We start from the raw sequence: 43,734 nt of genomic DNA, 5'->3' as shown, positions 1-43,734 counted from the left end.
CGCTATCTATTGCATGTTCAGCTAGTTTTTCTGATTCATAACATTGCATATTTATTTTAGTTTTGCAACACCCTCTGAATTAATAATATAGCACATCAAATTTATTAATTCTTATCTCCAATTAGTTTAAATTAGTGAATAAAATTCAATCATATAAAAATAATAAATACAACTAATCGTTATATATTAAAGAGGTGTCAATTTTGTCCTTAAATGAAGAGACCTTAGAAACTAAGACAGATAAAACCATTGAAAAGATCCAAACAAGTAACTTAAAAGAACTTAAAAATACATTAGATAACATCTTTGATATTAGTGCAGATTTAATTGAACATCCTTTGCAATTAAAAACAAACACGAATATTTTACTATATTATTTCGAAGGCCTTACAGATGGTGTTGCATTAAAAACCAATGTTGTTACACCATTATTACAAGAAGTAAATGAAGACAGTCAAATATTTAATTCTAATATTATTGCTACTCATACCAAAATAGTATATACATGGAATGAAATTAAAGAAGGATTACTTGAGGGGCAATGTGTACTGTTTATGGAGGGAGAAAAGCGTTCACTTCTAATAAATACAAAAGGCTGGGCAGAGAGAGCAATTCAAGAGCCAATTTCAGAAGTTACTATAAAAGGATCCCATGATGGATTTATTGAAAATGCCACAAAAAATATAGGTCTTATCCGTCGATATATTCCTTCTACAGAGTTAAAAATCAAAAAGCTGACGATTGGAGAAAGAGCCACTTCTTTAGTCTATTTAATTTACTTAGGTGATGTAGCAAACGCAGATGTAGTCCAAGAAATTGAAACTAGAATCTGTAAAATCAAAACAGATGCGGTATTAAGTATTGGAGAGCTATCTAATTATACAAAAGATCAAAATTGGACTCCTTTTCCACAGGCGTATTTAAGCGAGCGCCCAGACGCCATTTCAAATCATATACTTGATGGGAAAGTAGCAGTATTAATGGATAGATCCCCTGGTGCAATGGTTGTTCCTATGAATTTGATTGGATTTTTTCAAACCCCAGATGACTATAATATTCATTGGCTCATCGCATCATTTTTTCGCTTATTACGATTTGCAGGATTTATTATAGCTATTTTTTTACCCGCATTTTATATTGCTATAGTCTCTTTTCACTTTGAAATTATTCCTATAGACTTATACACTTCTATTGCAACATCAAGAGTCAAAGTCCCTTTCTCCCCCTTATTGGAAGCTTTTATAATGGAAATTACACTAGAAATGCTACGTGAAGCTGGCATTCGCTTACCACAACCAATTGGACAAACTATTGGAATCGTTGGAGGGATTGTAATTGGACAGGCGGCTGTTCAAGCTGGTCTTGTTAGTAACGTTATGGTTATTATTGTATCTATTACAGCCATTGCTTCATTTATTGTTTCTAATTATGATTTATCAAGTTCTATACGCCTTATCCGTTTTCCAATGATGTTATTGGCTTACTTTTATGGGATTGTAGGTATTGTTAGTGGATTAATGCTCTTATTTGCTCATTTTGTTTCACTAACTTCCTATGGTTCACCATACGGAATGCCAATCGCACCATTTCGTCTCCAAGAGTTAAAAGATTCTTTTGTAAGATTTCCTATTTCGATGATTACCACCCGCTCGAGTACAGGACAGCCGAAACAAAGAAAGAAAAAAGAAGGTGGTTAACATGGGGAATCTTAAGTTCCAAAAAGTAACTTTATTCGAATTTATTATTTTCATTCATTCGCTGCAACTCGCATCTGGTATGTTAATTATGCCAAGCCCACTTGCTACTACTGCTGGTACAGATGGCTGGATTTCGATCATTCTCGGATGGATAGTTACTTCTATAATCGGTGTATTTATTATATTAATGTTACAAAAAAATCCTAACAAAAATTTCTCACAAATCTTAAAAACATACTTTGGTAAATGGATAGGGACAATTCTTTTTCTTGCATATGCCTTTTATCTATTTTTTGCTGGATTTAATACTTTATTAAAGGCAACTGATATTGTAAAAGTGTGGATATTCCCTTCCACTCCTGCTTATCAAATCACCATATTATTACTATTACCTTTTATTATTTTAGCCCTGAGTGGGTTAAGGGCTCTTACTAGTTATTCTATGCTTGTTTTCTTCTTCACTACTTGGATGCCGCTATTTCTTCTTTTTTCATTAAAGAGTAACTACAACCCTTTACACCTACTACCTATTTTTAAAGAGGGATTATACCCTATTTTAAAGGCAACAAAAGAAACTATTACTCCTTATGCTGGCTTAGAAATTGCATATTATATATATCCTTTCTTACAAAAAAAACAAAAGGCCATAAAAGGACTACTAATAGCAAATACTGGAACCATGATTTTCTATCTATATGTGACTATTCTTTCTTATATATACTTTAGCCCCGAGGGGATAAAAGACCTGATTTGGCCCGTATTTCATTTGTTACAAGGGGTTCGTTTTTCTTTCATGGAACGATTAGAAATTATTTATATCGCTTACTATTTAATTGTATTCTCCACTACTTTATATCCGTATTTATTTTTCAGTTTTGAATCTATGACCATATCACTTCAAAAAAACGCCCGAAATTGGGCGCTGCTTGCTTTTATGTTATTTATAGTTGGGCTATTTATTTTCCTAAATCCCGATGTAGATCAATATTTGTTTATATATTCTCTTATGGATATCTTAAATGTCATTTTCTTTATTCTTTTACCAATCTTATTTTTCGCTTACAGTATTCTTTTTACTTGGGTTACTAGGAGGAAACAACTTTGATTCGAAAATGGATATGGATTGTAATTTGTTGTGTGTATATAATTGGTTGTAGTCAGAGAGTTCCTCTTGAGAAGGTTTCATTAATCCTTTTAATTGGCTTGGATAGAACCTCTAATGGAGACATAAAAGTTGGAACAAGCATACCACTCTTTCATCATAAGCAGCAAAAAAGTACTATAGAGCATTGGACACAAGCATCAACTGTATATAATGGATTCAGTAAGATAGATACGAAGTTAACGGGATATCTGACAGCTTCCAAAGCTCAAATCATTTTAATTGGGAAAAAATTAGCGCAAGAAGCAAACTGGTTGCAGGAGCTTGATTCTTCTTACCGTGATCCTTACGCTACCATTAATGCTAAAGTAGTACTTGTAGATGGGCCTGCAGAAGAAATTTTTAAAATTTATAAGCCTAGTAAACCATCACTATCATCTTATATAAATGGTGTAATCGAATCCTCAATTCAAAATAACCAATCCGTCTCTTCTACAATTCAGCAATTAATGAGAGAACAAAATGAAGATGGAATGACGCAAACTGTTCCAACTATCAAAAAAACAAAGAATGAAATCGACACAGTAGGAATTGCATTTTTAGATCGAAAAGGGAAATATTTAGCGTATATCCCTAAAAAAAATGTTAAATTTTTCAATCTTATAAATAAGCCAAAAAGTAACGGGCGAATGATATTACACCTTGCACTTCCTCCTAAAAATTCCAACAAAAAAACAAATACTTCTATCTTCGTACAGAACGCGACAAGGAAGGTAGTTGTTAATTTTCAAAACGGAAAGTTTGTATTTAATCTCGATATATATGCTAATGTAGCTTTAATAGAAAAAACCAATGCGAATTCAATTAAGGGACACTATGATAATAAAAAAAATATAAATAATTTAAAAAGTGCTATTCAAAAAGAAATTAATAATAATTTACAAAATATGTTGTATGAAATACAGCAGAATAAAATTGATCCAATCGGATTATCCCTATATGCTAGAGCATTTCAATATAAAGAGTGGAAAAAAGTAAAGGGAGATTGGTTGCAAGCGTTAGCAGAGGCTAAAATAAATGTAAAGACACACGTCAAAATAAAAGATACTGGGACCATTAGAAATTAGACTAGTCTATTCTTCTGCTTAAAATTATTTCTAAGTGGAATTTTTCATCTTCTATAATTATGATGTAAAAGATAATAACTCAAAGAAAAATCTACTGGTTAAATGCTAACCAATAGATTTTTTTATCTAAGGATTCTTTTAAAGGTACAACAATTTTACTGTAGTAATCAAGGACTGGTTTCTAATTTTAGTTACTGGAGAGTATAATCCCTACCAGCTTTCATCCCAATAGCAACTCAATGATATAACATTAAAGATATAATCCCTTAACTTAGGGATTTTGACTTTTCAAATTTATACCAATGTCTTAGTTCTATGTACTTTGATATATATGTCCACATCAATATGTTATTGCATCATATACTGAATAGATAATTTAAATTACTTTTAAAAAGGATGATGAGGATGAACCTAGATGATATACAAAAATCCTATGGCGTAATTGTAAGTTTAGGAGGATTGTGTCAAGTCACTAACCAAATCAAAAGGCACCATTTAAGAACATTTTCTGGACCTTTAGATTGGTTTTATTATCCATCACTTTCAGATGTAAACAGATTACTTCAAAGTCGGTTTGAAAAATTTATGAAGTTGGAAAATATGGTCATAGAAGGTTCAGAAAGTTACGGTCTTATTGAATCAGAATTTGATAATCAAACTAAATGGGCAGAACGAATTACCTATTGTATAAAGGACACTTATTATAATTGTTTTTCAATGCATGACTTTCCTATTGACTCAGAAAAGGATTGGAAATCAACTTATCCTTCTTTTAAAGCTAAATTAGACACTAGAATTAATCGATTCCTTGAAAAAATAAATAGTAGTGAATCGATTTTATTCATTAGGATTTGGGGAAATCGAGATGAAGCGATTGAATTAAAAAACGTATTATCCAAAATTACAAATAAAGATTTTAATATTCTTATTGTCAATTTTAAGGAGGATATATCTAATATCGTTGAGCAAAATTGGAGAATATCAAGGGTTTGTTCAATTGAACTCCCACGTTATCAGGATAGATGGGAAGGTGATGATTCCGATTGGGATTATATTTTAAATAAAATAACATTAACTTAATACTTTTCTTCTTACTTTTAACATAATTTTTCTATTAAATTAAAATAGGTGTAGAGAAATAAAATTGCCAACTAATTGATACACACTTAATTAATAAACCGTTCATATAATAATTCATAAGTCCTTCTTTATTGAATAAATGGTTCTTTACAAAATTGATTCCATCACTAGAGCACCTTTATACGGTGCTCTTTTTTAAATTTGTAAAATCTACCATTCAATATTTGTTCACTTTTCCTTTAAATAGTTAATTTCCTTCTTAGATTTTTCATTATAAGCTTCTTCAATTCCCTTGATTCCCCTCCCCTTCTTTTATCTTATAAACAAGCAATTTCTTTCATTAGTATTAAATAAAAGAAAGCATTGATTTTAAAATAACCTAATTTACATAAGATTGAGAATAAACTACAGTGCGTATTCTTCACGTTTAATCAGCATTTGAATTATAAATCTAACATATATTTTTTAGTTGATTGTCATTATGGTACAACCGTGTATACATTTATCAAACAAACTACATAGTTTAAATTAGTAAAATATATAGAGAGGAAGGAAATAAATCTATGAAAGTCATAATTTTGTGTGGCGGAAAAGGGCTTCGGATGCAAGGAATTTTAGAGGACATTCCCAAACCATTAGTTCGAGTTCAAGGAAAGCCTCTCCTCTTGCATATAATGAATTGGTATAGAAAATATGGACATTCTGATTTCATTTTGCCCTTAGGATATAAAGGTGAGAAAATTAAAGAATATTTTATGGACTTTAGCTGGAAAGAGAATGACTTTAGTTTGAATTTTAAAACCAGTCAATATACGCTACTTCAGGAATTAGAAAATTGGAATATACACTTTATAGATACAGGAATTGATACAATGACCGGGGCAAGACTAAAAAAACTTGAATCCTTTGTACAGGGTGAAACCTTTTTATTAACTTATGGTGACGGATTAGCCAATATAGATATTGATCAACTAGTAGCATTCCATAAAGAAAAAGGAAAAATTGCTACATTAACTGGAATTAAAAAAAATAGTCAATACGGCCTATTGGCGGTCGAAGATGGAATTGCTATTGATTTTAAAGAAAAACCATTACTCGATGAAGTAATTAATGGCGGGTTTTTTGTATTTAACAAAGAAATATTCGATTATTTAAGTAATAATGATGATTGTGTTCTAGAAGAAGATCCTCTTCGAAATTTAATAAAAGACAATGAGCTCGCAGTCTATGAACACAATGACTTTTGGGCTAGTGTCGATACACCTAAAGATTTAAAAACTGTAAATGAAAGTTGGAATCCAAATAAATTTTAGTGGAGAGGACTGAATAAGCATTGAACTCTAATGATAAAAAAATAAGTTTACCTCGATTGTATATCCCCTCTAATGAGAAAATAGTTAACCCACTTTCAACAGGAATTAAAGCTTCAAATCTCTCCAAAAAAAATACTCAAAAAAGACATCCCCAATTCTATAATCAACAACATGATCTAAATAATCATTTCTGCGTCATTGTAGGTAGTGAGTATGTCTTGAAAATTATTGCTTTACAGCAATCACTAATGCAGTACTCAGAAAAATTCACATTGTGGATTTGTTGTATAGATCCTTTTGCATATTCACTATTAAAAGAAATGAGTTTAATTAATGTAAACCTTTTACAAGTTGAAGAATTAGAAGATCGTGAACTAAAAGCAATTAAGAGAAAAAGAAAAGTAAATGAATATTGTTGGACTTTAAAATCTGTCTTGATAGAATATTTATTGGTCAATTATGATTTACCATCTATTCTATATTGTGATGGTGATTTATGCTTTTTCTCTGACCCTAATATTATTTTTGAGGAATGGGGTGACCATTCTATTTTCCTAACCCCCCAAAGAGATCGTGATTGGGTAGAAAAAATGTATGGAAAATATCAGGCCGGTCTAATTGGATTTAAGAATGATCTCTATGGACTAAAAAGTGTAAGATGGTGGAAAAATAAATGTATAGATTGGTGCAGTGCCGAGGCTGAGGAGGGGAAATTTGGAGACCAAAAGTATTTAGATTATATCCCTATATATTTTCCAAAAGTAAAAATTTCAAATAACTTAGGTATAAATGCTGCGCCTTGGAACTGTATATATAATAACGATTATAAAATTGACAAGACTAAAAACGATGTATTTATTGAAAACGACAAACTAGTTGTTTACCATTTTGCATGTATTACTATCTTTACTGAAAATGATTTTGATCTTTGGTCTTTGGGAGAAATTTCAATACCCAATAATATATTAAACCATATTTACACTCCGTATTTAGAGAGAATTCAATTTGTTTTAAAGCAATTAAAGGATAAATTCAATAAAGATACTAAACAATTTTTAAGTAAAAAAGATATAAATAAAGCTCAAACTTTATATAAAGATTCACAATTAAGAAGAAAAATGAATCAATCCAATCATTTTATGAACTTTTCCATGATTATAAGTAAAGAACGATTAATTCAAGGATTGACCTCTTATTATTCCTTAGAAAATTTCAACGCTAAATTTACTGTATGGATCTGTTGTATGGATGATTTAACTTATCAAATATTAGAGAAATTAAAATTAAAGCACGCCATACTAATTCCAGTAAAAGAAATTGAAAATCATGAACTCCTCAGTATAAAAAATGATAGAAGTTTACAAGAATATTGTTGGACATTAAAAGCGCCCCTATGTCTACATGTCCTTAGTCTTTATCCGGAAGTTGATCACATTATATATTGTGATGCTGATATGTATTTCTTTACAGCACCTAATATCATTCTTGATGAGTGGTGGAAATACTCTGTATTCCTTTGCCCTCAAAGAAGCTCTACTGCAATTGAAAGCATACACGGTATATACCAAGCTGGTTTAGTAGGCTTCAAAAACGATCAAAATAGTAAAGAAATTTTAACATGGTGGAAAGATAAATGCCTAGAATATTGTAATAATCATTATGATGTTGAAATGAATAGATGGGGTGACCAAAAATATTTAAATCACATTCCTAACATCTTTTCTAATATAAAAATCATGACTCATAAAGGTATTGATGCAGCACCTTGGAATGTCATTTTAAATAGCAGTTCTATATCTAAAACAGATAATAAAGTTTTTATTGATCAAGATGAATTAATAGCTTTTCATTTTGGAAGTATGCAAATTATTAATCCAAACGAGTTCGATTTATGGAAACAAGAAACTTTAGAATTACCTCCAGCAGTTTTAGATTATATATACATTCCTTATATTGAACAATTGAACAAGACATGTCATACCCTTCATAATACTTTTCAAAAATCTCCCTCCTCTTTATTTGCTGACCAAATTGATACAACAACAATAAAAAATTATTTTAAATACCCCTCCCCTCATCACAATTAAGACTGATACTTTCCTTATTTAAAAATAAATCTATTTATTTCAGCAACTAAAAATACATCTTAATAAAGGATAGATTATCATTATGATTGCTTCATTTAAAAATAAAACTTTCCTTATTACTGGTGGATACGGTTTTATTGGTTCTCACTTGGTACGAAGACTTTTAAATTTACAAGCAAAAATTGTTCTTTTCATAAGAACACCATCAAACTCTTGGAGACTAAAGGATATTCTAAAATATATTGAAACCTATGAAATAGATATACGAGATAAAAAACAAGTACAAGATGCAATAAAGAAAATTAATCCCGATTATATCTTTCACCTGGCAGCCTATGGTGTAAATTCTGCCCATACAGATTACATCCATGCTATAGAAACAAATGTTATAGGGACTTGTAACATTATTCAAGCAGCAAAATTGGTGAATTGTAAAAAAATCATCAATTTTGGGAGTAGTTCTGAATACGGTAACAAGATGGAACCTATTCATGAAAATATGTTACTAACTCCTGTGGATATCTATGGAAGTACCAAAGCTGCTGCTACTATACTCGCCCATCAAATTGCTAGCGAAAACAATATTAATCTTATAACATTAAGACCTTTTGGCATATTCGGAGAAGGCGAAGAGCCGCATAAAATTTTTAGCTATATAATCTTGCGAGTATTACAAAACAAAGATGTAAATTTAACTTTATGTAATCAATTAAGAGATTATTGTTATATAGAAAATGTAATAGATGCCTGTATCCTAGCAGTAGAAAATACTACTGTACAAAATGAAATCTTTAATATTGGGAGTGGCACTATTCACCCCTTGAAACATTATGTAGAATTATTATTCAAACATTTGAAAACCAATTCCAGACCAAATTACGGTGCAATTTCCTCTAGAACAAATGAAAGATGGGTTCCTGAAGCAGATGTGCAAAAAATAAAAAACTCTCTTTCCTGGGAACCTAGAATTAATATTGAAGAAGGAATTATAAAAACTGTTAATTGGTATAAAAATAATAAACATTTATACCTAACTCCCTAAAAATAGGGTACTAAAGGAGGTGGACTAATTGTTAAACCAAAACTTTAATAATGCTTTTTACGGAAAAACAATTTTAATTACTGGACATACTGGTTTTAAAGGTTCTTGGTTATCCCTATGGTTGAATGAATTAGGTGCTACTGTAATCGGATATTCATTAGATCCTAAAAATAAAAATGATAACTTTAACATTACTAACCTTCAAAATAATATAATTGATATTCGTGGAGACATTAGAGATTTTAATAAATTAAATAAGGTTTTTACAGATTATAAACCTGAAATTGTATTCCATTTAGCTGCCCAACCTCTAGTTAAGTATTCATATGAATATCCTAGAGAAACATACGAGGTAAACGTTGTAGGAACTATGAATGTACTAGAGGCAATTCGATTACATGAATCAGCTAAAATAGGAATTATGGTGACAAGTGACAAGTGCTATGAAAATAAAGAATGGCCTTGGGGTTATCGTGAAATTGACCCTATGGGCGGCCATGACATATATAGCTCAAGTAAAGGATGCTGCGAACTTTTAATTTCTTCCTATCGTAATTCTTACTTTTCAGAAGAAAAATTTTCTCACCACAAGAAAATAATTGCAAGCGTTCGAGCTGGTAATGTAATTGGTGGTGGTGATTGGTCAATAGATAGAATTATTCCTGATTGTATACGAGCATTAGAATCAAACAAAAAGATTATTATTAGAAACCCTACTGCTATTAGACCCTGGCAACATGTACTAGAACCCTTAAGCGGGTATTTACTCCTTACAGAAAAAATTATAAATAATGGTATCCTTTATTCAGGGGCATGGAACTTCGGGCCACCCCTAAGCAATATTGTTTCCGTAGAAAAATTAGTGACCCGTTTACTAGATATTTGGGGCTGCGGGGATTGGACAGCAGAAAATATAGGTCCAATAAATTTTCATGAAGCAAATTTACTAAACCTTGACATTAGCAAAGCAAAATTCAATCTTGATTGGCAGCCAAAATGGTCCCTACAACAAACTATAGAAAATACAATAGAGTGGTATAAACGTTATAATTCTTACACCAGTTCTGAGATGATAAATCTATGTATTAGCCAAATCAAACAATATTGCATGCTTTGAAATACTCCCACATGCTCATACTTGCTGTGAGTTCCTTATGGAGTGAGTCTTCTTGGTTAAATAATAAAAGACACATTAATTTTTATAGTCTAAATTATAAACCTACTATACCTAGAATTATGTGATTGTTCATTAATAAAGATTTTATTTCTTCGGTTACTTCAAATCAACTATTGACATTATACTGAAGAATAAAGGAATCACATATTTTTCTAGTGATTCCCCTGTTCTGAGAAAATAATGTCTTTCTTTAACGACAATACAGTATATGCAATTATTAATTTATTTGTTCTAGTTATAAAAAATCTATCCCTATCAAAAGAGCTTTCTTCAAAGAAAAACTTCCTATTTTCTTCTACTTATCCTACTCAAAAAGTAAATAATGTTTTTTTTAGATAATTATATCTACTATTTATAGAATTACACTGAGCTTTAACAAGTTTATGCTTATATATTGATTCTCTTATTTATCATCACCAATGTTGATGAATTTATGCATAGCTTATTCTATACACAAATAGCTTTTTGAATTATCTTTTTAGAATAAGTAAAGGAGACTTTCTCTTTTATGCACTTTCCCCTTACCAGTCTTAAATTTCCCTTTAATCAACAATAAGAACAAATCTTCAATATAGTACATCTTCTATAAAACCAAGCCATAAGTAAGATAATTTCCCTATTAAATATAATGAGGTATTCTGTTTCACCTTTTTACATTATCTAAATAAGGACTTGTAGGAATTCTTACAAGTTCTTTTTTTGTTTTCTTTATTCTCTTCTTATTTACACACGCAAGATTTATATATTTGTTTGTAATACATACTATAGTATCTGATAAACAATTTAAAAAGTAATATGTAATGGATCCGTTTTAAGAAAAGGAAATTTCATAAATCTTCAATCACAGTTTCTTAGTTCACCTGATAGAACGTATAAAGACTCATATCATCTTTTGATAATTTTTGGATGTTTTATTCTAAGTACATTCGACAATAATTGATTATTTTCTGAATTTTCTTGAAAAAGTTGTAAAATCATACTATTTTTTCTTCTATTTTGCTATGATAGTTACAATTAAATTGGATTAGGATATTTCTATAAGATGGGGGCGTATATTATGAGTGTCTCAGTAAAAGGAAATGAGCAGTTAACCTCTCTATTGAACGACTGGTATCGATCTATGCTATCTCAACAAGTTATAAAAGCTACTAATCTAAAAAAGAAAATTGATGAAAAAATCAGCAAATTAAGTACTGAGCCAAATCAAGAACATCAAGATCAAAATTTGTTACTATATTACTCACTACTTGAATTCCGTTACAATGTCTTAACAGATAGCCTTGGTATTCAACAAAATAGCTTTGATGCTATTAGTGACTATGATATGCCTACAGACCATTTTCTACGCTTCTATTATCACTTTTTTAAATCCATTCATTCCACTTTTATATCAAATTATACTGAGGCAGAGGAACATTATAAACTGGCAGAAAAGATATTAGTAGACATACCAGATGAAATTGAACACGCTGAATTCTACTATAGAATTGCTACTTTTTATCACCATACCTATAACATGCTTGCTTCTATCGAATACGCAAATAAATCGAGAGCAATCTTTTCAAAGTATGAAGGTTATGAAGTAAAAACAGCCTTTTGTAATAGTTTGCTAGGTGGCTGCTGCATCTATTTAAAACAGTACGAACAAGCAGAAGAATATCTACATTGTGCAATTGATTTACTACAAAAAAATAGGGAAGAAGATTCCTTGTTATACGTAAAAAATACTATGGGGTGGCTGTATTCTGATCAAAGTATGTCTACTTTAGCTATTCGTCACCTTTCAGAAGTAACAGAGAAAATCCCTACACACTTCAAGGCCATCTTCCTACAAGCTAAGGAACATTATAAGTTAGGAGAACAATCAACGGCCAGTCAACTCATTGATAAGGGACTACAAATTTGCAGAGAAATTCATAACGAAGAATACACACACCACTTCTCTATTTTAAAAAGATTAAACGAAAATATTCCATTGGAAGAATTAGAAAAAATCATTCAAGAAGGAATCTTATACTTTGAGGAAGAAGAATTATGGGAATATGTTGTCGAATACGCTGAATTATTTGCCACAAAATGTAGACAATTAGAGAACTACCAAAAGGTAAGTGACTATTTCCATATTTGTTATCAGGCAAGACAAAAATCAATCGCAAAAGGAGTGTTAAAATAATGAAAAAAATTAGCTTATTATTATCAGGCATTGCTTTTATTGGGGTATTAACGGTGGGAATTTTTCAGTTTTCTAAAACAGATCAGCTTGCTACTCATGGTCATTATCCTACTCCTTCATATAGTGTTGGCGATTATGGTGGTGCACCACCACAAATTTAATGTAACTGTATTTAAAAACCCTCCAAATGGAGGGTTTTTAAATGGCTTTTCTGCCTGTTCAATACGCATAGCGAGTACATATTATACTTATTTACTATGCATTTCCACTCTGTAACAAGATTCTAGCATTCTCTCCTAGAATCTCAACTTAAATCTTAAATCCACCAATTAACTCTTGAAGTTCTTCTGCCATCTGTGCTAATTGTATTGCTGAAGAATTTATCTCTTCCATAGAAGCATGTTGTTCCTCAGATGAACCAGCTATCGTTTGCATACTTGAAGAGTTCTCTTTTACAGCCATAGCTATTTGATCAATCGATGTATCGACTTTCATTGCATCAGTAGTCATTGTATTAGATAGCTCCACCATACCATGCACTTTTGACACTATATCATTTGCAGATTTTGAAATCTCATAAAAACTTTGTTTTGTATCGTTCGCAACTTTAATTCCCGACTGTACCTCTACTCCCACTTCATTCATAGCTTTTACAGTCTCATGTACGTCTGCTTGTATTTCCTTAATTAAGCTTCCAATTTCCATCGAAGATTCGGATGATTGCTCTGCTAGCTTCCTAACTTCATCTGCAACAATTGCAAACCCTCGCCCCTGTTCTCCTGCTCTAGCTGCTTCAATTGCTGCATTCAATGCTAATAAATTTGTTTGTTCCGCAATATTTTGAATCGCTTCTAATATACTTCCAATTTGTTGCGATTTCTTATCTAATAATTTTATTACATTATCGGATTGAGAAACAGAGTGATGGATAGACTGCATTTGTGTTACAGTTTGTTCTACTAATTGTTCACCTTCATTGGCTTTTTGTTTTGTGTATATGGATGAAGCCGATACTTCAGATGCATTCTCAGCTACATATTGAATATTTCGTGTTACCTCACCAATTAATTCAGCTCCAGACTCAACTTCATTATTTTGAACCTCTGCACTATTCGAGATCTCTTCCATCTCTTTTGTAATTTGTTCCGTCGCAACGCTTGCTTGTTCTACACTAGCAGTTAGTTCCTCAGAAGACGCAGCTACATGTCCTGCAGATGTGTTAATTTGAGAAATAATATTACGTAACGACTCTGCCATTGTATTGAAACTACCGCCTAATTGACCAAGTTCATCCTTTGAACGAATATCTATTTTCTCGGTTAAATCTCCCTGACTAATTCTTTGGGCCGAAATAACTAATTGTCTTAGTGGATTAATAATAGATCTAAGTATGAATAAAATTACAATTCCACCTAACAATAATGAAGCCCCTATTATAGTGAGCGTTTTATAAAAAATAGGATTGGTAGCTTCTTCAATTTCTTTCGTAGGCATTACGCCAGCTATTTTCCAACCTGTTTTTTTGTTTGTCTTAAAGCTTATGTTTCGATCTTCCCCGTTAAGGCTATAAGTAATTACGTCATCTTCTTTTTTGTACAGTTCATCCGCTAAAGTTTTCTCTAATTTCTCTCCTGGCTTTAGTGATGGATGAACAACTATTGTTTTATCTTGACTGACTATAGATACAAATCCTTGCTTTCCAATTTTAATCATTTTGGATGTTTTTACTATATCTTTAATATTCAAATCTACGCCAATGACACCACTTTTATCTGCATTTTGCTTTGCAATTGCTATTACCATATTTCCTGTAGACTTTGATTTATATGGAGATGAAACAATAATCTCTCCATTTGCTTTTACTGCATCCTTATACCAACTGCTTTCTAACGGATTAAACCCTTCTGGTATTTTTCCAACAGGTGCATGAATAAATTGATTGTTACTGGATGCCGTATAAATCGTTTCTATCTCTGGATGTAACTGTATATATTGATCAAATTTACTCTGTACATTTTGCGATTGTTCAGGATTATAATCCCCTTGTGTGAGTACCTTTGCAAAATGAGAGACATCTGTTTGCTTATTTTCTAATTCATCATCAACAATCTTATCTAAAATACTTATATTATCTTGTGCTGATTGTAAAATTGTTTCATTAAGATCTGTTTTTGCTTTATTATAAGATGATATTCCTACGATTAGACTTGGTATAATTAATATTGCTATAAATGCCATAGACAACTTCGTTTTAAGCTTTATTTGTCCCAATCTTTCTTTTATATTAAACACTAGATACTTCTCCCTTTCACTTTTACTACTGATATAGTTTATTTAAATTTTTCTCCTTTATTTTTTCTACATATATTTACAGTACCATTCGAAATGAAACCCCTATTAAATCCTATCATCTCAACTTCCTTATTTAACGATTTAAATTTCACAGGCAGCGTTTTATCTATCCTCCTTTCGAATATGTTATCTTTCCATATTCAGCAATTCTAAAACTACGAATTGTTCCCAATAAAATGGATGAAACATAACCTTCATTTAACAGATATTATTTGACCTTGATTGGATAAAAATTTTAATTTAGCGCTATTCAAATCGGATGAAGTCTTTACCATAATAAATTCTCTAAAAAATAACTACATAAATTTATTCTTTGTATGATTATGTTTAACAGCCTTTGAACCATTCTAAATGCATCACACTATTCATGAATCATTTACTACGGCCGATTTTGTTGTAAGAGATAACTAAACCATAAATTCTATATAAAAGAATAAAATAAATTGGAGAAATTCATTGTAACACGTATACATAAGTAATAGATATAAAATCCGATAATATATTATTACCTTATAATAAATAAATAATTCAGTATAAACTGTATTTTAGTTCTATAGAAGAATCTTTCCCTATATGCAATATTACATATAATCTACCTTATGTAGTTTGTTATACTATGCATGTGGATTTTTCATCCAAAAATCCACCCAAACGCATATTTATGTATATGCCACCCTAATTGATGAAAGTGAGAAGAATGTTTATCATTTTTCTCACTTTTTTATTTAGGCTCTGTTAATATTGTATTAAATAAGGGAAGACACCTTAGAGTTGGTGCTTCCCTTATTTGTTGATTATTCAAATCTAAAATAGGTATTTTCTAAACCTATTCTTTGCTTTAATGTTCTGCCCAAAGCATAATTATTTGGTAATTCTTTTTCAATGACACAAATAATATAACCTGCTTTTCCTGTTGTTAAATTAGTTAATTGTAAGTAGTTATTGTTGTCGTAGATATAAGAAATAATATATTCATAGAAATTATTTTCTTTGTCTTCTCTATTCATATCAACATTGTACAACCTAACTCTTGCTCCTGCCCAAATTTCCTCATCATCATTACTTAAAGGCATCCATTTCGAGTTATCCAATATTTCACCCTTTTCTTTAATTCGTTCCTACACCATATTCAAGGTATGCTAAATTATCCTTGTCTGATGAATATCTATTTATCTTTTCATATAGAGTAAACAAAATCTCTACTCATAATTTTTTCTTTGTTAGGCAAACTATATCTAAGCCGTTTGAACTAGCGGCTTCACTCTTCTGGTAATGGGATAGCACAATTTATTGAATTGACTAACTCATTCAACCCACTGGCACCGGCAGGCAACAAAATAGTTGTCTGCCATCTTCATGTATACTTTTTCTAATTTCATTACAAACCAAATGTGTGTTGTACTAATTTCAAAAAGGACGGAATTTCATTTTTGAAAATATAAAAAAGACAAGGTCCTGTCTACTTTTTGTATAGGACTTTTTCTTCTCACATATACTATTTTTGAACCTGTTACCAATACGTGTCCTAATGGTGTCTTGAATTCCTCCTAAAAAGGGCTGCAGATACGACTGCATGCCCTTTTATTTAAATTGCTACTCTATCTTCGATAAAATAATTAAAAACTCAAATGCAATATTACATATTTTTTCAGTTAGGATTATATTAAGATTTACTTCATAGTCGAATTATGGTTTCCTATCTAATTCAGCAATATGTGAACTGTTTACCTAAAGAAAAGGCATCCAAAAGGTGTCTTTTCTTCTTTTAATCTAAAAAACATTTTGCCTTTTCAGTAAGATCCAATTATCCCTCTAACCTAAACCTCATAATTAAAGGCAATTTAATCATGGTACTCAAGAGTTTTCATCCATTTCAATATACCTATAGCTTAATTTAAAATCACATTTCCAGCACTATATTTGCTTTCCTACAGATTTTCTGTCTTGTTCTTAATTCTGTCAAAATCCTCATGTAGCTATACAAAGAATATATGCTATTATGATTTTAAGAAACTATGCGTTCCCTTAACCCTGTATCCGGCCCTGTATTTATTACAGGGTCTTTGTTTATTTTATTTAATACACATCCAATTTCAGTTAAAATTGTTTAAATGCTAATTAATTTTTGAAATGATATAACTATAAGCTCTTTTAGCAAATAAAATATAATATTAGACATATTTAACCAACTTGGGGCTATTATTAATTTTCTAAATATGCACTTCATTAACACTACACAAATAGTGTTAACTATCTTAATTGAATATTAGTAATAGTAAGTATAAATATTATCAATTTACTATATATTACATTTATGTAAAAATAGACGTATGTTAATCTTATTCAAAATCTTTCCCCTAATAAAGGTTTGAAGTAGCATTTCATGATTCTCCTTACTGTTAATATGCCCTGGAAAAGAACCCTATAGGGTTCTTTTTCTTTTCATTATAACCTCAGTAAGTCCTTATTTAACATGCAAAAAGGACTGCTAATTATTTGCAGCCCTTTTACACGTTAATATACACTTGTATTACATGCTTAAAACTTTATTGTATTAGGTATTTATACCAACTAAACATGCCATTATCATTTAGATATATAACACTTCAAAGTTTAGAAGTATACAATAACAAATCTTTCCCAGCTTCCAGCTACATAACTAGTAGCTGTTAATTCTCTACCACCATTTGCTGATATATATCTACCATTACTTAGTGCTTGTAATACATATATCCTATTATCCCCACCATTATATAAGATAAATTTTTCCCATGCCCCAATTGATGTACGATCTGCTACTACTCTACCATTTGGCTCAAACGAAACATACTTCCCATTACTTTTAGCTTTTAAAGCGTACGTATATAATTCCCCCGTCGGAATTAATTCAAATTTCTCCCATTCATTAACTGCATTACGATTTGCTATTACATTTCCCAAAGGCTCAGCAGAAACATATTGTAAATTTGCTGCCTGTATAGCAACTGTCCAACTTCCATTAAATAAATTTACGCCTTTTAGTGAACCTGCTTTTGATAGATTGGCTGCCGATACATCATTCGATGGTGTAATCATCAATATCATTAAAACCATCGGCAACATCATTAAAACTAACTTTTTTGAGATTGTATTACCACTTGCACATGTTATGAACCTCTTCATTCCCATTCCTCCCTTAATATACATAGAACTCATATACATCATATCAATTTTGTAAAATATTGTAATAAAAGAGAGGGTTTATCAATAAATACCTTACTATTCTGTTTCTTTTTTCTCAAATCTATAACACTTAAACATGTATCAATTCTCAAGCACATTTTTAAAATTTTTTCCCCCTGATAAACAAATGTACCAGTTGATGGCAAGGAGAGTATATACAAAAGAGAGAGTATTTTCATTTCACTTTTCTTTAAATAAAAGCCAAATAGCCGTTCATAATGAACGACTATTTGCATCTAACTAATAATTAGAAGGTTCTTCATGTTAATCTATTTTGTTTAATCCCGTTGAAGTAACTTGATAGGTTCTTTTTTTGCCTATATATTCTTGTTTATTATTCTCAAGGTTAATAAGTGTAGCGCGTGTCTTTTCCTTTACTGCTTCCCCTTCTATATGGGTAATCTCAATGTAATCTCCCGCTTTTACGGGCACCTTTTGGATTTCAGCAGTTGGTTGTCTATTTCCCACTATTTCCTTATTATACACAACACTACCGGTCGAATTCTTTACTGTAATACTTGCATACGTATTATTAAAGTAAGAATGTGGTACGCCTGCTTCTAAATTCACCTGCATTTTCTCTGTTGTCCTATTATAATCAACTTTTGCGATTTCTCTATCACTATATCCTTTTAATGACCACCCAAAATGATTTCCATCTAAAACCGTTGTTTCTGGCATTTCTTCTACTTTCTTCAAGCCTTCTGTTGTAACTTCGTACATGACTTTTTTTCCAAAGCTTTCTTGTTTACTGCTGTCTACATTTATTAAAGTAGCTCTATGCACACCTTCTAGGTGTGTCAACTCAATATAATCTCCTACTTTAACTGGAACTTTTTGCGATTCAGCATTTTGTTGTTTGTTTCCATAAATGTCTTTATTGTATACTACTTTCCCTGTTGCATTTTGTACTTGAATACTCGCATACGTTTCATTAAAATAATGATGCGGTACGCCTGCTTTTAAGTCGATTTGCATTTCTTCTGTCGACTTATTAAAATTAACTTTTGCAAACTCGAAATCACTAATTCCTTTTAGTGACCATGCAAATTGATTTCCATCTAAAATTGTAGCTTCGGGCATTTTTTCTGCTTTCTTCAGACCTTCCTTTGTAACTTGGTATATTGCTTTTTTTCCAAAGCTTTCTTGTTTACTATTACCTACATTTGTTAAAGTAGCTCTATGAATACCTTCTAGATGTGTTAATTCAATATAGTCTCCTACTTTGACTGGAACTCTTTGTGATTCAGCATTTTGTTGTTTGTTTCCATAAATGTCTTTATTGTATACTACTTTTCCTGTTGCACTTTGTACTTTAATACTCGCATACGTTTCATTAAAATAATGATGCGGTACGCCTGATTTTAAGTCGATTTGCATTTCTTCCGTTGACTTATTGAAATTAATTTTTGCAAACTCAAATTCACTAATTCCTTTTAGTGACCATGCAAACTGGTTTCCTTCTAAAATACTAGAAGAGTTCGGGATATCTGAATTAAAACCTAAGTTATCTAATATAGATTTTAGATCAGGTAAAACACCTATTCTATCATTCCACGGATCTTGAGATTTTGTTCCTGTATTCGGATTACTTAAGATATTTCTTAATTCGGCTGGTGTATAAGGAGAACCTCGATGTTCTTTAGCAATACCTTGAATCGAAGTTGCTGCTCCAGCAATAATTGGTGAAGCACTTGATGTTCCACTAAATGTTGATGTATATAAATTTGTAGTATTTTGACTTGAATTTGCTGATGTTGTATCAACATTTTCTCCCCATCCATATACATCTAATCGACTTCCATAATTTGAAAACCATAAACGTTTATGTGGAACAGTTGATGATCCCGCCCCAACCATAATAGCACCTGAATCCTTGAAGTCTGGACTATTTCGATTTAAGATCTTTTTTCCATTACGATCTTTAAAATTATCTAAGTCGTTTGAACCATTTGCGCCAGCTTCTATAATAATAATCCCTTTATCTGCACCAACACGAATTGCATCAAAAATATCTGGATGTACTTCTACAGGTAAATATTTATCCCCATACCCATCATACGAAGCTTGTGCCTCTAATAAAAGAATATCTCCCGCTTGTAAATTATGTACAGCACTTAAAATAGCATCCGCTGTATTATAAATTCCATTATCCCTAATCTGGGATATTACTTTTACATATGCTTTTGGTGCAATTCCAATATTTCCAATTTGATTATCTTCAGATGAAACAATTCCTAATACAGAAGTACCATGAGCTCTATGCTGGCTTATATTTTGTCCCGACATAAGCTTAATATTTTTATTGACTAAATCCTCATGGTTCAATAACCATCCATATTCCATATCCACAAAAGTTGTATCCTTCCCATCACCACCTTTAATGCTCCAAGCATGCGAGGCATTAATTCCCTTTGGTGCCGCTTCAAGATATCCTTGATTTTTAAATCTAGGATCATCGTACGGATTAACAGATAAATCTGATAACTGTATTTCAGGGGGTGTCAAAATTTGTTTTTCTTGTATATAAGCCTCCTCTACGAGAGGAGATGTTTCAAATTTTTTCAGTAATAATTCTATTTCTATGTTATTAGGGGCTTGTACAATATAATAATTTAATAAATTATTAGCTGATTCATTAGCAACTGATTTAGATTGTACTGATAACTTTTCAATCTCTATCGGATTTACAGATGAGAACAGACGATTCAAAGTAAGTTCTGTATTTTCAGAAAATAACTTTTTAAAATTTTTATCATAATCTCCATTTTTTATTCGTTTTTCAATACCATCTTCATAAGGTAAATCAATTTGATTTTTAAACTTTACAATTAATCTTTCTTCCTGTGAATCTCTTTCTTTGTATGTGACATTATAAGATTCAGCGTAAACTTTATTATGAATACTATCATTTTGTAGGATTAGATCTGTTCCTACAAATGTGGTCATTGCAATTGATGAAATTAGAAACCCTTTGAATATGTTCATACTATACCCGCCGATCTATATTTTCTTGAGAATTTTTTAATGCGTATAATGGTTAAGATTTTTATATAATATATAAATCTATAATTTAACTTTTGTAGTGAAATCTATGACTTTATTAATAATCCCATAGAGGTAACCTGATATATTCTTTTCTTTCCCATATACTCCTGTTTATTATTCTCAAGATTAGTAAGTGTGGCGCGTGTCTTTTCCTTTTGTGCTTCTCCCTCTATATGAGTAAACTCAATACAATCTCCTACCTTGACTGAAACAGTTTGGCTCTCAGCATCTTGTTGTCTATTTCCTATAATTTCTTTATTGTACAAAATATTACCGGATAAATTCTGGACTTTAATGCTTGCATACGTATTAGTAAAATAAGAATGGGGTATACCCGCTTCTAATTTAAGCTGCATTTTTTCTGTTGCTTTGTTATATTCTATTTTCGCGATTTCTCGATCATTATATCCCTTTAATGACCATGCAAATTGATTTCCATCTAAAACCGTTGTTTCTGGCATTTTCTCTACTTTCTTCAAGCCTTCTTTTGTAACTTGATATCTTGCTGTTTTTCCAATGGTTTCATTTTTGTTATTTTCAAGGTTAATTAAAGTTGCTCGCGTTTTTTCCTTTGTTGCTTCTCCTTCTATATGGGTAAATTCAATGTAATCCCCTACCTTGACAGGCACAGTTTGGCTTTCAGCATTTTGTTGTTTTTTTCCCACGATTTCCTTATTGTACAGAACGTTACCAGAAGAATTCTGGACCTTAATACTCGCATACGTACTAGCAAAATAGGAATGTGGTACACCTGCTTCTAGTTTTACCTTCATCTCTTCTACCGTTTTATCATAATCTACTTTTGCAATTTCTCTATCACTATATCCTTTTAATGACCATGCAAACTTGTTTCCTTCTAAAATTGTTGCTTCTGGCATTTTTTCTACTTTCTTCAGACCTTCCTTTGTAACTTCGTATATGGCTTTTTTTCCAAAGCTCTCTTGTTTACTATTATCTACATTTGTAAGAGTAGCTCTATGTACACCTTCTAGATGTGTTAACTCTATATAATCGCCTACTTTGACTGGAACTTTTTGCGATTCAGCATTTTGCTGTTTGTTTCCATAAATCTCTTTGTTATAGACCACTTTACCTGATGTGTTTTGCACTTTAATACTTGCATATGTACTATCAAAGTAGTCATGTGGTACACCTGCTTTTAGATTAATTTGCATTTCTTCTGTTGATTTATTTAAATTTACTTTCGCAAATTCGAAATCTCCAATCCCTTTCAGCGACCATGCAAATTCATTACCTTCAAAAATGTTTGGAGATTCATTTTTGATTTGTACCTTTTTCTCAACAGTTTGATCAAATATATCCGTTAATACAATTTTTGCATAAGCATTTGTTGGTAATGATATAGATTGACTGATTACATTTTGATAGGATTTAATATCATTAATTACGTTAATAGGTTGGCCCGTCATATTTTCATTGTTATAAATTTCAATTTTCCCCTTAAATTGCGGTGTACTATTTTCTTTTAGTTTCCAAGATACATTTAATTTTTCATTTTCATAATATATAGATTGGATATCAAAATCTAATTTTCCTATTTCAGGTTGAGTAGGTTGATTTAGCTTGAATATTTTTCCTGACCCAATAGTAGACTGCGTATTACCTCCTGCTTTGACCCATACATATTCTGAAGTAGATCCTCCATCATATTGATAAGTATTATCATGCGTTCCAGAAATACTTTGATTATTCCAAGAACTCCATTGTTTATCAACTAATTTTCGGCTATAACCATTTTTTAGGCGCGCTTCTCGAACATTCTGTCCACTATCAGCCCAGTCTTCTTGAAACATTCCTAATCCATGATTAAATGCAACATTAGCAACCGGAAAGTCCATAATTGCAATTTGATGCCATTTATTCTTTGTTACATCTTTCATCCATTGTCCAAATTTAGTATGACCATTTTCTTGCCATGAACGCATTGTCATTGTGTACCAATTGTAGTCTTTCCAACCATAAGTTGTTTGAACCTTCATTCCTGTTCCTTCTCCTCCAAAGGGTCCAGCTTGCGAATTCGGAGATAAGTATTCGGCCTTTATTGCTTCTTTAGAGGAAATTGGATCCCATAAGGCAAAATGTAAAGTGCGTTTTCCATTTTCATCAAACCCACTTTGTTGTTGAAAACCAGCATATCCTCCAGCTTCACCACCTGCATTCCAGTTGTGTACAGCCCAGTACGTATAAGGTGGAGTCTGAACTGGTGACCAGTCTATACTAATAATATCTGAGGCAGGTATATTTTGGGGACTCACATAAACTGCTGGAGCAGCTGAATGTGTTGAAGCTTTAGTGTGCGAAATAGACGTTCCAAACATAGAAAACATGCTACATGCTGCGGTCATTATAATAACTTTATTAAATCTTTTCTTCGTTTTCTGACTAATCACTAATCTACATCCTTTTCTAATTTTTATTATTGAATAATAACTTAGTAGAGAAATCTATCAAAATTCAAACAACATCCAGTAAATCTTTAAAATACTGCCCCAATTTTATGTTGTTCTATCTTCACATCTGATTCTTACATGTTATTTGATTGTAAGTGGTTTCCATAAAGATAACGCAAATATCCAATTCGGGTCACCATTTCCTTGATGATTTTGAACCGCTTCATACACCGTCCCTTGATGTTCTACTTTATCGCCCTTTGTATATGCCTTCTTTGGATCCCATTTTTCATAAGATACATTTTGATCTTTGGTTTTTACCGGAAGAATTTCACTTTGAATTGATGTATTTCCAGCTGCATCTACAGCCTTCACTGCATATTTATATTCCTTATTAGCTGTTAAGTTTTGATCAATAAATGTCGTTCCTTGTACGGTTTGAATCAATTGTCCATCACGTAATACCTGATATTCTTTTACACCTATATTATCTGTAGAAGGATTCCATTTTAGCTCTACACTGTTAGAAGTAAGGTTACTTGCATATAATCCTTGTGGCTGTGTGGGCGCTTCTGTATCTGGTTTCGGATTAACAATTTGATTTACTTTTTTCAGGCCATCCTTTGTAACTTCATACATTACTTTTTTATCAAGGTTTTCACGTTTATTGTTATCTAAATTTATTAATGTTGCCCTCTCTCTGCCTTCTAAATGTGTAAGCTCAATAAGATCACCGGTCTTTACTGAAACTTTTTGTGTTCCAGCATTTTGCTGTTTATTCCCATAAAACTCCTTGTTATATACTACTTTACCTGATGTGTTTTGCACTTTAATACTTGCATATGTACTATCAAAGTAGTTATGTGGTACACCTGCTTTTAGATCAATTTGCATTTCTTCTGTTGATTTATTTAAATTTACTTTTGCGAATTCAAAATCTCCAATCCCTTTCAGCGACCATGCAAACTGGTTTCCTTCTAAAATATTATTTACATCAGGCATATCTGGTTTAATTGGATTAGAATCCGTACCCTTCCAAATCTCTGCTGTTAAAATTGGATATCCTAATGCAGCTATCTTTTGAATGGTATCGTTATTTGGACGTAATCCCCACTTCTCAAAGAAAGGAATCAAATTTTGTTTGGCTACTTTTGATGCTGAAATCATAAATAATTGTTTTTTATTTTCATCAGTTTGTGGAAGTTCACTTGAAGGCATGTCTCTATACAATTGATGCAATTTAGGATAAAAATCCTCTCCATATGCTAACTGTAGTTGCCAAAGCATAACAAGCTTTACAAAAACATCGCTAATTTCATCATAATTTTTATTCACTTGTTCTAGATATTGAAACGCTTTTGGATAAATTCCATTTTTCTCTAAGTTGGATGTTTGATTAAATGCTTTTTCTACAGAAAGGCTGTATATATTATTTTGTACTTCTGTCATATTATAAAACTTCCAGGGTGATTGTTGTCTTAAATGTCCTGCCTCATGCCAAGGACCCCATCCATCTTTTACAAATTTATTAATATCTAACACGTATTGGATTGCATCTCCTACATATGCTGTTCGATAAGAAGTTGCATACATATAATAATCAGGAGAATGATTTTCTTCTACGTAATGAACATAATGTTTATCTACTTGTTCTTCAGATAATCCAGCTACTTTGTCTTGAATTCGAGTAGCTTCATCCATCTTTTTTAAGAGTTGTACAGGATCTGTATTAGAACCCAACAAATATTTCTTAACACGTGCAGGGCTGGCCGTAATTAATACACGTTCGCCTTTTAACTCCACTGCATGTGCATTAGGATATTGGTCCAGCATGTTTATTAAATCTTGTTTCGTATGCTTTCCTAGTTCAAAGAAAGGCGTAGTCGTTCCACCTGTTGTGATTGTTGTTCGAATGGTACCACCTTGCTGTTTATTATAAAAATAAATCAGCCCCCCATTTGGAGATTGGATTGTGTTTACACCAGGTTTTAATGTAAATGATTTTATCTTAGAATCTTCTCTCCAAGAAGCATCATACGAATACGTTCCAATATATACCTGAATATCTTGATTACCTTCTACATTAATCGTTATTTGTTCATTTGGTTTTGCATATAAACCAGTTGGTTCATATGGACTAAATGCCATACTTTTTCTTTCCTGTTGTTTTAGTACCTCAACATCTCCTTTTCCTGGGACTGTAAATGTTATATTTTCTGATTTAACTGACTTTTCACTTTGCAGTGATGTCGATAAATTTTTTTGCTGCTCCTTTTGCTCCGCAAAGACATCTGATGAAGAAATCATTCCAGTCGCAAGCATAGTTACTGTAGCAGTAGCTGCAAGTATTTTTCTAGTTTTATGTTTTGAATTATCCCCCATATTATCTCCCTCATTTTTCCTTAGTACTCTTAAGGATTTTTTGTTTTCTTCTTCATGTTTTTACAATCTAAACTATTCATACTATTTAAGTTGTGTCTATTACTCTATATTTTTTCATAAATATCTCCTTTTCTTTATTTATTATTGTATATAAATGTTATCTGATGACACATTAAATAACAACTTTACGATAAACTCATCGATAACAGCCTATTATGTTTTGATTCTGTATTCTAAACTTCCATCTAATTGGAGAAATACACCCAATTGGAGAAATAAGTAAATAATTTTCAGCATTTAAGGGTTCGGATCTCACAAAAAAATTCATAAAACTTTTTTCACTTTAAAGGTTAATATAATTGCAACCACATTTGTTTAAACCTCCACCTTTTTTGAAAAAAAGCATCTAATTCTATTTGAATTAGATGCTTACATTTAGTCCTTAGGACAAATATTCTAAACTATTTATGCGCCTGCAAATCTTTTTTTATTACTTCCCAGAGTGAATTATCTTGACGCATCGGTTTACCCTCTTCATCCCATTTTATTTTTCCTGTTCCCAATTCATAATTCATCCCTGTCCATGTGTCTTCACGGAATGCATAGAATGATTTATGCCATCCTTTTTGGTTAAAGATAAAAATAAGATCTTGCATGTATTGGGTAGCACCTGGAACAGTACGGTTAATTCCAAACTCCTCTGCAATAATTCGATTAGATGGTACATGATTTTTCTTAGACCATTGTTGGATTGGCTTCAAAAACTTCTCTAATCCCTGCTTATTCCACATTACAGGTTTCTCTAAGTCTCCTACTTTTACTAATCCTGGATATTGATATTCTTTATTTTTCTTTTCACCTTGACTCGTTAATTCATATGGTTCATACATATGAAATGCATATAGGGTTTTTTTATCATTTACTGGTTTTAAATATTTACAGGCCCATGGAGTAGCATATAAACCTGAATCTACAATAATCGGTGTTTCTTGGTCTACTTCACGAATGGAATTAATCACCTTTTGATAAAATCTGTTTAAATCCGCTGTCGTTCCCTCCACTTTTGCATACCATTTCTCGTAATCTTCCGTCCAAAAATCATTATATCTATTATTTTTAGCTGTTTCTGGATGTGGTTCATTTATAATATTATAACCAACCACCGCGGGGTGATCTTTTAGTTCCAGAGCGAGATCCTTCCAAAATTGACTTGCTTGTTCTTGATACTTCTCTTCTTCCCATATTCTGTCGTCATTCTTATTATTATTAAATTGGCGCCATCGATCACCAGGTAAGGATAACATTGTAAGAACAACTTTCATTCCTTGTGATTGTGCGGCATCTAAATCCGCCTTTAATTTTTCTAAATCCTCCTTTACTAATCCCTGATAGTTATCTGCATTACCTATCAGAAAATCCTTTCCAGAAGTATCTGGTTTATCCTCAAATAGAAAATCTTTATCTTTTGCCCATTTATCAGGTGCTAAACGTACATATTCAATATTAGCTTCTTTTGCACTTTTATAGTTTTCAGGTAATGACGTACTATTCATGAAATTAGTACCCTTTCTTTTCGAATCCCAAAAACTAATTTTTGAATCGCCTTTGTGGTATGTATCAGCTCTTACATTCATTTCCTGTACTCCGAAACTCATCATGCCTAATAACGCAACAATTGGCAAAATTTTTTCACAACTTTTCCTTCTTTCTCTTTATATTTAACACACATAACATACCTTTGTTTTGTTACAGGAATATGGCAATTCCCCAAAAATTCCTTTTAAATTTATACAGTGGTAGTTCATTCATAAAAAAAGAGATAATTAGAACGTTGCTTCATTTTCAAAGAAACAAAAAAGGAATCCTTTACGGATTCCTTTTTGCAATGCACTCTTTTTCAAATGGTACATTTTGCACCTACTTTTAGTATACCTTATAATTCCTATAAAATAAATAAGATTAACTGAAATTTACTTCACACTGTGATAGAAAACATAATTAAGAAGCGCAGATAACTAAATATTATCCCTTTTATTAAATAAAAAAGATTAAATAATTCCCCCTCCAAACTAGGACCCTTTTACACTTTTTTTACAAATATTATTATAGTTAGATAAACCAAATCATTACCCCATTAACAAAGAGACTCCATAATCGGAGTCCCTTTGTTAATTAGCTATTAAAAATGATAGCATGTGATTATTGTATAATTTTTTCCTTTTTTAGATCTGCATATTCTTCTACGAAATCCCATAAACCTTGCTTTTCGAAGTAAGAAATACTTTTTTCACTTCTTCTAAGAGTTTAATTGCTTCATCTTCATTAAGAGAACGTAAAATATTGAAATGATATACATACTCTTCATTTCCTAATTCCATACAAACTGCTAATCCTTTTTCAAATTGCTTTAAGAATATACAAGCTGTCCCTAATGTGTTTTCACAAGAAGCAACTTTCACCTCATACCCCATTAGCCCAAAATACAAGGAATATAGATACTTATTTTACTTTCAAAGGCTGAAACCTTGCTGCATAACTATTGAAAATAAACATAAGAAAGACGTTCAAACCCATATAGATAGAACGTCTTTTCACTTTACTTTATACATATACTGATTTTTCACTTATTCATTTTGCATTGTACTTAAAAAATCCATAAATTCATCTTCATTTACAGGTTTACTGTAGTAATAGCCCTGAATTAGATAACACGCATTACGTTGTAACACTGTTAATTGTTCCTTCGTTTCTACCCCTTCTGCTATCACTTTCATGTTTAAAGTATGAGCAAGTGAAATAATGGTTTGTATAATTTCATCTCCATCAGTAGAAGTTCCGATCCTATTAACAAATTCTCTTGGAATTTTCAAAGTATCAATTGGATAAAGAGGCAAATACGCTAGTGAAGAATAACCTGTACCAAAATCGTCAATTGATAAATGTACACCATATGATTTTAATACTTTTAACTTCGATAAGGTTTCTTTTTCATCTACCATTGCTATTCGCTCTGTTAATTCCAAATCAATCGAATTAGCAGGTACTCCTATCTCTTCTATGGTAGATATCATTGTTTGAACAAAATCTTTCTGTTCAAACTCTATAGCTGATAAATTTATCCCCATCTTTAGATTTGAATAGCCCGCAGAATGCCATTCTTTCAGTTGTCGACACGCTTTCTGTAACGTCCACTTCCCAATTGAAATAATCTGCGCCGTTTCTTCTGCGATAGGTATAAACTCAAAAGGAGAAATCAGCCCAAGCTCTGGATGTTGCCATCGTATTAAAGCCTCTGCACCAATAACCTTACCTGCCTTACTATCAATTTGTGGTTGATACAATAAAAACAACTCATTATTTTCAATTGCATTTGGTAAATCCTGTTCTAATCGTAATCGACGAGTTACTTTTTGTGATAATGTCTCGTCATACATACAAACAGCATTGTTACCTTTTTCCTTTGCGCTATACATAGCGATATCAGCGTGTTGTAAAAGTGTAGTAGTATTTATTCCTCCAAATGGATACACTGCTATTCCTATACTAAGAGATAAGTAAAAACTATGCTGATTTACTACAAATGGTTCTTCAGTTATACGAAATAGAGTTTTACACAAATCCAATAGCTGTTGCTCTGTTTGGTTATGGACAATGATTGCAAACTCATCTCCACCTATTCTTGCTAGGGGAATAGTCGGTGACAGACATGTCCTAAAACGTTTGGCAACTTCTTTTAAAACTCTGTCACCAATCGAATGACCCAATGTATCATTAATGGTCTTAAAGCGGTTTAAATCAATATACAGGAGCCCGAACTTATCCTGTGTTTTTTGTGCACGCTTAATGGATCTATCTAATTCTTGTTGGAAGAATATACGATTTCCAATCTCCGTCACCGTATCATGGAATGCAAGATAATTTATCTCATCCTGTTGTTGTTTCATCCTCGTTATGTCTTTTACCATTACATAACTCCCAAAGGTTTGTCCTTCTATCATAATAGGAACTATAGTGACATACCAAAAGAGGATATCCTTCTCATTGTTATTTTTCACACGTAACTGTAACGAAGATGAACTACATCGTTTCCCTTTCTTTATAGCCGATTCCAATTCAGATTTATCTTCATCTAAAAAAATAGAGAAGCACTCTTTCCCTATTAATGCAGCACTTTCTTTTCCTAATAACATACTTCCAGCCTGGTTTATATTTAATACGATACCATTTGAATCAATCGTTAAAATAGGATCTGGATGATACTCATATAAAGACTTAAATCTCTCTTGATTTTTTACCAAATCATTAGATTTGTTTATTAAATCCCTTGTTCTTTGAGATACTGTTTGTTCTAATTGATTATTAAACACTTTTAAGGTCTCGGTTAAATCTTTGTTTTGCATTCGTACAATTGTATGACGAATCAGTACAAATACAAAAGCAATACAATTTCCCGTAATCAATGTAGCTGAAGAAGTTTGTTCTTTCAAAGTAAAGCCAATTAAGACTGCAACTGCAAGATAAGGAAATATGACAAGAAGTTTCCTTCCAAATGTTGGATTGACAATGAAATAATTTCTTTTAGAAGAAGTATTCTTTGGGATTGTAGCAGCAATAGCGATAAATAATAGGAAAACTCTATACAAACACCTTAATAATATAACTGAACGATCTGACAAATCATCTTGTAAGTAAAAATATAAGTAGTCCGTAATAGCCAATCCAGTTAATACTAGGATAAAAATAAACAATTTACTTTTTGCATTGAAAATAGCAGGTCGAAAGATTAGTGTAACTCCAAGTAATAGAAGCAATAAATCTATAATCGGAAAAATAAATGAAAGAAAAACATCTCCAATTGAAAAGAATAAGATATTTGCAGAAGGTTTATTAAATAGGTACCACTCTAATGTAAAAATAGCAGTAACAACAATGCATAAATCACAAAGTAAATACGCTTTCTCCCATTTGTTACATTCCATCATAATTTTATAAAAAAACGCAAAGAGAAAGAAAAATAAGAAAAACAACAAAAATACATCAGAGATATTAAAATTTTGTATTGGTAATTCTACATTAAGTACTTGAAAAGCAGATATGCAATTTCCTATCAGGAAACACCCTATCGCAATAATTATGCAAATCCAGAATACTCCTAACTTAATTTTTCTGGATAATATAGAATACAGTAATGAGATAAATACAGTAGTTTCAACAACTAAAGATGATAGCCGGATATTAAAATCTGATACGAAATAATGATTCGGAAGAACAAATAAAAATATACAACAAAAGCTTATATAAGCTATTAAAGCCAATATCAATACATAAAATTGCACATATGCATGTTTACGCAATGGACTCACCTTCTTGAGTTTTTTCTATACTTTTATTAAGAAATGTCTTGATAGTGGCACAACTCCTACTAATTAAAATGTGTGCTACCTATTATCCATATTATGACCTTTTTAAAAGATTTCTTTCTACATACAACAGTCTTATTAACTTTTTGTAGATGTTTACAATTTTCAATACTGAGGATTCCAAAAAGGATTAGTTAAAAAATGTAGTTTTTCAAGTATTTGTGCATCGTAAATTTGGATTGTACAACTTATCTATTCTTTAAATATGAGATACAATCTAATCCTCTATTGAATTATAGTTAGTTGCTAACTGTCACACTTAAAAAGGGATGAAAATATACTATCTTTAACATAGAAATTCGAATTAGTTTTCGAAACTAACTGTAACTATTATAGTTACATCTCAAGTTGATGTCAATTTCATATTCCCTCCGAACTCAAAGAATTATAAATAATCTAGGATTAGGTGAAGCTGAAGCTGATATTGCATCTCCCTAAAAAGAATGTTACTCTAAAAGCAGAATTATGAAAGGAATGATGGATGAACAATGATTAACTAATTTATATTTTAAGTTGAATTTCATAACTTCAAACTACAAAATATAGGGTTAGTCTATCCATTTTTAAAATTCAGTTCATACTTTATTTGTCATGATTCAAATGATTAATAAGTACTTATTAAGTATAGACGAAAGACTAATCCTTCCGATTACAATTGGGGATTTTTTTATTCCCGTTTATGTTAGTTGGAACTTATTAATTGTTAAATGTACCTAACAAATAAAGGAGCGAGAAAAATGAGTACTTCAGACACTATTGTTACACATGTAATGCTCTATATAAGTCGTTAATATCCATCAAACTTATATAGAGCAATTAAAAAATGGATGGATGTTCCGACTTTATATGAAACGTTTCGATATATAAAGGCGGAATTATTATGTCAATGATAAAAGTCCAAGATTTAACTTTTTCATACCCAGGTAGCTTTGATAATATTTTTGAAAGTGTAAACTTCCAAATAGATACGGATTGGAAGCTAGGATTTATTGGTAGAAACGGACGAGGTAAAACGACATTCTTTAATTTATTGTTAGGAAATTATGAGTATGGTGGAAAAATCCTTGCTTCGGTAGAATTCAATTACTTCCCCTATTCTGTTGCAGATAAGAACAAATTCACTCATGAAATCCTTGAAGAAATTTGTCCCCAAGCAGAAGATTGGGAATTTCTGCGTGAGATATCCTATTTAAATGTTGATGCTGAGGTCATGTACAGACCATTTAAAACATTATCAAACGGGGAACAAACAAAGGTGTTGCTTGCTGCACTGTTTTTAAATGAGGGTCAATTCCTATTAATTGATGAACCAACAAATCACTTAGATACTGATGCACGCAAGATAGTCTCTGCTTATCTAAGGAAGAAAAAAGGATTTATTTTAATTTCACATGACAGAATCTTTTTAGATGGGTGCGTTGACCATATCCTATCTATAAATAGAGCAAATATTGAAGTACAGAGTGGTAACTATTCTTCTTGGAAGTTAAATTTTGATAGACAGCAAGAGCACGAAGAGGCTACAAATGAGCGTCTACAAAAAGACATAGGGAGATTAAAACAGTCTTCCAAGCGTTCCGCAAGTTGGTCACATGATGTGGAAGCTTCAAAAAATGGAACGAAGAATTCAGGCTCTAAGTTGGATAAGGGGTTTGTAGGACATAAAGCAGCCAAGATGATGAAAAGAGCAAAAAACCTTGAATCAAGGCAACAAAAAGCTATTGAAGAAAAGTCAAAATTACTAAAAAATGTGGAGAAAACTGAGTCCTTAAAATTGGAACAATTACAATTTAAATCAAATGAATTGATTACTTTGGCTGATGTGTCCGTTAAGTACGATGACCAAATTGTGAATGAGTCGATTAGCTTCATAGTTGAACAAGGTGACCGAATTGTACTTGATGGAACGAATGGGAGCGGAAAAAGTAGTATCCTAAAACTAATTCTAGGACATCCGATACAGCATACAGGCTTAGTTATTTTAGGTACAGGACTCATCATTTCCTATGTCCAACAAGATACTTCTCATTTAAAGGGATCGCTATCAGACTTTATTGAAGAGCACAAGATTGATGAGACCTTATTTAAATCCATCCTACGTAAGATGGACTTTGACCGAATTCAATTTGAGAAAGATATATCTCATTATTCTGGTGGACAAAAGAAAAAACTGCTTATCGCTAAAAGCTTATGTGAAAAAGCTCATATATATATATGGGATGAACCACTAAATTTTATAGATATCTATTCCCGTATGCAAATCGAAGAGCTTATTCAACAATTTAATCCCACAATGGTTATTGTTGAGCATGATAAAGCATTTCAACAAACAGTTGCAACGAAAACTATATCTATGTAGCTCAAAACGAATACTTGAAAATATAATCAGCAAATTGAGTCCTTGAACTATAAAAAGTTTAAGGACGTGTTAAAAAAAGCCTAATTTCTCTACAATACATTGAGAAATTAGGCTTTAAATAGTAATAATAGAATTCATAAACACTGAATAATTTACACGTTAGGTTTATCTGTTAATGCAGTAACAATCCTGTTCACTAAGTCTTCTGGCATCCATTCATGATTTGTATCATTCGTTTCATTTGGCCCTAAAGAATCAATAAATTTTTTAAACTTTGGAAATAAAACAATAGAAGTAATCCAATGTATCGTATGATTTATGGAGAAGAAATGAAAAACTCCTTGCTTTTCACCCTCCTGTAATATTTCTTTTAACTGTTCAAAATTACCTATGAAATACGGTTTAATCTTTTCTAATCGTGCACTTTCCTTAATAATCTCCTCATATGCCAATGATCCAATTTCAGGGTTCTCTTTTATATGTGTAGTAAAAACCGTTAAATATTCTCTAAGGGCATTGATAGGATCAAATTGATTCTTCTCAAGAAAATTGGGTAGCTCATTAGCAAGACCATATTTCTTAAACACCTCATAATATAGGTTTTCTTTCCCATTAAAATAGTAAGAGGCCATAGCAACATTCACTTTCGCTTCTTTTGCAATTTCTTGTATGCTCGTACCTTCGTAGCCACGCTCTCCAAATTTTTTCTTAGCAGCCTTTAAGATATTTTCCATCGTCTGCTCTCGAGATTTCCCCATTTCACACACCTCAAATAGTATATATTTCACTTCAAAAACCCAATAAGGACTTTGAATAGAGTATCTTATTAATGAAATTTAATTATATATTTAAAGTGGTAACTTAACAACCAATGAAGTTCTGATTACTTTAAACAAGATCCCCTTGCGTAGCATCAATAGCTTTCAAATACTTTACGCTCTTTTCTAATCGAGTGAAAGTATGGACAAAAAACATCTAACTTTATCTTAATTTCGTGTGCAAACAAAAAAATAATAAGGACCAAAGTTTATCTATTTTATAGATAAACTTTGATCAGTGGGGGTTTTGTTCATCCCCACTGATTATTAGTTGAACCAATCGGGCTTTTACGGGCAGCCCGGCCCCCCACTTAACTTCTTTGCTTCCGCTGAATTTTCAGTTTGGGGTCTTACTGCCCGTTAATGCGGGATAAACTAGTATAATCGTATCTTGATGAAATAATTATCCATCAATCGTCCATCATTTTCTGACTAGATCTGTTTAATCTCGATATAAGGTCCTTTAATGTTTAATTTGTTAATATCATTAGATATATTGCCTACAGTTGATTTTTCATTAAAAGTATAGACCTTTTCACCATTTACAAAGATACCCCAATTTTTATCTTCGTAACTGATACCATAACCAGCATTGCTAGACGTAGCTTTGAGTTGATTTCCATTCATTGAAAGAGATAATTTCCCTTTTCCTTTGTTAAGTTTATCATTCACGCTGTTGATACTATTCATTTGTTCTTCAAGGGCTTTTTGGTTATCAAGAGTAACTTGATGGTTTTTCCAGTCTAATTTATAGTGGTTCGTAAAGAATTCATTATATGTATCTTTATTATTTGTTCCCCGCCATTTTGAACTTACCCATTCGATATTGTACTGATCTGAAATTCTACGATTTGTTATTTTTAAATCTGAAGTAGTTTCTGTTTTATCAGCAGTAATAACCGCTACTACGTTTGGAGAAAAACCATATCCTGTTAAAGCTGGTACTGTATCTTTTGAAACAAAATTATTCGTTCCTTCATTATAACTACGTGATTTCATAAATAGTTGATTACCATAGAAAGTATTGAAAGAATCACGATTATAAATTCCCCACTCTGGGAAATTAAATGATTGGAATCCTACTTTCCAATTTAATTTTTTATCTGTGTGAGTCTCTAATACCGTTTTATAATCTACTTGATCATAAGATACACTTTCTTTCCAAGCAAAGCTACCTGTGATACTTGCATCGGCATTTGGCCCTTTATCATTTACTCCTACTTTAACACTTCCACCAAGTGTATACCCTACCTCAGAAGTGACCTATGCTGAAGTCATTGTATTAACTGGGGCAGCTTTATGGAATTGAGCACTATCACCACTTGTTATTTCTGCTTCAGTATGATAGGCTGATGGCCATTTTAAACCTGCGTTATAGTATCCGCTATTAATTGTATATTTAGCATCTATATTACTACCATCAGTGGTAACAATTGCAATCTTTTTATCTGCGTAAGGATCCTCAATAAAAGAAACTTTTATTGAATTTTTGATATTCTGCTTCATGTCATAAGTAGTTTTAAAACTATTATAGACCTTCCCACCATTTTGAAGATTTTCTACAGTTCCTTTAGAATCTGCAAATGCAGATGTTGCTTGTAAACCAAATGATCCAGACATAATAACGGACGCTACCGCAACGCATTTAGCTATTTCTTTTGCTTTTTTCATACAGACAGCCACTCCTTCTTAAACATTTAAATGATATAAATATATTATTTCTAGTTCACAAAAATAGAGATAGATTCATAGCCATACAATATAGAAATTCATTAACTTTTATGACACTAACTAAAAACACATGTTTCACAAATCTTCCTCTCACTATTATTGATAACTATTATCAACATTATTAAAACATAAAATAACGATTTAAAATTGTTGTTTGAAAAACTGCAAAAAAATTATAGAATTCTTCATTTCGAGAATTACTATATTTTCAATTACTTATTACAGCCTATATTCAGATACATTATTTCCTTTCCATTCATAATAATCTAAAATTCCTTCATAAATGGCTTCTGCTGCAATTTGTCTGCCATTTTCCGTAGATAATTTACTGTAATCAATACCATTATCTATAAACGCCAGTTCCGTCAACACAGCTGGCATGTCATTTTCTCTTATAACATGAAGGTCTCCATGTTTAACTCCTCTATCTCGTGTTTGAAGTGCCTCTACTAAACGTGTTTGAATTTTTTCCGCTAAAACACGACTTTCTTCCACATGAGGATTTGTTTTTTCGGATTTAGAAGATTTATAGTAATATGTTTCTGTCCCTTTTGCATTACAATTAAAAGCATTTGCATGTACGCTTATAAAGATATCACCCTGATTTTTCTTAGCAAATTTAACACGTTCCTGTAAAGAACTTTTTTGATCATGTCCTGGTCTACTATCAGATTGACGAGTTAATAAAACTGTAAATGGTGTATGCTTTTCAAGTAATTGTTGTAGACGTAAAGAAGTGTCTAGTACAATCTTACTTTCAGGTAATCCCTTTGTGGATTTCCCAGGATCTTCGCCACCATGTCCAGGATCAATAATGATTATTTTGCTTTCTAATGGGTTTTTTGGACGATGTTGCATCATATCTGTTTTTGCAGTAAGTTGAGCAGCTTCAGCACGTGTTATAAATCTATTTGGTTGCCAACCGTTCTCAGTACCATTAGAAATTTTCAAACCGATTAAAATATTGGCATATTTTTCTCCCCAATGGCCTTTTAAATCTTCAAATTTAACCTGCTCGTTATGATTTGGTGTGCTTTGTAGTTTATATGCATTTACTAGCATCGTAGCCATAGCAGCGCGAGTTACTTTTCCGGATGGATTGAAGATTCCATTACCCTCACCTTTAACAATACCAGCTTTTTCAGCAGCAGCAATATACGGAGTAGCCCAGTGGTTTTGTGAATCTGTAAATGATGGTTTTGCATTAGAGTCAATTTGTATACCTAAAACTTTTGTCATAATTTTTGTAGCTGAAGCTCTGTCTAATGAGTCATTTGAACCGAAAGTTCCGTCTGGATAGCCATTCAATACCTGTTTATCAACTAAATAATTAACGGATTTGTCCGCCCATGCAGGAACATCTGGGAACTTATGAGTATTTGCAAATGTATTAGATGAGTAGGATAATAAACTTCCAGCAAGAATTCCTGTAGCAATTAATTTGTATTTCAAAATGTAACACCTCTATCAATTTATTACAATTTGGTAAATATATCATTTATAATTAATCTTTAAATAATACGACCTTGAATAAAGAATAGATTAATTCGTTTATATCACTATATAACGGATAATGAATTTAAAATCGGACTATTACTCCAAAAATAATCCTCGGACATACACTTATAGATAGAGATTATTAAATGTACTCACCAACATTGTGTAACCAGTATAGTTACTTATATATACGAGTGTCAATTAAAATAACCTTACAATTTTGTAAGATAACCACCTTAATAGTAAACCAAGTAATTATTAAATATAATAAATAGTTACTAGATATAATAAAATAACAATCTTAAATTTTGAACAAAGACTAATTATTTTAATAGGAAAATAACTTATAACCACCGCATTTTCAACAATGCTTTTGAATCCTACTTTACTCTATAATTCTCTGTTATATTCCAACGTGAATGCTCCTATAATATAGTCAATTGCTGCAATGAATACTACTACTTATAACATTGTATTCCCTCAAAAAACATCTCTAGACGCCACCTAAAGTAGCCTTTATTAATACATTCACACAATCCATCTTTTCATTCCCTTAAGACATCCTCAAATTTTACAAGGACTGAAAAAAGAAGAGGGATACCTTCCCTCTTCACCAAAAAAATTAAAAAACACCTTAATTTATATCCCCTGCCTTTTACAATCTCACGTCTATTGATAGCCAGTTTAATTCTTCAATTCTATTTTCATAGATTCATGTATTCTTCTAAAGTCTGCTTTTGTTTATATATATTTTTAGCAATATCTCCTACATAGCGAATATGCCAAGGTTCATATGCATAACCTGTAATACTTTCCTTTCCCTTAGGATAACGAATGATAAACCCTGTACAATGCGCGTTTTCTTTCAGCCATTTTCCTTCCTTCGTATTAGCAAAGGATAACTCTAGTTCATTGTTCGCACTTTTAGAAGAAACGTCCATTGTTAACCCTGTTTGATGCTCGCTATGTCCTGGTTTTGCCGAGAAGCGATCCGTATGCTCTTGTCCTTTTCTTTTCACATTGTTTGTATACAATCGTTGTTGATAGTCATAGGAACGAAATCCCGAAACAGCATTTAACTGAATCCCCTCCTGCTTTGCTAAATCAAATAACCTTTCCAGTGCTTCTGCCGCCTCTTTACGGAGGTGGCTCTTTTCTACCGTTCCACTAAATGAGAATGGTACATTTGGTACAACTAAATCCTCTGGTTTATAGTCTTCGGGTAATCCATATTCCTTATTAACTACAGCCTGTATACTAGCAAAAGAACTTTCATTGTATTTTGATTGCCCTTTTCCTCTACTATCTTTCTCTTTATTTATGGAGTTTTCACGAGATTCATAGTTCGTCTTATCTGGTTCTTTACCAATAGATTGATTGGTGTAAATTATAAAGATACCTAACATCATAATTGCACAAATGAAAATCCCTACTAATTTAAGTCTCATTATTCATTTCCTTCCTGCAACTCTTACTATTTCTCGTTCATAATATCTCAACCATATCAAATTCATATTAATTTGAAGTGAACTTTTGTTCTTACCATATTTCTTAATAGAAAGACTGTATATCCTTCTATTTGTTTGACGTCATTAAGATGCTCACAAATATAAATAAATTCTATTCCTACATATAGATAAAAAATCTAAAAATTTATATAATAAGATTAGAAGTGTAGCGTATTATTATTGAAGGGTCTTGGTATAATGCTAGGCATTAATGTAAAAAAAACAAATGAAGAGTTAATTATTTCATGGCAATTGGCGGAGATTACAATTCCATTACGTGATGTGATTGAGGTTACCGAAGATGCTACCTATGCTGGTGTTGAAGAAGTAGATGTAATACGTATTGGAACAGCTTATGGGACAACAGACCGTATTTTAATTAAAACAGTAAAACAAAATTATGTATTATTTACTACAAATAAAGTTGCTATTTTAAATGCCATTTACGCTTAAATATAGGAGTCTTCTTGGCTAAAATGATAAAAATAAGCACATCTTGTTATAAAAACAGATGTGCTTATTTTTTAATTTCTATGCATTTTTACGTTTCAAGAAAATAACTCCACCAACAATTAACAGTAATGCGCCTGCAGCCATAGAGATCCAACTTGTAAGATTAGTACCTGTTTGTGGTAACCATCCAATTTTAGATTGAATTTCTTGCTTAGGTTGTGGTTGTTCTTTTACTTGCTCGTTAGGCTGCTCTGGTGTTGGAGTATTTTCATCTGAATTTGGCTGTTCTGGTTTAGGTTGTTCCGGCTTTACCTCTTTAAATTTCACTGTTTGTCCCTTATCTTCAATTTCAGCGTGAATAGCTACTAATATATTATCTTGATACAGTTCTTCAAATACTACTACTTCTTTACCTTGTAATGCAGAAGCATTAAATGTGAAATCTAGTGTGATAGAACCATTCTTCTCTTTAGCAATAAACTTAGATTCTACTGTTACTTCTTTACCATCAACTAATAATGGCTTGTTTGTTGCTTTATCCATCAGTTTACCTTTTACAACATACTCTTTACCCACGATTAAGTCTTTGTATTCCACTTTATCTTGGATTGTTACAGATTTAGAAGCGTCTAACTCTTTAGAACCATCAGCTTTGTTTGTAGCTGTCGTTTTAATAGAAGGTTCTACAAATCGAACTGTTTGACCTACATCGTTAATGTCAGCATGTGTTGCAATTACTTGACCTTCATGTAATAAGTCTTCAAACACGACTACTTCTCTTCCTTGCTGTTCAGCACCAACAAAAGTAAAGTCTAATGTTACAAAACCGTTCTTTTCTTTTGCAGTAAACTTCGTTTCAGCTGTTACTTCTTTTCCATCAATTAATAATGGTTTGTTAATAGCTTTGTTCATTAGTTTACCTTTTACAGTGTACTCTTTACCTACAACTAAGTTAGTATACTCCACTTTGTCTTGAATAGTGATAGAATCCTTTGAATGAATCTCTTTTCCACCATCAGCTTTGTTTGTTGCTGTCGTTTTTACTGATGGCTTAACGAACTTAACTGTTTGACCTTTATCATTGATATCAGCATGTGTTGTAACAATTTTTCCTTCTTTCAATAACTCTTCGAATACTACTACCTCTTTTTCTTCTAAACCAGTTGCATCAAATGTGAAGTCTAATGTAATAGAACCATTTGCTTCTTTTGGTGTAAACTTCGTTTCAGCTGTTACTTCTTTACCATTTACAACTAATGGTTTATTAGTCTCTTTATTCATTAATTTACCTTTTAAAGTGTATTCTTTACCTACTTGTAGGTCTTTGTATTCCACTTTATCTTGGATTGTTACAGACTTAGACGTGTGCATTTCTTTTGTACCATCTGTTTTATCAGTAGCTGTTGTTTTTATTGAAGGAATCTTTTCATCTTTGACAATGTGTTTAATGATTTGACCATTCTCTTTAATTTCAAAAGAGAACGTTTCTTCATTTAATACATAACCTTTTGGTGCAACAGTTTCTTTATATGTGTATTTTCCAAATGGTAATTTTTCAAATTTAGCGATTCCTTTATCGTCTGTTTTTCCTTTTACTACTTCTTTTCCTGCTTCGTTATAAATCGTAAATTCTGCATTTGGAAGCTTGTTATTTCCATCAGCTACATCTACCTTTGTAATTTCTAGATCACCTTTGATAAGATGATTAACTGCCAATAACTCAATAATCTTTCCATGTTCCTTTATTTCGAACACAATTGGTTCTTTAACAAGAACATAACCATTTGGAGAAGCCTTTTCTACAAATGAATATTTCCCATACGCTAAATCTTTGACGTTAATCTCGCCATTTTTATCTGTCTTATATTCCCCAACTACTTTTCCACTTTCATCTTTCAATTCAAATACTGCACCTTCTAATTTTTTGCTAATATCTTCATTATCTACTTTTAGTAATTTTACACTACCTTTCACTTCGGTATTTTCCACCGTAAAAGTAAGTGTTTTATTGTGCTCTTTAATTTCAAAAGGATACTTTGTTTTACTTCCAATATATCCATTAGGTGTTTTTGTCTCTAAGAAATAATACTTACCATACGTAAGACCTTCAACGTTTGCAATTCCATTTTCTTTTGTTACTACTTTTTGCACTTCTTTTCCATCTTCAGTAAAGACTGTGAATTCAACATTTGGTAACATCTTTCCTGAATCACTGAGCTTTTTAATTTCGATGTTACCTTTTACTTTGTTATTTACTATTTGGACAGCTCCTGTTTCTCCTGTCTTAACTTCAATAGTTTGTGGTTTATCATCTGAAACATAGCCTGTTGGTGATTTAATTTCTTTTAATGTGTAAGTACCAATTGGTAAGTTGTTTAATTCTGCCATACCATCAGCACCAGTCGTGATTTTTCCAACTGATTCATTATTTGCATTAAAGACCTCAAATACTGCACCAGCTAAAACTTCTCCATTTTCTCCAACCTTTTTAATTTTTAAAGAACCAGCTGCTTCCCAATTTACTGCAAGATCACTACTAAGCTTTTCTTCATTTCTTTCTAATAGTACTGTAGCGTTCTGAACAGTATCCGTACCACGGTAAGCAATTGCTTGAACTTTAGTTAAATTAGCAGCTACACTTAAATTAAATTCACCCGTTTTTGTATTCTTAGGAATTTGGATACGAAATTTTTCTCCAACTGAAAGCTGATCTTTCACTTCTCCATTTTCACTAACAATTCTAACTCCATTAGGTGCATTTTCCGCTACTACCTTATAAGAACCACTCTTAGCATTTGTTTGTACTGAATATAAATTTGTTTCGAAGAATTCACCCTTTAATTCTGCTTTTTGCTTTTCAGCAGGAATCACATTCATAAAAACATCTTGAGTCTCTTCACTATTATTAGCATTACTAATAATAGCCTTAGCTGCTTTTTCAACATTTTTATTCTCATGTTTTAATTCATTTACATCGAGTTGACCTAATGCATTCCAAACCGCAAGTTGCGTTGCATAATGCGCTTCATTTTTATTAGCTACTCCCAGCTGTTCAGCACTTTTTTGCGGGAAACCATTTAATAAGACTCTATATACTACATTATCTGTTTTCCCCATTTCAGGAAGATCTTCACCATTTGGTGATTTTAATCCAAGGGTTAAGCAATAAGCAATTTGACCACTTGAATTTTTAATCATTTCAGTGCGAATGTACTTACCTAGACTATTACTATAACTCCAGTCCATTGAATATTTCTCATGCGTCATAACCTCTGCACTAGCCCTAGGTAAAAATACATTAAGGAATAATGCCAGTACTGATAATAATGTAAAAACTCTTATAATGACTCTCTTACCCAATTTTGTAACCTCCCTAGAATAAATTAATCCGAGTATATATCGCAATATCTAAAACATTCACGATCGACCCATTTATCATTATAAAACAATAAATTACAAATATTAAATAATTTTAATAAAATAGTCAAAAAATTTACACATTTTATTATTTATCAAGTTTTTTAACGAATTTACTATATACAAATTCTAAAACACGCCTACAATTTAAAAGACAAATATGTATGTTAAATATATAAATAGCAATTCTTTTGCTCCAGTTATTAAGCTTTCCCCCTATTAAAAATAGCCTTTTCATTTTCTTGAGGGTGTTGCAAAACTCATAAATATCCAAAAATGAATGCATAAAGAAACCCGTTTTCCTGGAAGAATGATAGT

Annotated in this window: 24 protein-coding genes and 2 pseudogenes; 12 read left to right on the top strand and 14 right to left on the bottom strand. The window is 31.7% G+C overall.

The window, feature by feature from the left end; all coding sequences use genetic code 11:
- Nucleotides 1–203 precede the first annotated feature (203 nt).
- The 10 genes from ACQRBL_RS16225 to ACQRBL_RS16180 all read left to right on the top strand — a co-directional run bounded on the left by ACQRBL_RS16225 (nucleotide 204) and on the right by ACQRBL_RS16180 (nucleotide 12,959).
- Nucleotides 204–1,697: a spore germination protein gene (locus tag ACQRBL_RS16225; RefSeq protein ID WP_000055701.1), complete on the top strand. Its 1,494-nt coding sequence runs from the start codon at nucleotides 204–206 to the stop codon at nucleotides 1,695–1,697.
- A gap of 1 nt (nucleotide 1,698) precedes the next feature.
- Entirely contained in the window at nucleotides 1,699–2,802 is a 1,104-nt protein-coding gene (locus ACQRBL_RS16220) for a GerAB/ArcD/ProY family transporter (protein ID WP_411996475.1), read from the top strand.
- Nucleotides 2,799–3,926, top strand: coding sequence for a Ger(x)C family spore germination protein (locus tag ACQRBL_RS16215; protein ID WP_411996476.1), 1,128 nt, complete (start codon nucleotides 2,799–2,801; stop codon nucleotides 3,924–3,926). Before ACQRBL_RS16220 ends, ACQRBL_RS16215 begins: the two co-directional genes overlap by 4 nt.
- 405 nt (nucleotides 3,927–4,331) lie before the next feature.
- Nucleotides 4,332–5,006: a papain-like cysteine peptidase gene (locus ACQRBL_RS16210; protein WP_411996477.1), complete on the top strand. Its 675-nt coding sequence runs from the start codon at nucleotides 4,332–4,334 to the stop codon at nucleotides 5,004–5,006.
- Nucleotides 5,007–5,569: 563 nt separating this feature from the next.
- Complete coding sequence (locus ACQRBL_RS16205; RefSeq protein WP_023522663.1) at nucleotides 5,570–6,319, top strand: sugar phosphate nucleotidyltransferase; 750 nt, start codon at nucleotides 5,570–5,572, stop codon at nucleotides 6,317–6,319.
- Between the two features lie 20 nt (nucleotides 6,320–6,339).
- The gene (locus ACQRBL_RS16200; RefSeq protein ID WP_016512476.1) at nucleotides 6,340–8,406 is read left to right on the top strand and encodes a hypothetical protein; all 2,067 of its coding nucleotides are present in this window, start codon (nucleotides 6,340–6,342) and stop codon (nucleotides 8,404–8,406) included.
- Nucleotides 8,407–8,488: 82 nt separating this feature from the next.
- On the top strand, nucleotides 8,489–9,448 hold the full coding sequence (locus tag ACQRBL_RS16195; protein ID WP_411996478.1) for an NAD-dependent epimerase/dehydratase family protein: 960 nt from the start codon (nucleotides 8,489–8,491) through the stop codon (nucleotides 9,446–9,448).
- 28 nt (nucleotides 9,449–9,476) lie between these two features.
- Nucleotides 9,477–10,565 carry a CDP-glucose 4,6-dehydratase gene (gene rfbG, locus ACQRBL_RS16190; RefSeq protein ID WP_411996479.1) on the top strand — a complete coding sequence of 363 codons (1,089 nt, stop codon included), beginning with the start codon at nucleotides 9,477–9,479 and terminating at the stop codon, nucleotides 10,563–10,565.
- Nucleotides 10,566–11,682: 1,117 nt separating this feature from the next.
- Complete coding sequence (locus ACQRBL_RS16185; protein WP_161520206.1) at nucleotides 11,683–12,798, top strand: tetratricopeptide repeat protein; 1,116 nt, start codon at nucleotides 11,683–11,685, stop codon at nucleotides 12,796–12,798.
- A complete protein-coding gene (locus ACQRBL_RS16180; protein WP_023522667.1) occupies nucleotides 12,798–12,959 on the top strand; it encodes a transcriptional regulator in 162 nt (53 codons plus the stop codon). The genes ACQRBL_RS16185 and ACQRBL_RS16180 overlap by 1 nt, the downstream gene beginning before the upstream one ends.
- Before the next feature lie 148 nt (nucleotides 12,960–13,107).
- Here ACQRBL_RS16180 and ACQRBL_RS16175 read toward each other — a convergent pair whose 3' ends face one another.
- The 9 genes and pseudogenes from ACQRBL_RS16175 to ACQRBL_RS16135 all read right to left on the bottom strand — a co-directional run bounded on the left by ACQRBL_RS16175 (nucleotide 13,108) and on the right by ACQRBL_RS16135 (nucleotide 31,567).
- The gene (locus tag ACQRBL_RS16175; protein WP_023522668.1) at nucleotides 13,108–15,090 is read right to left on the bottom strand and encodes a methyl-accepting chemotaxis protein; all 1,983 of its coding nucleotides are present in this window, start codon (nucleotides 15,088–15,090) and stop codon (nucleotides 13,108–13,110) included.
- An 854-nt stretch (nucleotides 15,091–15,944) separates the two neighbouring features.
- Nucleotides 15,945–16,223, bottom strand: coding sequence for a hypothetical protein (locus ACQRBL_RS16170; RefSeq protein ID WP_411996486.1), 279 nt, complete (start codon nucleotides 16,221–16,223; stop codon nucleotides 15,945–15,947).
- 1,540 nt (nucleotides 16,224–17,763) lie between these two features.
- On the bottom strand, nucleotides 17,764–18,312 hold the full coding sequence (locus tag ACQRBL_RS16165) for a fascin domain-containing protein (RefSeq protein WP_000819406.1): 549 nt from the start codon (nucleotides 18,310–18,312) through the stop codon (nucleotides 17,764–17,766).
- Between the two features lie 324 nt (nucleotides 18,313–18,636).
- Complete coding sequence (locus ACQRBL_RS16160) at nucleotides 18,637–21,360, bottom strand: putative mucin/carbohydrate-binding domain-containing protein (RefSeq protein ID WP_411996480.1); 2,724 nt, start codon at nucleotides 21,358–21,360, stop codon at nucleotides 18,637–18,639.
- 104 nt (nucleotides 21,361–21,464) lie between these two features.
- Nucleotides 21,465–23,831 (bottom strand): putative mucin/carbohydrate-binding domain-containing protein, encoded by a 2,367-nt coding sequence (locus tag ACQRBL_RS16155; RefSeq protein WP_411996481.1) that lies wholly within the window; start codon nucleotides 23,829–23,831, stop codon nucleotides 21,465–21,467.
- A gap of 141 nt (nucleotides 23,832–23,972) precedes the next feature.
- Complete coding sequence (locus ACQRBL_RS16150; protein ID WP_411996482.1) at nucleotides 23,973–26,213, bottom strand: M60 family metallopeptidase; 2,241 nt, start codon at nucleotides 26,211–26,213, stop codon at nucleotides 23,973–23,975.
- 461 nt (nucleotides 26,214–26,674) lie between these two features.
- Nucleotides 26,675–27,942, bottom strand: a pseudogene (locus ACQRBL_RS16145) (glycoside hydrolase family 5 protein).
- 511 nt (nucleotides 27,943–28,453) lie between these two features.
- The gene (locus tag ACQRBL_RS16140; protein WP_063548262.1) at nucleotides 28,454–28,684 is read right to left on the bottom strand and encodes a hypothetical protein; all 231 of its coding nucleotides are present in this window, start codon (nucleotides 28,682–28,684) and stop codon (nucleotides 28,454–28,456) included.
- 153 nt (nucleotides 28,685–28,837) lie between these two features.
- Nucleotides 28,838–31,567 (bottom strand): sensor domain-containing protein, encoded by a 2,730-nt coding sequence (locus ACQRBL_RS16135; RefSeq protein ID WP_141528473.1) that lies wholly within the window; start codon nucleotides 31,565–31,567, stop codon nucleotides 28,838–28,840.
- Nucleotides 31,568–32,513: 946 nt separating this feature from the next.
- On the opposite strand from ACQRBL_RS16135, the gene ACQRBL_RS16130 reads away from it, so the two are divergent.
- Nucleotides 32,514–33,992, top strand: coding sequence for an Lsa family ABC-F type ribosomal protection protein (locus ACQRBL_RS16130; protein WP_097919778.1), 1,479 nt, complete (start codon nucleotides 32,514–32,516; stop codon nucleotides 33,990–33,992).
- 152 nt (nucleotides 33,993–34,144) lie between these two features.
- Here ACQRBL_RS16130 and hlyIIR read toward each other — a convergent pair whose 3' ends face one another.
- The 4 genes and pseudogenes from hlyIIR to ACQRBL_RS16110 all read right to left on the bottom strand — a co-directional run bounded on the left by hlyIIR (nucleotide 34,145) and on the right by ACQRBL_RS16110 (nucleotide 39,486).
- A complete protein-coding gene (gene hlyIIR, locus ACQRBL_RS16125; RefSeq protein ID WP_016080734.1) occupies nucleotides 34,145–34,750 on the bottom strand; it encodes a hemolysin II regulator HlyIIR in 606 nt (201 codons plus the stop codon).
- Between the two features lie 492 nt (nucleotides 34,751–35,242).
- Nucleotides 35,243–36,481 (bottom strand): annotated as a pseudogene (gene hlyII / locus ACQRBL_RS16120) (hemolysin II HlyII).
- 279 nt (nucleotides 36,482–36,760) lie between these two features.
- Nucleotides 36,761–37,993: an N-acetylmuramoyl-L-alanine amidase gene (locus ACQRBL_RS16115; protein WP_411996483.1), complete on the bottom strand. Its 1,233-nt coding sequence runs from the start codon at nucleotides 37,991–37,993 to the stop codon at nucleotides 36,761–36,763.
- Between the two features lie 749 nt (nucleotides 37,994–38,742).
- A complete protein-coding gene (locus ACQRBL_RS16110) occupies nucleotides 38,743–39,486 on the bottom strand; it encodes a M15 family metallopeptidase (protein ID WP_411996484.1) in 744 nt (247 codons plus the stop codon).
- Nucleotides 39,487–39,744: 258 nt separating this feature from the next.
- Between ACQRBL_RS16110 and ACQRBL_RS16105 the strand changes: the two genes are divergently transcribed.
- Nucleotides 39,745–39,999, top strand: coding sequence for a hypothetical protein (locus ACQRBL_RS16105; protein ID WP_023522679.1), 255 nt, complete (start codon nucleotides 39,745–39,747; stop codon nucleotides 39,997–39,999).
- A 78-nt stretch (nucleotides 40,000–40,077) separates the two neighbouring features.
- Here the strand turns inward: ACQRBL_RS16105 and ACQRBL_RS16100 are convergent, their stop codons facing one another.
- Nucleotides 40,078–43,359 carry a VaFE repeat-containing surface-anchored protein gene (locus ACQRBL_RS16100; RefSeq protein ID WP_411996485.1) on the bottom strand — a complete coding sequence of 1,094 codons (3,282 nt, stop codon included), beginning with the start codon at nucleotides 43,357–43,359 and terminating at the stop codon, nucleotides 40,078–40,080.
- Nucleotides 43,360–43,734: the final 375 nt, after the last annotated feature.

Origin of the sequence: Bacillus sp. AF62 (genome assembly GCF_050312695.1) — a bacterium.
Lineage (GTDB): Bacteria > Bacillota > Bacilli > Bacillales > Bacillaceae_G > Bacillus_A > Bacillus_A cereus.
This window is presented reverse-complemented; position numbering and strand designations above follow the sequence as displayed.

What these genes read in the sequence shown, in the direction of transcription:
- ACQRBL_RS16220 (WP_411996475.1), top strand. Translation starts at nt 1,699, where the DNA reads ATGGGGAATCTTAAGTTCCAAAAAGTAACTTTATTCGAATTTATTATT.
- ACQRBL_RS16165 (WP_000819406.1), bottom strand. Translation starts at nt 18,312, where the DNA reads ATGAAGAGGTTCATAACATGTGCAAGTGGTAATACAATCTCAAAAAAG.
- ACQRBL_RS16140 (WP_063548262.1), bottom strand. Translation starts at nt 28,684, where the DNA reads ATGGGGTATGAGGTGAAAGTTGCTTCTTGTGAAAACACATTAGGGACA.
- ACQRBL_RS16170 (WP_411996486.1), bottom strand. Translation starts at nt 16,223, where the DNA reads ATGCCTTTAAGTAATGATGATGAGGAAATTTGGGCAGGAGCAAGAGTT.
- ACQRBL_RS16205 (WP_023522663.1), top strand. Translation starts at nt 5,570, where the DNA reads ATGAAAGTCATAATTTTGTGTGGCGGAAAAGGGCTTCGGATGCAAGGA.
- ACQRBL_RS16130 (WP_097919778.1), top strand. Translation starts at nt 32,514, where the DNA reads ATGTCAATGATAAAAGTCCAAGATTTAACTTTTTCATACCCAGGTAGC.
- hlyIIR (WP_016080734.1), bottom strand. Translation starts at nt 34,750, where the DNA reads ATGGGGAAATCTCGAGAGCAGACGATGGAAAATATCTTAAAGGCTGCT.
- ACQRBL_RS16110 (WP_411996484.1), bottom strand. Translation starts at nt 39,486, where the DNA reads ATGAGACTTAAATTAGTAGGGATTTTCATTTGTGCAATTATGATGTTA.
- ACQRBL_RS16210 (WP_411996477.1), top strand. Translation starts at nt 4,332, where the DNA reads ATGAACCTAGATGATATACAAAAATCCTATGGCGTAATTGTAAGTTTA.
- ACQRBL_RS16150 (WP_411996482.1), bottom strand. Translation starts at nt 26,213, where the DNA reads ATGGGGGATAATTCAAAACATAAAACTAGAAAAATACTTGCAGCTACT.
- ACQRBL_RS16195 (WP_411996478.1), top strand. Translation starts at nt 8,489, where the DNA reads ATGATTGCTTCATTTAAAAATAAAACTTTCCTTATTACTGGTGGATAC.
- ACQRBL_RS16185 (WP_161520206.1), top strand. Translation starts at nt 11,683, where the DNA reads ATGAGTGTCTCAGTAAAAGGAAATGAGCAGTTAACCTCTCTATTGAAC.
- ACQRBL_RS16105 (WP_023522679.1), top strand. Translation starts at nt 39,745, where the DNA reads ATGCTAGGCATTAATGTAAAAAAAACAAATGAAGAGTTAATTATTTCA.
- ACQRBL_RS16180 (WP_023522667.1), top strand. Translation starts at nt 12,798, where the DNA reads ATGAAAAAAATTAGCTTATTATTATCAGGCATTGCTTTTATTGGGGTA.
- ACQRBL_RS16160 (WP_411996480.1), bottom strand. Translation starts at nt 21,360, where the DNA reads ATGAACATATTCAAAGGGTTTCTAATTTCATCAATTGCAATGACCACA.